The sequence below is a fragment of the Micromonospora sp. C81 genome (genome assembly GCF_018070425.1).
Classification (GTDB): Bacteria; Actinomycetota; Actinomycetes; order Mycobacteriales; family Micromonosporaceae; genus Micromonospora; species Micromonospora zamorensis.
This window is the reverse complement of the sequence record NZ_JAGPXS010000031.1, coordinates 1-47343: the sequence shown is the minus strand read 5'-3', so window position 1 is coordinate 47343 and position 47343 is coordinate 1. Positions and strand designations below refer to the sequence as shown.

At 72.2% G+C, this 47343-nt stretch carries 43 protein-coding genes; 13 read left to right on the top strand and 30 right to left on the bottom strand.

Annotated elements, in window-relative coordinates; genetic code table 11:
• The first annotated feature begins 514 nt into the window (after positions 1-514).
• Together KBX46_RS31255 and KBX46_RS31250 are read left to right on the top strand one after the other, a co-directional pair.
• A complete protein-coding gene (locus tag KBX46_RS31255) occupies positions 515-856 on the top strand; it encodes a hypothetical protein (protein ID WP_179779166.1) in 342 nt (113 codons plus the stop codon).
• Positions 853-1512: a nucleotidyl transferase AbiEii/AbiGii toxin family protein gene (locus KBX46_RS31250; RefSeq protein ID WP_308159753.1), complete on the top strand. Its 660-nt coding sequence runs from the start codon at positions 853-855 to the stop codon at positions 1510-1512. Before KBX46_RS31255 ends, KBX46_RS31250 begins: the two co-directional genes overlap by 4 nt.
• Positions 1513-1712: 200 nt before the next feature.
• On the opposite strand, the gene KBX46_RS31245 is transcribed toward KBX46_RS31250, so the two are convergent.
• The gene (locus KBX46_RS31245; RefSeq protein WP_210795598.1) at positions 1713-2615 is read right to left on the bottom strand and encodes an SDR family oxidoreductase; all 903 of its coding nucleotides are present in this window, start codon (positions 2613-2615) and stop codon (positions 1713-1715) included.
• Between the two features lie 186 nt (positions 2616-2801).
• Between KBX46_RS31245 and KBX46_RS31240 the strand changes: the two genes are divergently transcribed.
• Complete coding sequence (locus tag KBX46_RS31240; RefSeq protein WP_088948264.1) at positions 2802-4595, top strand: bifunctional UDP-sugar hydrolase/5'-nucleotidase; 1794 nt, start codon at positions 2802-2804, stop codon at positions 4593-4595.
• A gap of 57 nt (positions 4596-4652) precedes the next feature.
• Here the strand turns inward: KBX46_RS31240 and KBX46_RS31235 are convergent, their stop codons facing one another.
• Together KBX46_RS31235 and KBX46_RS31230 are read right to left on the bottom strand one after the other, a co-directional pair.
• Positions 4653-4826: a hypothetical protein gene (locus KBX46_RS31235; RefSeq protein WP_199177120.1), complete on the bottom strand. Its 174-nt coding sequence runs from the start codon at positions 4824-4826 to the stop codon at positions 4653-4655.
• A 79-nt stretch (positions 4827-4905) separates the two neighbouring features.
• Positions 4906-6063, bottom strand: coding sequence for a geranylgeranyl reductase family protein (locus KBX46_RS31230; RefSeq protein WP_210795596.1), 1158 nt, complete (start codon positions 6061-6063; stop codon positions 4906-4908).
• Between the two features lie 146 nt (positions 6064-6209).
• Between KBX46_RS31230 and KBX46_RS31225 the strand changes: the two genes are divergently transcribed.
• Together KBX46_RS31225 and KBX46_RS31220 are read left to right on the top strand one after the other, a co-directional pair.
• A complete protein-coding gene (locus tag KBX46_RS31225; RefSeq protein WP_088948267.1) occupies positions 6210-6446 on the top strand; it encodes a hypothetical protein in 237 nt (78 codons plus the stop codon).
• An 86-nt stretch (positions 6447-6532) separates the two neighbouring features.
• The gene (locus tag KBX46_RS31220; protein ID WP_210795594.1) at positions 6533-7975 is read left to right on the top strand and encodes an MFS transporter; all 1443 of its coding nucleotides are present in this window, start codon (positions 6533-6535) and stop codon (positions 7973-7975) included.
• 77 nt (positions 7976-8052) lie between these two features.
• Here the strand turns inward: KBX46_RS31220 and KBX46_RS31215 are convergent, their stop codons facing one another.
• From KBX46_RS31215 to KBX46_RS31200, 4 genes are all read right to left on the bottom strand, one after another.
• Positions 8053-8619 (bottom strand): hypothetical protein, encoded by a 567-nt coding sequence (locus KBX46_RS31215; RefSeq protein ID WP_210795592.1) that lies wholly within the window; start codon positions 8617-8619, stop codon positions 8053-8055.
• Positions 8620-9441: 822 nt separating this feature from the next.
• Entirely contained in the window at positions 9442-10077 is a 636-nt protein-coding gene (locus KBX46_RS31210) for a hypothetical protein (RefSeq protein WP_210795590.1), read from the bottom strand.
• Between the two features lie 13 nt (positions 10078-10090).
• On the bottom strand, positions 10091-11875 hold the full coding sequence (locus KBX46_RS31205) for a DUF4012 domain-containing protein (RefSeq protein WP_210795588.1): 1785 nt from the start codon (positions 11873-11875) through the stop codon (positions 10091-10093).
• Positions 11876-11972: 97 nt separating this feature from the next.
• Positions 11973-13220, bottom strand: coding sequence for a glycosyltransferase family 4 protein (locus tag KBX46_RS31200; protein WP_210795586.1), 1248 nt, complete (start codon positions 13218-13220; stop codon positions 11973-11975).
• A 168-nt stretch (positions 13221-13388) separates the two neighbouring features.
• Between KBX46_RS31200 and KBX46_RS31195 the strand changes: the two genes are divergently transcribed.
• A complete protein-coding gene (locus KBX46_RS31195; protein WP_088948273.1) occupies positions 13389-13943 on the top strand; it encodes a low molecular weight phosphatase family protein in 555 nt (184 codons plus the stop codon).
• Here KBX46_RS31195 and KBX46_RS31190 read toward each other — a convergent pair.
• Positions 13924-15387 carry a polysaccharide biosynthesis tyrosine autokinase gene (locus KBX46_RS31190; RefSeq protein ID WP_210795584.1) on the bottom strand — a complete coding sequence of 488 codons (1464 nt, stop codon included), beginning with the start codon at positions 15385-15387 and terminating at the stop codon, positions 13924-13926. The two genes, KBX46_RS31195 and KBX46_RS31190, sit on opposite strands and share 20 nt — an antisense overlap.
• 336 nt (positions 15388-15723) lie before the next feature.
• On the opposite strand from KBX46_RS31190, the gene nhaA reads away from it, so the two are divergent.
• Positions 15724-17079: a Na+/H+ antiporter NhaA gene (gene nhaA, locus KBX46_RS31185; protein WP_210795582.1), complete on the top strand. Its 1356-nt coding sequence runs from the start codon at positions 15724-15726 to the stop codon at positions 17077-17079.
• Between the two features lie 75 nt (positions 17080-17154).
• Here the strand turns inward: nhaA and KBX46_RS31180 are convergent, their stop codons facing one another.
• The 10 genes from KBX46_RS31180 to KBX46_RS31135 form a co-directional block, all read right to left on the bottom strand.
• On the bottom strand, positions 17155-17352 hold the full coding sequence (locus tag KBX46_RS31180; protein ID WP_210795580.1) for a hypothetical protein: 198 nt from the start codon (positions 17350-17352) through the stop codon (positions 17155-17157).
• 4 nt (positions 17353-17356) lie between these two features.
• Complete coding sequence (locus KBX46_RS31175) at positions 17357-17677, bottom strand: hypothetical protein (RefSeq protein WP_210795578.1); 321 nt, start codon at positions 17675-17677, stop codon at positions 17357-17359.
• Complete coding sequence (locus tag KBX46_RS31170) at positions 17677-18039, bottom strand: DUF1622 domain-containing protein (RefSeq protein WP_088948278.1); 363 nt, start codon at positions 18037-18039, stop codon at positions 17677-17679. Before KBX46_RS31170 ends, KBX46_RS31175 begins: the two co-directional genes overlap by 1 nt.
• A 39-nt stretch (positions 18040-18078) precedes the next feature.
• On the bottom strand, positions 18079-18666 hold the full coding sequence (locus KBX46_RS31165; RefSeq protein ID WP_088951766.1) for a TMEM165/GDT1 family protein: 588 nt from the start codon (positions 18664-18666) through the stop codon (positions 18079-18081).
• A 215-nt stretch (positions 18667-18881) separates the two neighbouring features.
• On the bottom strand, positions 18882-19847 hold the full coding sequence (gene egtD / locus KBX46_RS31160; protein WP_210795576.1) for an L-histidine N(alpha)-methyltransferase: 966 nt from the start codon (positions 19845-19847) through the stop codon (positions 18882-18884).
• 63 nt (positions 19848-19910) lie between these two features.
• Entirely contained in the window at positions 19911-20657 is a 747-nt protein-coding gene (gene egtC / locus KBX46_RS31155) for an ergothioneine biosynthesis protein EgtC (protein ID WP_210795574.1), read from the bottom strand.
• A 40-nt stretch (positions 20658-20697) separates the two neighbouring features.
• Complete coding sequence (gene egtB / locus KBX46_RS31150) at positions 20698-22020, bottom strand: ergothioneine biosynthesis protein EgtB (protein ID WP_210795601.1); 1323 nt, start codon at positions 22018-22020, stop codon at positions 20698-20700.
• A gap of 152 nt (positions 22021-22172) precedes the next feature.
• A complete protein-coding gene (egtA, locus tag KBX46_RS31145) occupies positions 22173-23411 on the bottom strand; it encodes an ergothioneine biosynthesis glutamate--cysteine ligase EgtA (RefSeq protein WP_210795572.1) in 1239 nt (412 codons plus the stop codon).
• A 156-nt stretch (positions 23412-23567) separates the two neighbouring features.
• Positions 23568-24338, bottom strand: a complete 771-nt coding sequence (locus tag KBX46_RS31140; protein WP_210795571.1) for a hypothetical protein — start codon at positions 24336-24338, stop codon at positions 23568-23570.
• A gap of 16 nt (positions 24339-24354) precedes the next feature.
• Positions 24355-24987 carry an RNA polymerase sigma factor gene (locus tag KBX46_RS31135; protein ID WP_210795570.1) on the bottom strand — a complete coding sequence of 211 codons (633 nt, stop codon included), beginning with the start codon at positions 24985-24987 and terminating at the stop codon, positions 24355-24357.
• Positions 24988-25526: 539 nt separating this feature from the next.
• Between KBX46_RS31135 and KBX46_RS31130 the strand changes: the two genes are divergently transcribed.
• Positions 25527-26903, top strand: coding sequence for a serine/threonine-protein kinase (locus KBX46_RS31130; RefSeq protein ID WP_308159752.1), 1377 nt, complete (start codon positions 25527-25529; stop codon positions 26901-26903).
• 105 nt (positions 26904-27008) lie between these two features.
• Positions 27009-28271, top strand: coding sequence for a nucleotide sugar dehydrogenase (locus KBX46_RS31125; protein ID WP_210795568.1), 1263 nt, complete (start codon positions 27009-27011; stop codon positions 28269-28271).
• A 94-nt stretch (positions 28272-28365) separates the two neighbouring features.
• Here the strand turns inward: KBX46_RS31125 and KBX46_RS31120 are convergent, their stop codons facing one another.
• The 4 genes from KBX46_RS31120 to KBX46_RS31105 all read right to left on the bottom strand — a co-directional run bounded on the left by KBX46_RS31120 (position 28366) and on the right by KBX46_RS31105 (position 33613).
• Entirely contained in the window at positions 28366-30840 is a 2475-nt protein-coding gene (locus KBX46_RS31120; RefSeq protein WP_210795567.1) for an ABC transporter permease, read from the bottom strand.
• A gap of 147 nt (positions 30841-30987) precedes the next feature.
• Complete coding sequence (locus KBX46_RS31115) at positions 30988-31653, bottom strand: response regulator transcription factor (RefSeq protein WP_210795566.1); 666 nt, start codon at positions 31651-31653, stop codon at positions 30988-30990.
• A complete protein-coding gene (locus KBX46_RS31110; protein WP_210795565.1) occupies positions 31650-32873 on the bottom strand; it encodes a sensor histidine kinase in 1224 nt (407 codons plus the stop codon). The genes KBX46_RS31115 and KBX46_RS31110 overlap by 4 nt, the downstream gene beginning before the upstream one ends.
• A 26-nt stretch (positions 32874-32899) precedes the next feature.
• Positions 32900-33613: a DUF305 domain-containing protein gene (locus KBX46_RS31105; RefSeq protein ID WP_210795564.1), complete on the bottom strand. Its 714-nt coding sequence runs from the start codon at positions 33611-33613 to the stop codon at positions 32900-32902.
• A gap of 138 nt (positions 33614-33751) precedes the next feature.
• On the opposite strand from KBX46_RS31105, the gene KBX46_RS31100 reads away from it, so the two are divergent.
• Together KBX46_RS31100 and KBX46_RS31095 are read left to right on the top strand one after the other, a co-directional pair.
• Positions 33752-35197, top strand: a complete 1446-nt coding sequence (locus KBX46_RS31100; RefSeq protein ID WP_088948290.1) for an LVIVD repeat-containing protein — start codon at positions 33752-33754, stop codon at positions 35195-35197.
• Positions 35198-35384: 187 nt separating this feature from the next.
• Entirely contained in the window at positions 35385-36635 is a 1251-nt protein-coding gene (locus tag KBX46_RS31095; protein WP_210795563.1) for an SLC13 family permease, read from the top strand.
• 29 nt (positions 36636-36664) lie between these two features.
• Here KBX46_RS31095 and KBX46_RS31090 read toward each other — a convergent pair whose 3' ends face one another.
• The 7 genes from KBX46_RS31090 to KBX46_RS31060 form a co-directional block, all read right to left on the bottom strand.
• Positions 36665-37141 (bottom strand): DUF1203 domain-containing protein, encoded by a 477-nt coding sequence (locus tag KBX46_RS31090; protein WP_210795562.1) that lies wholly within the window; start codon positions 37139-37141, stop codon positions 36665-36667.
• Positions 37142-37210: 69 nt separating this feature from the next.
• Positions 37211-38041, bottom strand: a complete 831-nt coding sequence (locus tag KBX46_RS31085; protein ID WP_099853787.1) for a MerR family transcriptional regulator — start codon at positions 38039-38041, stop codon at positions 37211-37213.
• 59 nt (positions 38042-38100) lie between these two features.
• Entirely contained in the window at positions 38101-39690 is a 1590-nt protein-coding gene (locus KBX46_RS31080) for an asparagine synthetase B (protein ID WP_210795560.1), read from the bottom strand.
• Between the two features lie 5 nt (positions 39691-39695).
• Complete coding sequence (locus KBX46_RS31075) at positions 39696-40664, bottom strand: DUF5715 family protein (protein WP_210795559.1); 969 nt, start codon at positions 40662-40664, stop codon at positions 39696-39698.
• Positions 40665-40763: 99 nt separating this feature from the next.
• Positions 40764-41585, bottom strand: a complete 822-nt coding sequence (locus tag KBX46_RS31070; RefSeq protein ID WP_210795557.1) for an isocitrate lyase/phosphoenolpyruvate mutase family protein — start codon at positions 41583-41585, stop codon at positions 40764-40766.
• Positions 41582-42625 (bottom strand): cytochrome P450, encoded by a 1044-nt coding sequence (locus KBX46_RS33235; protein ID WP_308159751.1) that lies wholly within the window; start codon positions 42623-42625, stop codon positions 41582-41584. The genes KBX46_RS31070 and KBX46_RS33235 overlap by 4 nt, the downstream gene beginning before the upstream one ends.
• Before the next feature lie 96 nt (positions 42626-42721).
• Positions 42722-43465, bottom strand: coding sequence for a helix-turn-helix transcriptional regulator (locus KBX46_RS31060; RefSeq protein ID WP_210795554.1), 744 nt, complete (start codon positions 43463-43465; stop codon positions 42722-42724).
• 154 nt (positions 43466-43619) lie between these two features.
• On the opposite strand from KBX46_RS31060, the gene KBX46_RS31055 reads away from it, so the two are divergent.
• Complete coding sequence (locus KBX46_RS31055; protein ID WP_210795551.1) at positions 43620-45845, top strand: family 43 glycosylhydrolase; 2226 nt, start codon at positions 43620-43622, stop codon at positions 45843-45845.
• Positions 45846-46054: 209 nt separating this feature from the next.
• Entirely contained in the window at positions 46055-46699 is a 645-nt protein-coding gene (locus KBX46_RS31050) for a hypothetical protein (protein ID WP_210795549.1), read from the top strand.
• 25 nt (positions 46700-46724) lie between these two features.
• Here KBX46_RS31050 and KBX46_RS31045 read toward each other — a convergent pair whose 3' ends face one another.
• Positions 46725-47240 carry a 2'-5' RNA ligase family protein gene (locus KBX46_RS31045; protein ID WP_210795547.1) on the bottom strand — a complete coding sequence of 172 codons (516 nt, stop codon included), beginning with the start codon at positions 47238-47240 and terminating at the stop codon, positions 46725-46727.
• Between the last annotated feature and the right edge of the window lie 103 nt (positions 47241-47343).

Below are 47343 nucleotides of genomic sequence, written 5' to 3'. Positions count from 1 at the left end.
GGCATTCCAACCCCGCTACCAGCTGTTCCAACCCCGGTTGGGCGGGGCGGTGAGGCGGTGGTCCTGCGATCGTCAGAGTGTGTAACGACCCCGCCCGGGCCATCATTCCGACCCACCGGTGCGACCGCTCACAGGCCAAACGCCCCGAAGGCCGCAACCCTCGTGGCGCGGTGCTCGGCGCGCTCGACTCGACCTCTCAGACCGGACAAAAGCCCCCAGCCTCGGGCGTGGTCGGCCCTCAGGACGCTAAATCGGGCTTGATCGACTCGGCTTCCTGAAACCCGGGGTGTCCGAGACGGCATGACACCGCGACTTCAAGAAACCCGAGTTGATCACGGAGACCTCAGCCGTCGCAGGCGGGGGCAAATCGGACGAACCTCCGTCGGAGGCTGCCCGACCCGGGCGCTCGGGCGGCCAGTTGGCCTGGGCTCCGTGAAGCACCGTCAACAGCCTGCGGCAGGGCGCAGGGATCGTCTTGAGCGACACCGGCTCGGGTGGGCGTTACCCTGACACCATGCAGGCCGTCTCCCCCACCGCGACCGGCGTGGCCTTCCTGGCCCGACCGGGTCGCCCTGCCGTGGTGGCGCGGACACTCGTCGAGCTGGCCGGGCCCACTCGCGGTGTGGTGGAGCTGCCGGTGCGGTTGATGTGGAACGCCGAGCGCACCTTCGACCTCGCCGACCCCGACCAGCTGCTCTGGATGTACGAGAACGTGCTGCGCGAGACGACCCGCACCGAGGACCTGCGCGTCCTGATCAACGGGCGGACGCTGCGCCGGGTGTGGCGACTGCTCAACCTGCCTCGGGGCGTACGGCAGGCGTGGGAGAGCCGGCACCGCGGCCTGCGCGCGGCGTGACCGAGCCTCATCTGCACGACTTCTACCGGGAGGTGGCCCGGGTGGCGCTCACCGCCGCCGGACCGTACCGGTTCGTGTTGGGTGGCGGGGTGGCCTGGGCGGCGCACGGGTTGGTCGCCCGCCCGACGGAGGACGTCGACCTCTTCGCGGACGTGGAGGGTGCCGCCGCGGCGGCCTCCGCGGGGGTGCGCGGGGCGTTGGAGCGAGCCGGCTTCCTCGTCAGCGACGCCGACCCGGACAGTGAGCTGGGCGAGCTGTTCGACGGGTACGAGCAGGACATGAAGGACTTCGTGGTGACCCGGGACGGACGGCAGATCCGGCTCAGCCTCGCCCGGTTGGACCGCCAGCAGAGCCCGGTGGTGATGGACCTCGGCCCGGTGATGGACGTCCGCGACCTGGTGGCCAACAAGATCGCGGCACTGGTCAACCGGCGGGAGGTCCGTGACTTCATCGACGTGGCGGCGGCGTTGGAGCATTACGACGTGACCGAGCTGCTGGTGCTGGCACGGCAGGTCGACCCCGCGCTGGACCCGGACGACGTGCGCGCCGCCGGCCGCTACCTGGACCGCCTGCCCGAGCAACGCTTCGGACGTTACGGTCTGAGCGCCGCCGACATCGCCCAGGTCCGGCAGCGCTTCGCCGCCTGGCCGCGCTGACCCAGGCGCCGTCGGCGAACCACGCAACGAGACGGGCAACGCCCTTGCGGCGGTGAGCTGGTCGGCGGGTCCGCCCGAGCAACGAACCACGCACCGAGACGGGCCGCCGGCCCAGCGCAGCGCCCGGAGGCCGGATCACGACTCACCGGACCGAGCCGCGTCGGGGCGGGCGCCCGAGCAGCGCCCGCCCCGACGGCGGATCACTTGGTCGGTCGGCCGCCCGTGACGCCCAGGATCTCGCCGGTGACGTAGCTGGATTCCTGCGAGGCGAAGAAGACGTACGCCGGGGCCAGCTCTGCCGGCTGACCGGGGCGACCCTCCGGGGTGTCGGTGCCGAACTGCTTCACCTTCTCCTCCGGCATCGTCGACGGAATCAGCGGCGTCCAGACCGGGCCGGGCGCGACCGCGTTGACCCGGATGCCCTGCTCGGCCAGGTCGGCCGCGAGGGCCTTGGTGAAGTTGGTGATCCCCGCCTTCGTGGTCGCGTAGTCCAACAGCTGCGGCGACGGGTCGAACGCCTGGATCGACGCCGTGTTGATGATCGCCGACCCCTCGGCCAGGTGCGGAATGGCGGCCTTGCACAGCCAGAACATCGCGTACAGGTTGGTCTTGAGCACCCGGTCGAACTGCTCGGTGCTGATCCCGAGGATGCCCTTGTCCTGCGACATCTGGTACGCCGCGTTGTTGACCAGGATGTCGATGCCGCCCAGGTCGCGGACCGTCCGGTCGACAAGCTCCTGGCAGTGCGCCTCGTCGGTGACGTCGCCGCGGACCGCGATCCCCCGCCGGCCGGCGTCCTCGATCAGGCGGATCGTCTCCTGGGCGTCGGCGTCCTCCTCCTCGCTCAGGTACGAGATCAGCACGTCGGCGCCCTCCCGGGCGAACGCCAGCGCGACCGCCCGGCCGATCCCCGAGTCACCCCCGGTGATCAGCGCCCGTTTGCCGTCGAGCTTGCCGCTGCCCCGGTACGACTCCTCGCCGTGGTCCGGCTTCGGAGTCATGTCGGCGGTCGAGCCGGGCGGTGACTGCTGTTGTGCGGGCTGGCCGGACTGCTGGCCGTACTGGCTGGTGGGGTCCTGCTGGGTGTGCTGGTCCTCGCTCACCGATCTCTCCTCGCGCCGCGCGGGAAGCGGGGGCTACCCCGCGAATGTCGTCCCTGACCGCCGTACCCTGCGCCGGCCTGCGGAAACCGCAGCAGCACCTGGGGCTGGCGTGGCAGGAGTGTCCGCTGCTGGTTATGGTGCGCAAGGCGCTCACGAGGCGCGTCCACCCCCATGGAAAGGCACGTCATGACCTCTCCCTCCGGCCCGTCGCGTCGCCAGGTGCTCGTCGCCGCGGCGGCGGCCGCGACCGCCCCGCTGATCGCCGCCGCGCCCGCGCAGGCGGCCGGCGCGGCCCGGCCGCGCACCTGGGACCTCACCCTCCTGGGCACGTCGGACACGCACGGCAACGTCTACAACTGGGACTACTACCGCGACGCCGAGTACGACGACAGCAAGCAGAACGACATCGGCGTCGCGAAGCTGGCGACTCTGATCAACCAGATCCGTCGGGAGCGGCGCGGCAAGGCGACGCTGGTGCTCGACGCCGGCGACACCATCCAGGGCACGCCGCTGGCCACGTACTACGCCAAGCAGGAGCCGATCACCGCCACCGGCGAGAAGCACCCGATGGCCCGGGCGATGAACGTCATCGACTACGACGCGGTGACGCTGGGCAACCACGAGTTCAACTACGGCCTGCCGTTGCTGGACCTGTGGATCCGTCAGCTCGGTTTCCCGGCCCTCGCCGCGAACGCGGTCAACGCGAAGACCGGCAAGCCGGCCTTCCTGCCGTACGTCATCAAGAAGGTCTCCCTCGGTTTCGCCGCGCCGACCCTGCGGGTCGGCATCCTGGGGTTGACCAACCCCGGTGTGGCCATCTGGGACAAGGGCAACGTCGAGGGCAAGCTGCGCTTCGACGACATGGTCGCGACCGCGGCGAAGTGGGTGCCGATCATGCGGGCCCGCGGCGCGGACCTCGTGCTGATCTCCGCGCACGGCGGTGACAGCGGCACCTCCAGCTACGGCCCGGAGCTGCCGAACGAGAACCCGGTGGCGTTGATCGCCCAGCAGGTGCCGGGGATCGACGCGATCCTCTTCGGTCACGCGCACAACGAGGTGGTCGAGCGGTTCGTCACCAACGAGCGGACCGGCGCGCAGGTGCTGCTCTCCGAGCCGTCGAAGTGGGGCCAGCGGCTCACCCGGATGGACTTCACCCTGACCCGCGAGCGCGGCCGGTGGACGATCACCAAGAAGGCCGCCAGCATGCTGAACACCAACACCGTGGTCGAGGACCCGAAGGTGCTCGCCGCCGTGCGGGCCCAACACCAGAAGACCATCGCGTACGTCAACCAGGTGGTGGCCCAGGCCACCGTCGAGATGTCCACAGTGGAATCCCGGTACAAGGACACTCCCATCCTGGACTTCATCAACCACGTCCAGGCCGAGACCGTCACGAAGGCGCTGGCCGGCACGCAGTACGCCGACCTGCCGGTGCTGTCCCAGGCGTCCCCGTTCAGCCGTACTGCGGTCTTCCCCGCCGGGGACGTGAAGATCCGTGACGTGGCAGGGCTCTACGTCTTCGACAACACGCTCGAGGCGGTCGTGCTCAGCGGCGCGGAGGTGCGCACCTACCTGGAGTACTCGGCGAAGTACTTCCGGACCCTCGCTCCGGGCGCCCCGGTCGACCCGGAGCAGATCAGCGACTCGCCGGCGGTGCCGGACTACAACTACGACGTGATCTCCGGCCTGGACTACGACATCGACATCTCCAAGCCGATCGGGCAGCGGATCACCCGCCTGGTGCTGGCCGGCACCGACACTCCGGTGGCGGACAACGCCCAGTTCGTGATGGCGGTGAACAACTATCGGCGCAGCGGCGGCGGCAACTTCCCCGGCATCGTGAAGACCCAGGTCTACAACGCGCAGCAGGAGATCCGTCAGCTGCTCATCGACTGGGCGCAGGCCAAGGGGACGATCGACCCGGCCGACTTCTTCCAGCAGAACTGGCGACTGGTACGCGAGGGCGTGCCGGTCTTCTGACCCCAGCACATCGCGAACGGGCCGTGGGTGGCGACACCCGCGGCCCGTCGTGCGTTCTCAGCCCTGCACGTTCCAGCGGATCGGGTCCTCGGCCTCCTCCGGGCGGTCGCGCCCGGGGTCGGTCTCGGTCAGGGCGACGCGCTCGTCGGGACGCACCGCGAGCGGCAACTCGCCGAACCGCGCGTGGCGCAGGAACGCGTACTCGTCATCGGTGAACGGCTGCTCGGCCATCTGCACCTCCCACTCCCCCACCATTGTCCAGGGGCTGGGCCACTGGACACCAGTGCGCGGTCACACCGCGTAGGGCATCCTAGGATCCTGGGTGAATAGAAGGAGCCCGGCGCGGGGCTGGCACCCGATCCAGCACCGCGAGGGCCGCCCGGATGGGCCGACGCCGCAGCATTTCGTCGAAGCTCGCCCGCCCCTGGCAGAACTGGACGAACATCCGCCAGCCCGGCGGCGTCGCCAGCAGGGCGTGGAACACGTCCGGGCGGCGGGTGAACACGTCCAGCAGCCGGAAGCCCGCCCGCATCTCCGGCACAAGCCCCTCGACGACCGCCCGCTCGTACCCGGACAGGTCACCGGCCGCGACCGCCGCACCGGCCAGCCCGCCGGAACGCAACGCGAAGCTGATGCCCTCCCGGCTCCACGGCTCCAACAGCCCCGCCGCATCCCCCACGACCAGCACCCGGCCGTTGCGCAACGGCGAGTCCTCCTCCCGGCACCGGGTCAGGTGCCCGGAGTCGTGCTCCGCCGGCAAGCCGGTCAGCCCCAACCGGTCCACGAACCGCCGCAGGTACTCCCGGGTCCCCTCCCCCGCGCCCCGCCCGGCGATCACCCCGACAGTCAACCGGTCACCCTTGGGAAAGACCCAGGCGTACGACCCCGGCATCGCTCCCCAGTCCAGCAGCAACCGCCCCCGCCACCGCTCCTGCTCGGCCGGGGGCACCGGGATCTCCAGCTCCAGACCCAGGTCCACCTGCCGGTACCGGACCCCCACATGCCGGGCGGTCACTCCCGACGAACCGTCCGCCCCGATCACCGCGCGGGCTGCGATCGTCGTACCGTCAGCCAGCCGCAGGCGTACCCCCTCGGGGTCCTGCTCGATCGCGCGGACGGCGACCCGCTCCCGCATCTGCGCGCCCGCGGCGACCGCCGCCGCGCGCAGCCGGTCGTCGAACTCCTCGCGGCGCACCATGGTCACGACCGGGCTGTCGCTGCGGCGGGTGAACTCCCGACGGCCGTCGCGGGTGAACGTGACCCGGTCCACCCGGTCGTGCGCCGGCACCTCGATCCGATCCGCGACGGCCGCCAGGGAGGTGCCGATCAGGCCACCACCACAGGTCTTGTAGCGCGGATGCGCGGCTCGCTCGACAACAAGGGTGGAGACACCGGCGCGGGCAGCGGCGTGCGCCGCGGAGAGCCCGGCGGGGCCGGCGCCGACGACGACGAGGTCCCAAACGATCACGAAGGCAGCCTAGGGCACCACCGAAGGCCCGGACCGTACGCCACAGCCGACACCGACCGCCCGATCGGGTGTGCATCTTCGGTCACCCAGGGGGTAACCCGCGCACGGCAGCCGCCGCACGACGGCGGACGAACGAAGGAGGAAGCATGCAGCAGGTGCAACTGTCGGAGGCCGAGCAACGCGTGTACCAGGCGGTCACCACCCTGGAGGCACGCGGGCAGGTGCCGTACCCGGACCTCATCGCCGAGGTATCAGGGCTGACCCAGGAGCAGGTGGACAGCCCCCTGCACCTGCTCACCGAGAAGGGCCTGCTGCACCGCGAGGACTCGCCGATGGCCGGCCTCGACTTCGGCCCCCGGTTCTGCGCCCGCCAGATGGCGTGAGGGCACCGAACAATCCACGACGATTCGCCCCCCGATGCTCCGGGTAGCGATCAGCAATGCGTGATCGACGGTCAACGGGGGGCGCGATGAGTGCGGCGCAGACGCCGCAACCGGTGACGGCGGCCGAGAACCGACGACGCTGGCAGGCGGTCGGTGTCGGGTTGGTCGCCGCGTTCATGACGCTGCTCGACGTGAGCATCGTCAACGTCGCGGTGCCCTCCATCGACCGGGCGCTGCACGCGTCGCCGAGCGACCTGCAGTGGATCCTCTCCGGGTACGCACTCACCTTCGGCCTGGCGCTGGTCCCCGCCGGCCGCTTCGGCGACGCACGCGGTCGGCGCAACGCGTTCGTCTTCGGCATCTCGCTCTTCACCGTGACCAGCGCGCTCGCCGGCCTCGCCACCTCACCGACGTGGCTGGTCATCGCCCGACTGCTTCAGGGTGCCGCCGCCGGCGTCGTCAACCCGCAGGTCATCGGGCTCATCCAGCAACTCTTCCGGGGGCCCGAACGGGCGCGCCCGTTCGGGCTGCTCGGCGCAACCATCGGAATCTCCACAGCGGTCGGGCCGTTGCTCGGCGGGCTGCTCATAGCCATCGGCGGCGAGGAACACGGGTGGCGGTGGGTCTTCTTCGTCAACGTGCCCGTCGGCATCCTCGCGGTGATTCTCGGCTGGCGTCTGCTGCCCGGCCGCCCCGCCGGTCAGGTCGGCTGGCATCGACTCGACCCCGTCGGTGTCCTCCTGCTCGGTGTGGGCGTCGTCCTCGTCCTGCTTCCGCTCGTGCAGGAGCAGCAGTGGCAGACCCCCTGGAAGTGGGCGCTCATCCCGGTCGGCCTGGCCGTGCTGGTCGTCTTCGGGCTCTGGGAGCGACGCTTCGCACGCCGTTACGAACCCCTGTTCGACCTTCGACTGTTCAACCTCCAGTCGTACACACTGGGCTCGATCCTGGCGCTGGTCTACTTCGGCGGCTTCACCGCGATCTTCTTCATCTTCACCCTGTTCCTACAGATGGGTCTCGGTTACAGCGCGTTCATCGCCGGTCTGGCCATCACCCCGTTCGCCCTGGGATCGGCGGCTGCCGCCGTACTCGGTGGCCGCGTCGTCAACCGCTTCGGCCGACCACTGGTCGCCATCGGTCTGCTCACTGTGGTGATCGGCCTGGCCGCAACGGTGGTCGCGCTGAAACTCGCGCCGGACGCCCCCGCGCCCTGGGTTGCCGCCGGTCCACTGCTCGTCGCCGGCATCGGCAGCGGGCTGGTGATCGCCCCCAACCAGACGATCACCCTCTCCGAAGTGCCGGTAGGGCAGTCGGGCAGCGGCGCCGGGATGCTCCAGACCGGTCAGCGCATCGGCGCCGCGGCCGGCATCGCCGCCGTCGGTTCGATGTTCTTCTCGTCGCTGGCCGACAGCCGCGGCAACTGGACCAGCGCCTTCGAGCGATCGCTCCTGCTGGCCACCGGCATCATCGTGCTCGCGCTGATCTGCGCGCTGATCGACATCGTCCGCACCCACAACCACCACAAGAACTGACATGGGTACGCCGCTGGCCGGCACCCCGGGTGGGGTGCCGGCCAGCGGTCGGGTCGTTCAGTGTGTGTGTTGGTGGGTCAGCTGTTCCAGTGCTGGGCGACGAGGTCGGTGGCCTGCTGCTCCCACTGGGCGTAGGCATCGGGGTAGGCGGAGACCTGCACGGTCTGCGCGGCGTCGGTCAGCGCCATGTCCTGCCACCCGTCAACCTGGCGGAGGCCCTTGAGGAACGCGGTCGTCGAGTAGGCCGGGTCGGTGATCTGCTCCGGCGTACCCCAACCACTGGTCGGGCGCTGCTGGAACAGGCCCAGCGAGTCATGGTCATTGGCGTCGCCGAGGTGGCCCAGGTTTTCCAGCTTCGACTCCTGCAGGCTCGTCGCGATCGAGATCACCGCGGCGCGCTCGGGCAGGCCGGCCTTCTTCGTCGCGGCGATGATCGCCTTGACGTTCGCCGTCTGCTCATCATTCAACGTGATGTGGGACTGCTCGCCCTGGGGCTTCGGGGCGGCCGACTGCACCGCCACCGCCACCGGCTTGCCATCCACGGCCGGGCTGGCAGCGTGGGCGGCGATCGGGCCGGCGAAGACACCACCGGCGAACGCGAGACCAGCAACAGACAACATGCTCTTACGGAAGATCGTGTTCATGGGGGTAGCTCCTTCGGGGGTAGGAAACACCCGCACCGCCAAGGGGGGTCGGCGACACAAGGGTGTGAGCACCTCGTCCGGCGCTGCATCAAACAAAGGGGAAAAGTCTGGGGGAGATCGGCACCAGTCAGGCCGGGGGGCTTGCGGGGGCCGGGTCGGCTGCCTGCGAGCGGGGCTCGGGCGCCAGGTTCATGTGTAACGACCGGGGGTCGGGGGTCATTCCCCGGTGGGCCCACCCGCCCTCGTCCGCTCGGGTGAAGCGGTGCTCGGGTGGTCGCTCGTGGGGACTGCAACGACCGGGGACCCGGGGTCATTCCCGGGGGCGGGCCATCCCGTCGCACCCGATGGAGCGGGGTGCTGGGAGGCTTCAACGATGCGGGCCGGGTCGGCATTCCAACCCCGCTACCAGCTGTTCCAACCCCGGTTGGGCGGGGCGGTGAGGCGGTGGTCCTGCGATCGTCAGAGTGTGTAACGACCCCGCCCCGGCCATCATTCCGACCCACCGGTGCGACCGGTCACAGCCCAGACACCCCCTGAAACGGACAAACTTCGCGTCAGCCGGCAGCCCGGCAGCCCGGCAGCCGCGACAAAACCACCCGAGCCCGGGCGTGATCCACTCGGGTTCACGGATCACGCGGTAACCGGGACGGGTTGACACCCCGACTTCAAGGAAACCGAGTCGATCAAAGAGGCCTCGACTGCGCCGAGGCTGCTAAACCCGGACAAATGACCCCGGGCGGGCTGACGAAGAGCTGGCGCCCGTCGGAGTGGTCCGACGGGCGCCAGCTTCAGTGCGAACCGGGCGTTGCCCGGTGGTGCGGGTTAGTGCGCAACACCGCCGAGGCGCTGGCGGCGACGCCAGGCCAGGGTCAGCAGCAGCATGACCGCTCCGGCGCCGACCAGGCCACCGCCGAGCTTCATGGGCGTACCCATGCTGTCACCGGTGACGGGCAGCGGCTGCTTCTTGTGCAGCACCCGCAGCTGCGTGCTGGCCGTACGGCCGGACTCGCGACCGGTCGCGGTGAAGGTCAGCAGACCCGTCACCGACGGCTTGTAGCTCCTGGTGAAACGACCCTGGGCGTCGGTTTGCGCCGTGAAGGTCAGGGGCGCGCTCGCCTGGTGGGCCACCGGGGCCATGGCGACGGTGCTGCCGTCGCTGCGGCGAGCCGGAGCCTGGCCGCCGGCCGGAGCGGCGAACGGGGTCACCGTCACCACGATGTCGACGGTCTCGTTCGGACCGAAGCCGGTGCCGGTCAGGATGACCGTCTCGCCGAGGTAGATCGTCGGCCGGTTGACGGTGAGCGACGCGGCGGCCGGTGGGTACGGCGGCGGCTGCGGCGGGTCAGTGGTCGCGGTCGCGCTGGGCGTCGGCTGCGGCTGTGCCGCCACCGCTGCCGTCGGCACGGCCACCACGGCCAGGCCGACCGTGAGCGCCATGATGATGCGGGATAGCCGCATGATTGGTTCCCTCCTACTGGTCACAGCTTGGTGCGGAATGAACTTGGGTGGTCCAGGGGCTGGCGGTGGGGGTCAGTCGCAACTCGGCCTGGCCGACGCCGGTCTTGGCCGTCAGCACGGTGACCTCCAGCGCCCTCTCGGCACCGGGGCCGACGTCGACGCTGGCCGTCGCCACCTGGCGGTGGCGTTCGGTGCCGCTGCCAAGCGCCGTCTCGGCCCCGTCGAGCCGGGCGTCGAGCACCGCCCCGCCGGCCGGGCTGAAGATCGACACCAACGTGCGGGCGGTGTACGGATCGCCGGCCAGGCCGAGGCCGAGGACCGACTCGCTAAGTCCGGACTTCGGCGCCGTCGAGCGCAGGGTCACCCGCAACCGGAGCTCACGGCGTCCGTCGGGTCGGCATTCGCCGACCGTGAGGTTCGCCGTCGGCCGCAGGTAGTAGCCGAGCTTCGCGCCGCTGCCGTCGTTGAGGAACACGCCGACGGTCGGCACGGTGTCCTGTTCCGGAAGCGTCCCGGCCATCCGGCTGTCGCCGAACGTCCGCTGTTCCTCAGGTCGGGCACTCCAGAACAATATCCGCCGTTCGGTGATAGCACGGTCAAATGCGGACAACAACACCCGTGGGTTGACATTCTTCTTGAAGAAGGCATCAAACACCGCTGCTGCTGATGAGGCGAAGAATTCGTCCTGCTGCTTCACGTCCAGCCGTTGGTAGCTGTCGTTGAGCAGGGTCTGCACGACCTTCTCGCTGGCGAGCGGGACCCCGCCGGGCACCAGAACCGGGCCGGTCGCCTTGAGCAGATAGGACAGCACCACCGGGTCCACGGCGAGCACACCGTCGACTGTGGTGCCCGTCTTACGGCGGAACATCTCGCGGTACAGCGCGGCCGCGGTCGGGAAGTGCGGGGAGAGATTGACGTCGGCCGGGTAGATGCCGGGCAGGTCGGTCCAGAGCGCGCGGGTCTCGGCGGGCAGCTTCAACGCCGGGGTGAACTGGCCGAGCGAGGCACTGCTGCCCTGCTTGCCCATCTTCACCTTGCCGTTCTCCGCCTCCATGATCGCGTACGCGCCGAACATGCCGCCGGTGGCGCGCAACTCGGCGAGGTTCTGCGAGACCAGCAGGTAGCGTCGCGGGCCGCTCGCGCCGAGCAGTGGCGGCAACAGACGGGCTCCCTGGTCGGCGGCCGAGGTGAGGCTGGCCAGGCGGTCGATCTCGCCGCGCAGGTCGATCAGCGCCTGCCGGACCTGACTGACCAGACTCTCGGCGGGCACCGCAGCCAGGTCTCGACGCGTCCGCTGCACCGACTCGTCCGCGCGGGTCAGTTCGGCGGAGACGTCGCCGAGCCGGGCCAGGTCCAGTCGACCACCGGTCGGCACCAGGCTGGTCAGATCCGTCCGGAGCAGGGTCGGGAACGCCTGCCGTGCCAGCTCGTCGATGGCGATGGCGATCTGCCGGACCGCGTCGAGGTCGTCGCCGGCGATCGGGGTACGCCGACCGAGTTGCCAGCTCGGGTCGCCCGTCGCCTTCCGGGCCGCGCCCGACTGCGACTGCAGAGCGGCGAGCGTCCGCAGAGCCCGGTCGGTGTCCCCACCGACGACCTGGGCGCTCAGCTCCCGAGCCAGACCGGCGGCGTTGAGCAGGTGGGCACGCGCCTGCCAGCCGCGGAAGCCGACCCACCCGCCGACCGCCAGCAGCAGCGAGCCGACCACCAGGGCACTGAGGAGGACACGTCGCAGTCGGGCACGCCGACGACGCCGGGACCGGCTCCGCCGCCGGGTCGGCCGTTCGCTTTCCGTCACACCACACTCCCGTTCGCGGAATCGGACAGATGGTCGATTCCCTGACGTTCTTAGCACGCGCCGGGGAACTTCGTACCGTTATTGCAAGTCTTGCCCTTTAAACGAGGTTTCCTCGCGAGTTGCCGGCCGGCTCCGCGACTCGTCCTGCCGCCTCATGCAGCAGTCGCTCGATCCGGTCCACACCGGCGGGCAGCGACATCTCCCGCAGGTACGCCGCCCGGCCCCGCCGACCCATCTCGGCCCGGGTCGGCGGAGGAATGGTGGCGGCCAACCAGAACCGGTCGGCCAGAGCCGCCCAGTCCTCCGGGGGGCAGGAGAGCCCTGCTCTGGCTCGTTCGACAAGCTCGGCCGTGTCCCCGCCGGCCGACGCCACCACCGGTGCGGCACACGAGAGCGCGGCCTGGAGCTTGCCCGGCACCGTGCCGCGCAGCTCCGGAAGGTCACGCAGCATGACGAGCTGGTAGTCGGCGGCCGCGTACAGCTCGGGCATGTCGACGGGCGACCGTCGCTCCATGAAGCGGACGTTGTCCGCGCCCAGCTCGGCGGCGAGCCCCCGCACCCGCCGCTCTTCAGCGCCCGAACCGACCAGGACCAGATCCATCGACCGGTCCAGTGCCGCCGCCGCCCGGACAGCGGTCTCCAGCCCTTGCCGGGCGCCGATGGTCCCGGCGTGCATCACCACGCACCGGCCGTCCCGGCGAACCAGCTGACGGGCAGCCGCGCCGGGCGTCACCGGATGGAAGATCCGCTCGTCGGTCCAGTTCAGCACCAGTCGGACCCGGGTCGGGTCGGCGCCCGCGGCGACCACCAGGTCCCGCATCGACGGTGCGGCTACCGCGATCCGCGCCGCGGCCCGGTAGATCCGGGTCATCGCGCTGCCCATCCGCACCGCCCAGCGACCCTCGCCCGTCTCGTCGACGCCGTCCGAGGCCCAGACATCCTGCACGTGCAGCACCGCCGGCACCCGGCCGAGCAGCCGGAGCACCCCGGCGGTGGCGAACGTCGTCGCCGGCAGTTGAAAGACGTAGAGCGCGTCCACGTCGCGGAAGTACCGGCGCGCGGCCAGCGTCGCGCTGCCGGCGAAAGAGAGGTAGCTGGCCATCCGGGTACCGGTGGACGCGGCACGCCCGGGGTAGCGCGGCACCCGTCGGACGGTCAGCCGTTCGCTGTGCGTCTCGTGGTGCCAACGCTGCCGCCAGCCGGGATAGACGTGCCCACCGGGATAGTCCGGAAAGCCGGTGAGCACCCGGACCTCGTGCCCCCGCGCGGCCAGTTCCTCGGCGAGGCTGCCCGGGATGAACGCCGGCTCGGGCGGAAAGTGGTACGACAGGATTCCGATCCTCACCGCGGCGCCCCCGTCCGGCGTGGATCGACGTCGACCGGCGCGGCACCACGACCGGCAGGCGCCCGGCCCGCGTACGATGCCGACAACCCCTCCCCGCGCGGCCTCCGGCGTCGACGCACCGCCCTCGCGGTGCGGACACCCGCGTCCGCATCGATGAGAGGGGCACCGATGGCTGATCGCGTGTTGTTCGTCTGCCACGCCAACCTGTGCCGGTCGCCGATGGCCGAGTTCCTGGCCCGCCGACTGTTGGCCGACCGGCCCGTCACCGTGGCCAGCGCCGGCACCGACGCGATCGACGGGCTGGCGATGCACCCGTACGCGATGGAGATCGCGGCCGACAACGGCGCCGACCCGGCGGAGTTCCGGACCCGGGGGTTGCGCCCCGAGTACCTGGCCGACGCGACGCTGGTGCTGACCGCGACCCGACGCCAGCGCTCGGTCTGCACCGCGCTGACACCGGCGGCGCTGCACCGGACGTTCACCGTGCGCCAGTTCGGCCGGCTGGCCGCGGCGGCCGAGCCACTCGACGGATCGAGCGACGACCCGTTGGGCGCGGCGATCGCCGCCGCCGCCCAGGCCCGGGGACGGCTGCAACCTGCCGCCCCCGAGGCGGACGACCTTCGGGACCCGATCGGCGGCACCGCCGCCGACTTCCGACGCTGCGCCGAGGAGATCGAACGGTCGCTGCGACCCCTCGCCACGCTCATCGGGGCAACCGGGTGAGTTCCTGGGTGTGGTCGGGGACGCCGTTGACCCCGTCGGTGGTCGCGACGTGCCTGCCGGACGCGGCCCGGTCGGCCGGCACCGACGCCGTGGGCGTCGAGGCGACCACCCGGTAGGCCTCGTACTGGTACGCCTCGGCCTTGGCCACCTTCGCCATGTTCAGCACGCAGCCGAGCAGCCGGACCGAGACCGAGTGCAGCGAGCGGGCCGCGGCGGCCACCTGGGTCCGGGAGGTACGGCCCTGCTGGGTCACCAGCAGGGCACCGTCGGCCTGCACGGCGACGACCACGCCGTCGGTCACCGCGAGCAGCGGCGCGGTGTCGATGATCACGATGTCCGCCGACTCGCGCAGCGCCAGCAACAAATCCGACATCGCCTTGGAGCCGAGCAGCTCGCTCGGGTTCGGCGGGGCCGACCCGCTGGGCAGCACCAGGAGCGACTTGTCCCCCCAGCGCTGCACGACATCACCGACCTGCACGTCGCCGACCAGGACGTCGGTGAGACCGACACCGGCGTCCAGGCCCAGGTAGTCGTCGACCTTCGGGCGGCGCAGGTCCGCGTCGACCAGCAGTACCCGCCAGCCGGCCTCGGCGAGTGCGATGGCCAGGTTGCAGGAGAGGGTGGTCTTGCCCTCGCCCTGCAGGGCGCTGGTCACGGCGATGACCCGGGCCGGCTCGTGGACATCGACGAAGCGCAGGTTGGTCCGCAGTTTGCGAACCGCCTCGGCACGCGCCGAGGTCGCGGCCTCGCCCACGATCAGCGGCGCGGTGCGGGCGCTGGCCTCGAACGGGATCTCGCCAAGCAGCGGGCTGCCGGTGGCGCGTTGCAGGCCCGCGGAGTCGCGCAACCGTACGTCGGCGATGCCGCGCAGGATCGCCAGGCCGACGCCGAGGAGCAGCCCGATCAGGCCGCCGAGGGTGAGGTTGCGGACCGGCTGCGGCGAGACAGGGTTGGCGCTCACCCGAGGGCCGCTGACCACTTCGATTTTGATCGGCGCCTTACCTTCGGGCGTCGTCTCGACCTTCTGCACCAGTTCGACGAACTTCGCGGCGAGGGACTCCGTCACCCGCAGCGCGCGGGTCTGGTCGGTGTCGGTGACCGACGCCCGCAGCAGAACCGTGCCGGTCTCGGTCGAGGTGGTCACCCGGCGCTGCACCTCGTCCGCGGTCAGGCCCACCGGGGTCTCGGCCACCACGCTCTGCGCCAGCCGGTCGCTGCTGAGCAGGTCGGCGTACGACTTGACGCGCTGCTGGAGGAAGAGCCCGCCCTGGTAGGCGTCGCTGATGCCCGCATTGGGGGTGGTGACGAAGAAGGTCACCGAGGCGACGTACCGGGGTTGGGCCCGCACGGTCAGGAACGCCGAGACGCCCAGAGCCACCATGATCGTGACCAGCGGTACCCACCAGTGCCGACGCACGTGACGCAAATGGCGGAGCAGGTCCATCAGGAGCGCCTCCGTGCCGGTCCGGTTACGCCAATAAACTTCACGAAAACCCCCAAGGTCGTCTCTAAACTCGTGAAACCATTAAAGCGGTTGATGCGCCTTATGTCCGGAGTTATGTATTTTCCGCAGTGCGAAGTGCATCCGGATGACCAACCCGACAAACACCCATTCGGCAGCGGCGACAACGCGGAAAAGGTCGAAAGCCGATCAGGTGGCGTCCGATCGGCCCAGCGCGCGCCGCCCGGCGCGAAGCCGGATAGGGTCGGTGAAGGTGTGCCGGGAAGTCTGGTCGGCGAGTGGATTCCTGCTGTCCTGACTCCCGAGGTGACCCCGCACATGACCTCCCGCACCCCGCCGTCCGAGCAGCGCCCGCCGAGGGTCCGGCTGTTCTCGCGCTCATCCTGGCCGCAGGCCCGACACCTGGCCGACGTGCTGCGTACCGAGACCGTCGGCGGAGCGCTGCTGCTGCTCGGTGCCGTGGTCGCGCTGACCTGGGCAAACTCGCCCTGGTCCGACTCGTACACCCGGCTCGGTGCCTGGGTGCCCTGGCCCGGCGGCGCGTCGGCGCACCTCGACCTGACCCTGGCCACCTGGGCGGCGGACGGCCTGCTGGCCGTCTTCTTCTTCGTCGTGGGTCTGGAACTCAAACGGGAATTCGTCGCCGGGGAACTGCGCGACCCACGCCGGGCGGCGCTGCCCGTGGTGGCCGCCCTCGGGGGAATGCTGCTGCCGGCGCTGATCTACGTGGGGGTCGTTCTGAGCGCCGGCGGGGACGGGTTGCGCGGCTGGGCCATCCCGACCGCGACCGACATCGCCTTCGCGCTGGCCGTGCTCGCGGTGGTCAGCTCACACCTGCCCCAGGGCCTGCGCGCCTTCCTGCTCACCCTCGCCGTGGTCGACGACCTCTTCGCGATCACCATCATCGCGGTCTTCTACACCGCCGACTTCCAACCTCTTCCGCTGCTCGCGGCGCTACTGCCGATCGGGCTCTTCGCCCTGCTGGTGCAACGCGGGCGCACCTGGTGGTGGGCGCTGATCCCACTCGCGGTCGCCGCCTGGGCGCTGGTGCACGCCTCGGGTGTGCACGCGACGGTGGCCGGTGTCCTGCTCGGTTTCACGGTCCCGGTGCTGGCCCGCCGCCCAACGGTCGCTGGTGGCCAGCCGGCCGCCGGATCGGACGAGGGCGGGCTCGCCGAACGCCTGGAGCACCGGTGGCGCCCGGTGTCGGCCGGCTTCGCGGTGCCGGTCTTCGCGCTGTTCGCCGCCGGGGTCACGCTGCGCGGCAGCGACCTCGGAGCCCTGCTGACCGACCCGATCGTGATCGCCGTCGTCGCCGCCCTGGTCTTCGGCAAGAGCATCGGCATCTTCGGATCGACGTACCTGCTGGCCCGATTCACCCGCGCCGAACTGGACGAGGACATCAGCTGGTCGGACCTGCTCGGGATCGCCCTGCTGGCCGGCGTCGGGTTCACTGTGTCGCTACTCATCGGCGATCTGGCCTTCGGCGCCGGCAGCACGACCGACGGTCGGGTCAAGGTGGCCGTGCTGCTCGGGTCGGTGATCTCCGCCGGCCTGGCCGCCACGGTGCTCGTCCGCCGCAACGCGACGTACCGCCGGGTGGCGGAGCGGGAGCGGCTCGACGCCGACGGCGACGGTGTGCCCGACGTCTACCAGCGACCCGCAGGCGCTTGAACGGATGGCCGCGCGGGCCGGCGAACGGCCGACCCGCGCGGCGTGCCGCCTCCGTGCCGTACGACGGACCTCCGGTCAGCGGCGACGATCGGCGGGCGGCGGCTCCTCGGTCTCCTCGACCACCGCCTCGACCGCCGGGGCGGTGAGGTCGTCGCCCGGCACCGCCACCGCCTCGACGCGATCCTGCTCGTCAGGCTTCCCGCCGGGCGGCGGCTCGGGAGCGGTGGCACCGCCGGAGAAGCCGTACTCGTTCGGTTCGTCGTGCCGGCTCATGTGGTTATCCTCCCGTTTTCCCGGTTCCACGTCTCAAGGCCAACGGTAGGTGGTGATCGTCCCCGGCGCAGGGTGCCGGGGATTGTCGCCCGGACCACGGCGGCGGAGCGCTCATCGCCGCACCGAGCAGTTGCCGCAGGGCGATGATCGCGACCGCGCCGGCCAGGCCGTTCCAGCCAGGATCGCCGGCCAGCCGCAGCAGGCCGGCCGCGGTCAGCAGGTCCAACAGCAGCCGTACGCCGGTTCGCAGCGCTCCGGTGCTGAGCACGGTGACCAGCCCGACGACCAGGGCCAGAGCGGTGACCACCGTGAGCAGGACGTCCATCACCGGGACTGCTCTGCCTCGGCCACCTGGCGCTGCTCCTGACGGATCTCGCGGCCCAGGAAGTAGTTCAACGCCGTTCGGATCGTGGCGATGGCCGCCAACTGGCCGATCTGCTCGAACGACGGCGACACGGCGGTCCGCAGCACGTCGGCCGCCAACTGGAACTCCAGGCCGAGGGTCAGAAAGCGGCCAAGGGAGAGCCGGATGGGCGTGAAGAGAGCGGCGGAGCGGTGTCGTAGCCCTTCGACCACGAACCGCACCGCCGCCCAGACCGCGCCAACGAAGATCACCAGTGCGCCGGCCACCTCCACCACGGCCACCAGCACCTGGTCGCCCTGACGCAACAGCTCGGCCGGCTCCACCCCGGGCCGTTACCCGCACTCGGGGCAGCTAGTCGACACTCAGGTCAGCTCGTTCACCGCCTCCAGGATCAACCAGAGACCGGAGATGGCGAACAGGATCGCGGCACCGTACTTGATGGCCTTCTCCGGCAGCCGACGACCGAGCATCCGGCCGACCAGGATGGCCAACGCGTCCGCCGCCACCATGCCCAGCGTGGAGCCGAGCCAGGTGCCGAACCAGCCGTACTTGGTGGCGAGCGTGATCGTGGCGAGCATCGTCTTGTCACCCAGCTCGGCCAGGAAGAACGCCACCGACACCGCCACCAGCGCGGTCTTGTTGGTCTTCTCAGCCTTTCGCTTTTCGTCCTCGGTGAGTTTGTCCCCGCGCAGGGTCCACGCGCCGAACCCGAGGAACGCCACACCGGCCACCAGGGAGATCCACTCGGTCGGCAACACCGCCCCGAGACCCGCGCCGATGGCGACCGACGCCAGGTGCACCACCGCCGTGGCGATGGTGATGCCGATCAGCACCGGGATCGGCTTGAACCGCGTGGCGAAGGTCAGCGCCATCAGCTGGGACTTGTCCCCCAGCTCGGCGACGAAGATGACGCCGAAGCTGACGACCAGCGCGGCGAAAAATCCCTCCATGACGTCCTTCCCGCTCATGCCGGGAGGAGGTACAGGGGCGCCCTCGACCCGGCTGCAACAGCCTGAGTCGAAGGTCTCGCCCGCCTCGGAGACCGAGGCCGCGTGGCCGGATGCGGAACGCACCAGTATGTCGACCACGACATTGGGGGCTACTCCCCTTCGCCCGGTCAGCCTATCCGATCATCGGCTGGCCGGTTCTCGGCGGGTGGACAGGCTCACCGGGCTCGCGCCAACGTGACCCCGAAGAGCCCATCCGGGTCGGTCCAGAACTCCGTCGTGTCGAAGCCCGCCGTGGCCAACTCCGCGGCGATCCCCTCCGGATGGAACTTCGCCGAGACCTCGGTGCGCAGGTCCTCCCCCGCCGCGAAGTCGACGGTCATGCCCAGCACCCGCACCCGCATCGCCCGGGTCGCCCGCAACCGCATCTCGATCCACTCATGGTCCGGGTCCCAGAGGGCGACGTGTTCGAACGCCGCCGGGTCGAAGTCCGCACCCAACTCGCGGTTGATCACCCGCAGCACGTTGCGGTTGAACTCGGCGGTGACCCCGGCCGCGTCGTCGTAGGCGGGCACGATCACCGACGGATCCTTCACCAGGTCGGTGCCGAGCAACAGCCAGTCGCCGGCCTCCAACGCGGCGCGCATCGCCGTCAGGAACCCGGCCCGCTCGGCGGGCAGCAGGTTGCCGATGGTGCCGCCCAGGAAAACCACCAGCCGTCGGCCACCGGTGGGCAGCCGGTCCAGTTGCCGGGTGAAGTCCCCCACGATGCCCCGAACCCGCAGGCCCGGATAGTCGGCGGCGATCTGGGCGGTGGACCCCCGCAGCGCGCTGACCGACACGTCGAGCGGGACGAACGTGCCCAGCCCGCCCTCACTGGTGAGGGCGTCCAACAGCAGCCGGGTCTTCTCCGACGAACCGGAGCCCAACTCGATCAGGGTCTTGGCCGAGGTCAGCGCCGCGATGTCGGAAGCCCGCTCGGCCAGCACCGCCCGCTCGGCCCGGGTGGGGTAGTACTCGGGAAGTCGAGTTATCTCCTCGAACAGCTCACTGCCCCGGGCGTCGTAGAACCACTTCGGCGGCAGCCACTTCTGCCCGGCGCTCAGCCCGGCCCGGACGTCGTCGCGCAGGCCACGCTCCAGATCGCGCTCTTCGAGGTAGATCTCCAGCGGTTCCGCGGTCATCGGTTCGCCTCTCTGCTCGATCAACTCTGCTCGATCAACCCTTGCGTGCCCGACCGGTGCGACTCACCGGGTCGGCAGGGGACGTGTCCGCACCTCGTCAGCGGTGGCGACGACCAGATGCCCCTCCGGCACCGCCCGCCACCCGGGATCGTCGTCGTGCGGCTCCGAGGCGAGCAGCACCGAACCGGGCCCCTCCCGGACCGACAGCGCGTGCCCGGCCACGCTGGCCACCGCCCGGTGACCGTCGGTGAGCAGCAGGTTGAGCCGCGACCCGGGGGCGGCCGCGGCGACGTCGGCCACCGTCTGCCCGACCGCGTCCGCCGGGTCGTCGCCGGCCCGCAGCCGATGCCGCACCAACGCCCAGAGCAACGCCGAGTCGGTGGCGGCGTCCAGGGTGAGCAGGTCACGGACCGGCAGGCCGGCCGCGAGCGGCACCACGGTGTCCGGCCAGCCACGAACCACCCCGTTGTGGCTGAACAGCCACCGCCCCTCGGCGAAGGGCGCGGCGGCGCCGTCGAGCACCGCCATCCCGACGGTGGCCGAGCGCACCGCCGCGAGCACCGCACCGGAGCGGGTCACCGACGCGAGCTGGGCGATGGTCGGGTCGCTCCAGATCGGCTGCGCCCGCCGGTAGCGCACCGGCTCACCCTCGCCCGGGTACCAGCCGACACCGAACCCGTCAGCGTTGATGGTGCCGCCGCCGCGCATGTCCCGGGGCGCCCAGGACTGCCGCACCAACGAGTGCGGCGGGTCGAACAGGACCTCGGCCAGGGTGACCGGCGGCCCCAGATAGGCCAGGTGACGACACATCAGCGCGCCCAACCCGCCGGGCCGCCGACAACGCAGTGGATCACCGGTGCGACTCGTCGGGCCGAGCGTCGCGGGCGCAGCGGAAACCGCTGAAGATCTGCCGGCGGATCGGATGGTCCCAGTTGCGGAAGGTGCCCCGGCAGGCGGAACGGTCGGTGCCGAACGAGCCACCCCGCAGCACCCGGTAGTCGCCACCGAAGAAGACCTCCGAGTATTCGCGGTAGGGAAACGCGGTGAAGCCGGGATGCCCGTCGAACGTGCTCGACGTCCACTCCCAGACGTCACCGATGAGCTGGTGCACCCCCAACGGCGACACACCGGCCGGGTACGCGCCCACCGGCGCCGGCCGCAGGTGACGTTGGTCGAGGTTGGCGTGCGCCTCGGTGGGGTCGTCGTCCCCCCAGGGATAACGGCGCGAGCGCCCGGTCGCCGGGTCCCAACGGGCCGCCTTCTCCCACTCCGCCTCGGTCGGCAACCGCTTACCGGCCCACGCCGCGTACGCCTGCGCCTCGTAGAAGCACACGTGCACCACCGGTTCGTCGGCGCGCACCCGGCTCCACCGGCCGAAACGCTGGTAGGACCATTCGTCGCCGTCCCGACGCCAGTGCATCGGCGCCTCCAGCCCCTCCCGGAGCCGATGCGCCCAGCCGGCCGAGCTCCACCAGCGCTGATCGCGGTAGCCGTCCTCCGCGATGAACGCCGCGAACTCCCCGTTGGTGACCGGGGCGGCGTCGATGACGTACGCCGGGAGGTCGACCCGGTGCGCCGGACGTTCGTTGTCCAACGCCCACGGGTCGGTGTCGGTGCCCATGGTGAACTCCCCGGCCGGCACCAGCACCTCCCCACCGACCCGCACGGACGGCTCCGGCGGCGGCGGGGCGTGCAACACCGCCGGCCCCGAGCGCAGTTGATGGGTGGCGAGCATGGTCTCGTCGTGCTGCTGCTCGTGCTGCACGATCATGCCGAACGCGAACCCGTCGGCGACCAGCGGCCGCTCGGTGAAGGTCACCGCGTCGAGCAGATCGTGCACCTTGTCCCGGACGGTGCCCAGGTAGGCACGCGCCTCGGCCGGCGGCAGCAGGGGCAGCGCCGGGCGGTCCCGGCGCGGCTGCTTGAACGCGTCGTACAGCTCGTCGATGTCGCACCGGACCGGCTCGCGCCCCCCGACGTCGCGCACCAACCACAGCTCCTCCTGGTTGCCCACATGGGCGAGGTCCCAGACCAGCGGCGACATCAGCGGAGAGTGCTGGCGCATCAGGTCGGCGTCGTCGACCACCTCGGTCAACAACGTGGTGCGGGCACGGGCGCGCGCCAGCTCCACCGCGATCCGCTCGCGCAACCGCTCGCCGTCGACGTGCCCCATGGCGCCGGCGGGCACCGCGTCCCCCTTCACACTCACCGCGTCCCTCTCCGTTCGCGACTGCGGGGCTCGCAACCCCGGCTCACTCCTCGCGCTCACCGCGTCCCCTTCCGTTCGCGACTGCGGGGCTCGCAACCCCGGCTCACTCCTCGCGCTCACCGGTCGTCTCCCCTCTGGGCGGCGGCCAGCCGCCCTCGTACGCCTCGCTCGATGTCGTCGTGGGTGCCGGCCGGCAGGTCCAGCCGGGGCAGGGCGGTCAGGGCCAGGTCGAGCAGGGCCGCCGCGGCGGCGGCCAGCGCGGGGTCGGCCAGACCGTGCCGGGCGGCAGCCGACCAGCGGTGCGCCACCGGCGCGGCGACCGCGTACGCCCCGCGCAGCGTGCCCGGGTCGTGGAAGAGGGCGCTCAGCACCGCCAGCGGGAGCCGCCAGTCCCGGTCGGGTTGGGCGTCCAGGTAGCGCAACTCCAGGTAACCGCGCGGCCGCACCGGCGGAAAGAGGGTGCTGACGTGGTAGTCGAGGTCATCGGTGGTGGGTGGTTCCGGCAGCGCGCCGTCGAGCCAGTCGGCGAAGGTCACACCGGCCGGCGCGGTCCAGTCCGAGCCGTCCCGACGCCGGCACAGCAGCGGCGCGGCCAGCACGTACCGGATCCAGGCGGCGGTCGGGTCCTCATCGGCGTGGCCCGGCGTCCAGACCGGGCGGGTGCGGGCCGGGTCGATGGCGAGCCAGGTGGCCATCCGGGCGGAGGCCCAGCCGGTGCGCCGCCCGGCGTGTCGGGCGGCGGATGCGAACGCCGCGAGCAGCGGCGGCCCGACGGCGTGGGCCGCGGCCCAGCGGTCAGCGACCTGGTCCGGCTCACCGGCGTCCAGACAGACCTGGAGGCCGGCGGTGCTGTACATCATGGTGCGGCCGGCCGGACCGCGCCGGTCGAAGGCACCGCGCATCGCGCGGTAGCGGGGAGTTTCCAGCACCGGGCGGGGCCGTCGGTGTGGGTCGATGCCGCTGCGGCCGAGAATCAGCCCGGCGGTGGCCAGCAGGTCGGTGACCTGGGCGATGTCGGCCTCGGTGGCTCGGATCAATGCGGCGGTCGAGGCGCGGGGCGGGGTGGAGATCTCCAACTGGCCACCCGGCTCCAGCGTCACCATGCCGCCGTGCCGCAGAGGCTCGGAAGGGCTGGTGGGATCCAGTGTGACGGGGCTGTGCCGCCCCAGCGCCGCCCGCAGCCTTGTCGGATCGACGGGGCGGACGGGGTCGGCGGCGTCGTGCACGGTCCATTCCAGTTCGACGCCGGTGTGTGTCGGTGGACCGGTCTTGAAGCAGATCCGGGCGAGGTGCCGGCCTGCGGCTGCGGACTCGCGCAGAATGGCGCTGCGGTCCAGCTCGGGCGACGTCACCAACGGTCAGGCCCCCTCTCGTGTGCCGCCTTCGCGACACTGTGCCACCGTAAACCCACCCACCGACACCGTCGGGGGCGTGCACGGCGCCACCAACCTCTGTCTAACAGACGAATTTCCGACGCAGGGCGGAACAGACCGCCCCCGGCCGCCGGCCGATCACTGCGGGGTGGGGCGGCCCGAGGGTGGGGGTGGCGGGCTGACCTTCGCCGGTTCCGACCGCTTCTCCTCGGGCACCAGCCGCCGGCAGTACTCCTCGACCTGGCCGGCACTGCCCGCGGCCGTCACCAGCCTCTCGTAGGCCGGCGTTCGCAGCGCCTTGTCCCGCTGGTCGGGCTTCTTGGCCAGCCAGGAGCGGCACAGACCGTGCAACGACCCGCCAGGCGCGGTCTGCGCCGATGGTGTACCGGGGACAGGTGGCGTGCCGGGCGACGGCGGGCGGGGCGACGGGGTGCCGGCCGACGGGGTGCCCGGGGAGGACGGCGATCGACCGGGCTCGCCGGACCGGGGAGAACCCTGGCCCGGGGTTGGTGACGTGCGGGTCGGCTCCGGTGCGCCCGGGTTTGGCACCCAGTCCTGACTGACCGCGGCGAAGGCCGCACCCGCCGTCGCGGTGACGGCCACCGCACCGATCCAGGCCGCCGCGCCAGCCGTCAGACGGCGACCGCGCGGCCGGTGCGGCACCGACGGCGTCGGGTCTGCTCGGGCCGCCAGGAACGCGGCAACGGCCGCGTCCTCGCCGGCCAACTCTCGCGGGAGGCCCGGGCCGGCGGCCGCGGCGAGCAGCCGCGCCACCGGCTCGGCGAGGGCGGACCCCGGGACGGACGTCGAGGGGGTGTGGGCCTGGACCGGGGCGGTGTCGGACTTGCCATGGGCGGAGTCGAGCAGCCGGTCGGTTTCGGCATGGTCGACCCGCCGGAACGGGTTCATCGGAAATCCCCTCACGTCAGCCGTCCGCCGGCTCGGTGTGCGGCGCCCGCAGGGCTGGACTGCTGGCGGGGCGGGGCGCCGGCACCCCCTCGACACCGACGGACAACCCGGCCGGGCCCTCGCGCTCCAGCAGTGCCGCGAGCCGCCGCAGGCCCCGGTGGGCGGCGGTCCGAACGGCACCGGCCCGACGACCCAGCACACGGCCCGCGGACCCTGCGTCGAGCCCGATCACCGCCCGCAACAGGACAGCTTCGGCCTCGCGGGGAGGCAGGGTCGCGATCAGCGCCAGGGCGGTCTCGGTGCCGATCGTCTCGCTGGCCCCCTCGGCGGTGTCCGCGTCGCTGGCGAGGTCGGCGAGCGCCTGCACCGGGACGGGAAGTGACGGGCGGCGGCGCATTCGGCGCAGGTGGTCCATCGCCCGGTTGCGGGCGATGGTGACGGTCCAGGCGCGGAATTCGCCGCCAGTGAAGCTGGGCAGGTCACGGGAGATCTGCAGCCAGGTCTCGGAGGCGACGTCCTCGGCGTCCGCGCCGACCAGCGCGGTCAGATAGCGCAGCAGGCCCGGCTGGAGGCTGCGGTAGAGGAAACGGAAGGCCTCCTCGTCCCCGTTCTGTGCCGCGCCGACCGCTTCCGACAGGTCGCCGGTCATCCGCAACCCGTGCACTGCCCGGGGCGCGTCGGCCCGATCCGCCGGGCAAAGGCAGACCACGCGGTACGAGAGGACCCGCCGACCAACTCCCGCACCCGCACCGCCCCCCGCCGATCTGATCACGCCCGCTACCGGAGTGGCCGGGCGGGACGTCCGGGGCCGACGCCAGGGTGGGCGACGCGGCACGGCCGCGCGCCGAGATGGCCGGGCGGGCCCGAGCCGGGCTAACGCTAGGAGGGGGACCACCGACGAGCAAGTCGGCACCGTGTCACGGAAGAGTGACAATTATCAACCCGGCGGGACGGCGCGTTGCCGTAACAGGCAGTCGCCAGGAAGTGCGCTCTGTGCCCGACGGCGGATTTTTGCGACCATCCAGCGTTCGCATGTCGAAAGATGTCAGTTTTCGTCACACCCCGTCGCGACCTGGTCACTGAGACGCAGCGTCCACAGAGGTCAAGCCGGATGACCCGACGTGTATGACCCGATCGGCCGGCCGGCCGCGGCGCGCCGCGCGGCGCCGCTCTAGGTACGGTAATGCGGTGTTGTCATCGGAGGTCGTGCTCAGCGGTCGGTACCGCCTGGACGAACGTGTCGCCACCGGCGGTATGGGCGACGTCTGGCGTGCCTCCGACCTGGTCCTCGGCCGGCAGGTCGCGGTCAAGGTCCTGCTGCCGGCGCTGGTCTCCGACCCCGACTTCATTGCCCGGTTCCGGGCCGAGGCCCGGATCATGGCGGCGCTGCGGCACCCCGGCATCGTGCAGGTCTTCGACTGCGGCGCGGATGATCTGCCCGACGGCGGGCGGGCGGACTACCTCGTCATGGAGTTCGTCGCTGGCGAGCCGTTGTCCAAGCGGATCGAGACGGCCGGCCGGCTCGACGTGGCCGAGACGATGTCGATCGTGGCCCAGGCGGCGGCCGCACTGAACGCGGCACACCGGGGTGGCATCGTGCACCGCGACGTCAAGCCCAGCAACCTGCTGGTGCACGAGGACGGCACTGTCGTCCTGGTGGACTTCGGGGTGGCCCGTTCCACCGACATCACCAGCATCACCAGCGCCAACGCGGTGCCCGGCACCGCCCTCTACATGGCCCCCGAGCAGGCCGCCGGCCGGCCGGTCAGTGGCGCCACCGACATCTACGCGCTGGGTGCGGTCACCTACTGCTGCCTCACCGGCAGTCCCCCGTTCACCGGCGACAACCCGCTCCAGGTCGCCGTGCGACACCTGGACGACGAACCACCCGAGCTGCCGCACGACATCCCGGAGGCGGTCCGGGCCCTGGTGTCCCGGGCCCTGGCCAAGGACCCGCTCGACCGGTTCAGCAGCGCCGCGGCGATGGCCGAAGCCGCCCGGACCGCGGTCACCGGCGGCGAGCCGCCGACGGCGATGGCAGCGGCGGTCCCGTTGCGCGACGCAGGCCCGGGCACCCGCACCGACGTGCCGGCCGGCGCGGCGGTGGCGAGTGGGGCGCAGGCCGGGCGTCAGCGTCGGCGAGGCCCGCTGGTCGGTGCGGCGGCGGCCATGCTGGTCGCGCTGGTCGGGCTCGGTGCCGCACTGGGCGCGGCGCGCAACGCCGCCGATGAGGACCCGGCGGTCAATCTGCCGACCACCTCACCGACGGTGCGGCCGAGCGGGCCTCTGGACCTGCCGGCCGCGAACGAGCAGGTCGCCACCGCCGACCCGGGCCGACCCGATCGGGGCCCGGTCCCCAACACCTCCCCGTCGGCCCGGGTTTCCGCCACGCCGAGCATCCAGCCGAGCCAGACGACCACCCCGCCAACGCCGGCGCCGACGGTCACCACTGCACCGCCCAGCGATCCGCCGAAGACCAGTACGCCGAGCAACCCGCCACCCGCGCCCGATCCGACCCCCACCACGAGCCCACCGACCGCGCCGGAAGAACCGACGGGCGGCTGACCGCCCAGTCCCACCAGCACCGATATCCCCAAAACGGACTTACGTCGCCGAAGACGCCTCTAGGCTCTCTGCAGGTCATTTCCACCATCTGCCGCAGGAGCCTGGGTGAGCGCTGAAAAGCTGGTCGTGATCGGTCAGGGGTACGTCGGACTGCCGCTGGCCTTGCGTGCCGTCGAGGCCGGGCTGGACGTGGTCGGTCTCGACGTCGATGCCGATCGGGTGAAGCGTCTCGCTTCCGGTGAGTCGTTCATCGAGGACATCCCGACCGACCGGCTGGGCCGGGCGTTGAGCAGCGGCCGATACCACCCCAGCACGGAGTACACCGACGCCGAGGATTTCGACATCTGCGTCATCACCGTGCCGACCCCACTGCGCGACGGCACCCCCGACCTGAGCTTCGTCGAGCAGGCCGGCATCGGCATCGGCCCGTACGTCCGGCCGGGTTGCACGGTGATCCTGGAGTCGACCACGTACCCCGGCACCACCGAGGAGTTGCTGCGCCCGCTGTTGGAATCGGCCAGCGGGCTGACCAGCCCCGGTGACTTCCACCTCGGCTACAGCCCGGAGCGGATCGACCCGGGCAACCCGGACTGGCGGCTGGAGAACACGCCGAAGGTCGTCTCCGGTGTGGACTCGGCGTCACTGACCCGGGTGGACGAGTTCTACCAGCGCCTCGTGCACCGCACCGTGCCGGTGGACTCCACCCGCGTGGCCGAGCTGACCAAGCTGATCGAGAACACCTTCCGCCAGGTGAACATCGCGCTGATCAACGAGCTGACCATGCTCTCGCACCACCTCGACATCGACGTCTGGCAGGCCATCGACGCCGCGGAGACCAAGCCGTTCGGCTTCATGCCGTTCCGGCCCGGCCCCGGCGTCGGCGGGCACTGCCTGCCGATCGACCCGTGCTACCTGTCGTGGCAGGTCAAGCGCCGCCTCGGCCGGCAGTTCCGGTTCATCGAGCTGGCCAACGACATCAACCACGAGATGCCCGAGCACGTCGCGCAGCGGATCATGGCGGGGCTGAACCGGAGCGGCCGGGCCGTCAGCGGCGCACGACTGCTGCTGCTCGGTCTGGCGTACAAGAAGAACACCGGCGACATGCGGGACTCCCCCGCGGTCGACGTGGCCCGCCGCCTGCAGGCCCTCGGCGCCGAGGTCCACGCGGTGGAGCCGTACGCCGAGCCGCACCAGATCCCGGCCGGCGTCACAGTGGTCGGGCTCTCGGAGCGGGAGGTGAGCGCCGCCGACGGGGTGGTGGTGGTCACCGACCACGACAGCATCGACTACGACCTCGTGGTGCGGCACGCCCGCTACGTCTTCGACACCCGCAACCGGTGCGTCGGCCCGATGGTCGAACGCCTGTAGACCCGGCACCGCTGGCCGGTCCCGCCGCTGGGGAAGATGGCGGGGCCGGCCGGCGGATGTCCGTTCGGGTCGCGCGCGGCCGGGACCGCGTCGGTCACTGGTCGGCGAGCGCCTCGACGACCGGGCGGGACAGCGCCCGGCGGGCGGGCAGCACCGAGGCGAGCAGGGCGGCCAGGACCGCGACGCCGAGGGTCAGCCCGAGCTGGCCGAGCGGCAGCACCACGTGGAAGTCCCCGCCGAGGCGGGTCAGCAGTGCCATCGCGGAGGCGCTGACCCCGGTGCCCAGTCCCACCCCGAGCACCGCGCCGACCAGCGCCATCAGCACCGCCTCGATGGCGAGCACCGCCCGCATGCGCCCTCGGGTGAGCCCGACCGCCCGCAGCACGGCGTTCTCCCTGGTGCGCTCGACCACCGACAGGCTCAGCGTGTTCGCCACACCGACCAGGGCGATCACCACGGCCAGGCCGAGCAGCGCGGTGACGAGGACGAGCAGCATGTCAACGGTGCCGGTCAGCATCTTCTTGTACGCCCCCTGGTCCATCAGGTTCACCGTCGGGTAGCGGCCCAGCACCGCCTCGATCGCGTCCCGGGCCCGTTCGGCGCTCACGCCGGTGGCGGGGTCGATCTCGGCCAGGTAACCGCGCTGGGCGGGGAAGAGCGCGGCGAAGTCCTCGTCGGCCATGTCGATGACGTGCCCGACGGGCGCGCCGTCGGAGCGAGTGTCGTCGGTGACCACGGCGGCCACCCGGAACGACCGGCCCTGGACGGTCACCGGCGAGCCGATCTGCCAGCCGCGGGCCTGCGCCAGCTCACGATGGACCAGCACCTGCCCCGGCCCGACCCGGCCGGCGTCGCCGGCGAGCACCCGCTCCAGCGTCCGGCCGACCAGCGCCGGGTGGGCCGCGCGGATCTCGACGTCGGCGACGACCGTGCTGCGCTGCTCGTGCACCACACCCAACTCGGGGCGGGCGGCAAGCTCACCGGCGAGCGCGCCAGGCAGATCCTGACCGATACCGCTGACCACGAAGTCGGTCCCGATCTGGGCGTCCACGCTGCGTTCGATGCCGTCCTTGGTGCTGCGGGCGCCGACCATGAACGCCGACACCAGTCCGATCCCGATCACCAGGGCGGTAGCGGTCGCGGCGACGCGCCGCGGGTTGCGGACCGTGTTGGCGACCGCCAGCGCTCCGGTCGCCCCGAGCACGCGCCGTGCCGGCCAGCCGAACACCCGGGCCAGGGCCGGAACGAGCACCGGTCCGAACAGGACGATCCCGAAGAAGGCCAGCACCCCGCCGCCGGCCACCAGGATCAGTTGGCCGGCGCTGGCGGCGCCGACCAACGCCGCGACCCCGATGGCCAGCACCACCGCGCCGAGGGTCAGCCGTACCCGGCCAGCACTCCGGGCGGGCTGCACCGCGGCATCGGTGAGAGCGGCCACCGGGGCGACCCGCGTCCCCCGCCAGGCCGGCAGCAGGGCGGCGCACACGGTCAGCGCGGTACCCAGCAGCAGGCCGGTCAGGACTGTCGAACCGGACACGGTCAGGCCACCGGCGACCGGCACGTCCAGTCGGGACATCACCAGCCCCATCCCGCCGGCGAGGCTCACCCCGAGTAGCACCCCGAGCGCGGAGGCGACCAGCCCCAGCACTGCCGACTCCAGCACGGCGGCCCGGAAGACCTGCCCGCGGGTCGCCCCGATCAGGCGCAGCAGCGCGGTACGCCGGGTGCGCTGGGCCAGCACGATCGCGAAGGTGTTGGCGATCACGAAGCCCGCCACCGCCACGGCGACCCCGACGAAGATCAGCAACAGCATCCGGAACTGGTCCACATTGCGCACCGCGTCCTCGACGGCCTCGTCGAGGATCTGCTGGCGACTCTTCACTGTGGCTTCGGCGCCCGCCGCGGCGCGCACACGGTCGGTCAGCGCCGAGACGGAGGCCCCAGGTCGGGCCGCCACCAGAATGCGGCCGTAGCCGCGCTCGCCGGTGAGTGCCAGCGCGTCCGGCCCGACCATGCCGACGAACGGACCGCCGACGTCGCGGGCGGTGCCAGCCACGTCGACGGTGCCGACCAGGGTGTACGGGCGGGCCGGGCCACCGGAACCGCCGACGCGGACCGGCGTGCCGAGCACGAAGCCCTCCTTGGCGACCGTCGGCGCGTCCAGCACCACCTCCCCGGCACAATCGGGCAGTCGGCCGGCGACCACGTCGTACGAGCGCAGGGCGTCCTCGGTGGGAATGGCGGCGAGCACGGTGAAGCCGAGCACCGGGCGGCCGTCGACGCCGACGACTCCGGCGGTGTTGGTCAGCTCACCGGCTGCGGCGGCCACCCCGTCGACCGCGCGCACCTCATCGACCAGGGTCGGGGGCAGCAGCTCACGGCCGGCCGAGTAGACGCCCAGGTCGGTGTGGCGGTCGAAGGTGCCGGCCCGCTCGTAGGTGCCGGCGCGCATCCCGTCGACGAAGATCATGGTGCCGGCGACGAACGCGACACCGAGCACGACGGCCAGCGCGGAGAGCAGCATGCGCAGCGCTTCGGCACGCAGCGAGCGCAGGGTCAGGCGGATCAAGCGGGGCTCCCGGTGCAGGTGGCGGATCGGACCCCTCCGACGCTATGGCCGGTGTCGGTCCGTCCATCTCCACCTGTGCGCTCGACCTGCGTGCGTCCCGGGTCGCGGTGCACACGTCGGCCGCTACGACCCAGGTCGTACGCGGGGTCACCCCCCGGGTGTGACCAGCCCGCTCTCGTACGCCAGGACCACCGCCTGGACCCGGTCACGCAGCTGGAGTTTCGCCAGGATCCGCCCGACGTGGGTCTTGACCGTCGCCTCGGCCACGTGCACCCGGGCGGCGATCTCCGCGTTGGACAGCCCCTGGGCGACCAGCAGCAGCACCTCCCGTTCCCGGTCGGTGAGCTGCGTCAGCCGGGGGTCGGCGCTGGGACCGGCGCCGAGTTGCCCGGCGAAACGGTCCAGCAACCGCCGGGTGATCGACGGGGCCACCACGGAGTCGCCCTGGGCGACCACCCGGATCGCGGCGAGCAGTTCCTCCGGTGGGACGTTCTTGAGCAGGAACCCGCTCGCGCCGGCCTGGGGGGCCGCGAACGCGTCGGCCTCGGTGTCGAAGGTGGTCAGGACCAGCACCCGGGGCGGGCCGGCGGGCCGGTCGGCGCAAAGCCGCCGGGTCGCCTCCACCCCGTCCATGGTCGGCATGCGGATGTCCATCACGACGACGTCCGCCTCGGTGCGGGCGAGCACCCGCAGGGCGTCCGCGCCGTCGATCGCCTCGCCGACCACCTCCAGGTCGGGCTGGGAGTCCAGCACCATCCGGAACCCGGCGCGGACCAGCGCCTGGTCGTCCACGATCACCACCCGGATCGTCATGCCGCGATCACCTCCGTTGCCGGCTCAGACGGTAGCGGTAGCCGCACCTCGACCTGCCAGCCCCCGACTGGCCGGGGGCCGGCGGTGAGGCTGCCGTCGTACACCGTCACCCGCTCCCGCATGCCGAGCAGACCGTGACCACCCGACGGCGTGGGGCTGACCAGCGGGCGGCCCTGGCCGTTGTCGACCACCCGGACGACGACGGCCTCGGCGGTGTAGGCCAGACAGACCTCCACACCGGCGCCGACGCCGGCGTGCTTGAGCGCGTTGGTCAGTGCCTCCTGCACCACCCGGTAGACGGTCAGCTCCAGGCCCGGGGGCAGGGCCGGCGGCGCGCCGGTGACGGTGCTGCGGATGCGCAGCCCGGCGTCGCCGAACCGGGTCAGCAGGTCGGGCAACTCGGCCAGGGCCAGGCGCCGGTGCTCCGGGTCGGCGGCCACCACGAGCCCGTCGGCCCCATCGGCGCCGCCGCCCGGGCCGGCGTCGCGCAGGACGCCGACCAGCCGGCGCATCTCCTCCAGTGCCTGGCGGCCGGTGTCCGCGACCACCTTGACGGCGGTGCGCGCCTGGGCGGGGTCACGGTCGAGCATGAACCGGGCACCGTCCGCCTGGACGATCATCACCGCCATGCTGTGGGCGACCACGTCGTGCAGCTCACGCGCGATCCGGGTGCGCTCCTCGGCGACCGCCGCCCGGGACTCGGCCTCCCGTTCGCGTTCCAGGGTCATGGCCCGTTCCTCCAGGCTGAGCACGTAGAGCCGGCGGGTCCGCACGTTCAGCGCCACCAACCACACCGCGCCGGTGACCAGCGCGTACCACAGCGCGGTGATCCACCACTGGACGACGTGGGGGGTCTGCGCGGCGGCGAGTAGCACACCGACGGCGGCGACCGCGCCGGCCACCACGCCGTCGCGGAGCCGTTCGCCGTACTTCACCACGCTGTAGAGCGCGATCAGGACGGCGATGTCGTAGACGAGCGGGCCCCACCCGGCGATCACCTGGACCAGGGCGAGCGCCGCGACCACCACGGTCACCGCGCTCGGGTGGGTGCGGCGCAACACCAGCGCCGCCGCCATTGCCACACCGACCAGGGTGGCCGCCCAGCCGCCGGGCTGGTTCACCGCCGCGGTCAGGCTGACGAGCGCCACCAGGGCGGACACGGCCACGTCGAAGGCGACGCCGCGCAACGGCCGACCGAACATGGTGCGTCTCACGGTCACCCAGCGTACGTGCCGGGAGGCCGGGCTCAGCCCCCGAGGACCTCACGCATGCGGTCGATCTCGACGGTCTGCTCGGTGGCGACCGAGTTGGCGAACTCGTTGAGCGTCAGGTCGGAACCGACCTTGAGCAGGTTGGTGGCCATCTCGATGGCGCCCTCGTGATGCTCGGTCATCATCCGCACGAAGAGCCGGTCGAAGTCCGCGCCACGGGTCGCGGCGAGCTGCCGCATCGCCTCGGGCGTCTGCATGCCACGCATGGTGCCGTGGTCGTGCCCCTGGACCTCCGCCGGGAGCCCGCGAGTCTGGAGCCAGCCCCGCATCATGCCCATCTCCGGCCCCTGGCTGGCGCGAATGCGGTCGGCGAGCGCGCGGATGTCGGGGTCGGCGGCCCGGTCGGGGGCGAGTTCCGCCATCGCCAGAGCCTGCGCGTGGTGCGGGATCATCATCCGCACGAACCAGACGTCCAACGAGTTGTGCGGCGCCGGGCCGGCGTCGCGGACCTCGTGGGCCGCGCGGGTGGTCGCCGACTCACCCGGACGACCGGGCGCGATGACGGTCAGGTCGGTGGGCACGGGGCTGGCGGAGGGCGACGCGGGGGGTGCCGAGGTGGCGGGCGCGGAGGCCGGCCGCGCGGCCCCCGTTGCGGTGTCGTCCCCGGAGCGGATCACGATGAATGCCACCAGCGGCAGCACAAGCGCCAGTGTGACGATCGCCAGGGTTCGTGCGCGCCGGTTGGTCATGGGCAACTCCCTGGGGTCGAGGTCATCGCGATGTTATCCATTGAAGAAGACACTTTCATGTGACACAGATCACATCGACGTTCTTCTCCGGACGGTAAGGTGTCGACCATCGTCTTCCCCTTGCGAAGGGCCTCGCCGATGATCAGACTCCACAAGCCACGGTTACGACAACTCCGCATCGTGGCGCTCGCCGCGACCGGTTTCCTCGTCGCCGGCGTCCTCGTCGCCCCGGCGAGCAACGCCCAGGTGGTGCCCCAGGCGGCGCCAGCTGCCGCCCCCACCAACACGATCCCCGGCGTCGACGAGATCGTGAGCAGCCCCAACCTGCGTCAGATCGCCAACGTGCCGAAGGTCGCCCCACTGGACGCGACCAACAGCGACATCGCCTTCCAGGGCAAGTACGCCTTCGCGGGCAACTACAACGGCTTCGTCATCTACGACATCTCGCGGCCGAGCGCGCCAACGGTCGTGTCCCGGGTGCTCTGCCCGGGGTCGCAGAACGACATCTCCGTCCACGGTGACCTGCTGTTCCTCTCCACCGACTCGTCCCGCAGCGACGACTCCTGCAACAGCACCACGCAGGGGGCGGACGTGAAGGAGTCCTGGGAGGGCATCAAGGTCTTCGACATCAAGGACAAGGCAAACCCGCGGTACATCAAGTCCGTCGAGACGGCCTGCGGCTCACACACCCACACCCTGGTGCCGGGCAAGAGCGGCAAGACGGTCTACCTGTACGTCTCGTCGTACAGCCCGCGGGCCGAGTTCCCGGACTGCCAGCCGCCGCACGACTCGATCTCCATCATCAAGGTGCCGGTGAAGAAGCCGACCGACGCCGCGGTGATCGCAGCCCCGAACCTCTTCCCGGACGGCGGTTTCCCGGGCAGTGAGACCGGCTCGGCGACCACCGGCTGCCACGACATCACCGTCTACCCGGCCAAGGACCTGGCCGCCGGCGCGTGCATGGGTGACGGCATCCTGCTCGACATCAAGAACCGCGAGAAGCCGCGGGTGATCAACCGGGTCCGCGACACGGTCAACTTCGCGTTCTGGCACTCGGCCACCTTCAACAACGCCGGCACCAAGGTGATCTTCACCGACGAGCTGGGTGGCGGCGGCGCCGCGACCTGCAACGAGGCCGTCGGACCGACCCGGGGCGCGGATGCCATCTATGACATCAGTGGTCGCGGTGACGCTCGGAAGATGAACTTCCGCAGCTACTACAAGATCCCCCGCAACAACTCCGACACCGAGAACTGCGTGGCGCACAACGGCTCGCTGATCCCGGTGCTCGGTAAGGACATCATGGTCCAGGCGTGGTACCAGGGTGGCATCTCGGTCTGGGACTTCACCGACTCGGCCAAGCCGAAGGAGATCGCCTTCTGGGAGCGCGGTCCGCTGTCGGCCGACAGGCCCGTCGGTGGTGGCACCTGGTCCGCGTACTACTACAACGGCCACATCTACTCCAACGACATGGTGAAGGGCCTGGACGTCCTGGAGCTGAACGACTGGCGTACCTGGACGGCCAACCTGACCCGCTACAAGGAGCTCAACGTGCAGACCCAGCCCAGCTACCTGGGCTGGTAGGCACCGAAGCACGAAACCGGGCCCGGCCCCTGATCCTCGGGGGCCGGGCCCGGCCGTGTTCGGGCAGGTCCGCCCGGTCTGTCTGGTTCCCCCGCACCGGGCCACCTCGCCCGGCCGACCGCGCTCCCCCGGCGATGGTGGGGCTGGTCACGACGGCGGTGCCAGCGCGGGCGGCAGACCGACCGTCATGCGAACGTCGTCAGACGTGAAGCTTGCCGCCGTCGCCGATGCGCCGCCCGCACCACCCGAGCCGACCAGGCGCTGGCGACCCCACCCGCTGGACCTGGTCGCGGTCGTCCTCGCCGTGGTCGGCGCGGCCTGCGCACTGAGCGGGCTGCTGCCCCGCGCGGAGACCACCGCGACACTGCACCGGATCCTGCCGCTGCTGCTCTTCCTCGGCACCGTGATCGTGCTCGCCGAGCTGACCGCCGTCGCCGGCGTCTTCGACGTGCTGGCCAGCCGGCTGGCCATCGCCGCCCGGGGCCGGTGGGCTGCCCTGTTCCTGCTCTGCGGCGGGCTGGCCACGGTGACCACCCTCGTGCTCAACCTCGACACCACCGCAGTGCTGCTCACCCCCGTGCTGCTCGCGCTGGCCCGCAACCTGCGCGTCCCCGCCGCCCCGCTCGCGGTCACCACCGTCTGGCTGGCGAACACCGCCAGCCTGCTGCTGCCCGTGTCGAACCTGACCAACCTGCTGGCCGCCGATCGGGTCGGACTGACACCGCTGGCGTACGCCGAGCGGATGGCGCTGCCGCAGCTCGCCGCGGTGGCGGTCACCATGGTGCTGCTCTGGTACGCCTGGTGGCGGCGCGAGCGGCCGATCGGGGGACGGTTCGTTGCGCCGGCCCGGCACGTACCGGCCGATCCGGTGCTGCACCGCACCGCGCTCGCCGGCTGCCTGCTCTTCGTCGCCGGCATCGTCGCCGGGGTGGAGATCGGGCTCGCCTCCACCGTCGCGCTCGCGCTGGTGCTGCTCGGCTTCGTGGTCCGGTCCCCCGCCACGTTGCGCCCCGGGCTGGTGCCGGTGCGGCTGCTGCTCTTCGTCACCGGCCTGTTCCTGGTCGTGCAGACCCTCGGCCGGCACGGGCTGGACGACCTGGTGGGCAACCTGCTGGGCACCGACGGCGGGGCGCTGGGCGCGCTGCGCGCGGGCGGCACCGGCGCTTTGCTGTCCAACGCGGTGAACAACCTCCCCGCCTACCTGGCCGGGGAGTCGGTGCTACCGGCTGGCGACCACACCCGTCTGCTGGCCCTGCTGATCGGCACCAACATCGGCCCGCTGGCCGCCCCCTGGGCGTCACTGGCCACCCTGCTGTGGTTCGAGCGGTGCCGGGCCGCCGGGGTGAGGGTGCCGGTGACCCGGTTCGTGGTGACCAGCACGGTGCTCGCGGTCACCGGCACCCTCGCCGCCGTCGGCGCGCTGCTGCTGGTGAGCTGAGCGACCGGGCGCGGACAGCAGGGCCAGGGTCACCCGGTCGCCCGCCGCACGACGAACATGAGGCAGCCGTACACCACGTTGCGGCTGTGCAGCTCACGGGCCGTCGGGTCGGCCAGCAGCTCGGCGATCACCCCCTCCGGGTCCGTGCCGTCGTGCAGCCGGCCGCCGCAGATGCGGCCCTGCCGGTCGTACGCCCGAAGGACCTGGGGTCGCCCCCGCCAGGCCGGCGGGTGCCCGCCCGCCGGGTCCGGGCCGGGGCAGGCGGTGGCGTGCGCGAAGACCGGTCCGATCTCCCGGTACGGGCCGGCGGCGCCCGGCGGCGCGTACCCGAAGAGCAGCAGCTCCTCATCCTCGTCGGCATCGCGCAGACAGCAGCGCAGGGCTTCGCCGCCACCGGCTCGGAGCGACTCGACGGGCCGGTCGGCAGCGTCCCGGCCGGTCCGGCGGACGGTGTCGAGCGCGGCGGCCGGCAGGGCGTGGACGCGGAACGTGGTGCTGTTCGTCATCGGTCCAGCCTGGCGCGGTGACGGCGGGAGTGCTGGCGGCGATCGGACCTGACGTTGGGCCGCGGTCACTCAGTCCCGGTGGACGGCGAGCTGGAGTTCGGTGACGCCCTTCTCCGGGGCGTCCGGGCAGTAGTCGAGGTACACCTCACGGGCGAACCCGTCGGTGCGGTAGCCGTTGTCCTCGATCCACCGGGCGAGGACCTGCATGCTCTCCTCCACGTCGTCCATTGCACCGTGGTGGATGATCGTCGCGGCGGTGCGCACCGCGGGCAGGTCCACCACCGCGACGTCGGAGGCGGCCTCCGCCCCGACCCCCACGGTCACCCCGGCGTGCACCACCACCGCGTCGCCGTCGTCGCCGGGGGCCGGCTCGTACCAGGCGATGCTCGGCCCCGCCGGCGTGATCCCCGCGCCGGCCAGCCGACGGAACAACTCCGGGTAGAGCGGTTGGATCACCGGGCCAATGTCCTCGCCCTGGTAACTGGGCGCGACAGCGGTCAACTCCGCGACGCGGACCGGCACGATCTCCTTGAGTACGACCTCCTGGGTGGTCATCCGACCCTCCGACTCGATCAAACGGAGCCTCGCCTCGACGGCCGTCAACCGGGCGGTGTCGGCGGCCAGCTGTTCCGCCAGTTGGCTGCGGCGCAGCCGCAGCATGCCGCGCAGCTCGGCCACGTCAACGGCGTCGTCGACGATCGCGCGCACCTGTTCGAGGGTGAGGCCCAGCTCCTTGAGGGCGATCACCCGGTTGAGCCGGCGCAGCTGGTCGGCCCGGTAGAAGCGGTAACCGGTGTGCGGGTCGACGCTGGCGGGGCGCAGCAGGCCGATGCTGTCGTAGTGGCGCAGCATCCGCACCGACACGCGGCCGAGTCTGGCGAAGTCTCCGATGGTGAACATGGTCCCTCCACGCTCGTCCCTGACACCGTGTCAGAGTCAAGCGTGGCCCGCGGGGCGGTTCAGCGGCGGGCCGGGCGCGGGCCGACCAGCCGACGGACCATCGGCGCGGCGTTCCACTTGGCCGCGCCGACCAGGTCGCGGGCGTGTTCCAGGACCGTGTAGTCGGGCCGGGTCAGCCCGTCGGCGATGGCCCGGTCCAGGTCGTTGCCGCAGCGGCTCAGGACACTGTCGAAGTCCCGGCGGACCGGCTCCTGCAGGTCGTAGCCGAACGAGCGGTGCAGCCGGGCGAAGAGCGGCTTGTACAGCCGCACCCGCTCGTGCAACCCCGACGAGTACGACATCGGGTTCTTCGGGCGGCGCAGGATGTAGTCGGGCAGCACGTCGGCGAACGCCCGCCGGACGATCCACTTCTCCTGCCCGTGGCGCAGCTTCAGATCCAGCGGCAGCCGCATCGCCAGCTCCACCACACTGAGGTCGAGGAACGGCAACCTCGCCTCCACCCCGTGCCCCATGGCGGCCCGGTCGACGCGCTGCAACTCCGTACGGCACAGATTGCGGATGCGGTGCAGGAACAGTCGGCGGGCCGCGGCCGGGCCGACCTGGTGATACATCCGGTAGCCGCCGAACAGCTCGTCGGAGCCGTCGCCGGTGAGCACCACCTTGATGCCCAGGTCACGGAGCCGTCGGAAGATCGGCACCGAGACGACGGCGTTGATGATGTCGCCGTACTCGGTCAGCTCGGAGATCCGGATCGCCTCGCGGACGTCGGCGAGCCGGATGTCGCGCGGACGCAGCTCGACCACCACGTGCGGCACGTCGAGGTCGGCGGCGAGCCGCCGGGCGTACGCCACGTCGGGGCTGTCCGCAGCGCCGACGGTGACCGCCACGCAGTCCGGGTGGATGTCGCGCACCTGCCGCAGGGTCAGCGAGCTGTCCAGCCCACCGGAGAGCACCACCCCGACGGTCAGGTCGGTTTCCACCCTCATCCGGATCGAGTCGCTCAGCGCGGCGCGGACGAGCAGGGCGGCCTCGTCCGGGTCGTCGATGATCGGCAGGCCGTCGCCGATGGTGAGCAGGTCGACGTACGGGTTCAGCCGCACGTGCCCGTCCGCCTCGGCCCAACCGTGGTGCCCGGGCGGCACCTCGGCGATCGGGGCACCGTGCCCGACGAGTGCCTTGACCTCGGAGGCGAGGTGCAGGCAGCCGGGCCGGCGGGACCAGTACAGCGGCTTGACCCCGATCGGGTCGCGGGCCAGGTACGTCCGGCCGGTGGCCCGCTCGACGACCGCGAAGGCATACTCGCCGCGCAGCCGCGTCACCGCCGCCTCGCCCCACTGCTGGAACGCGGCGAGCAGCACCTCGGTGTCGCTCTCGGTGCGGAATGCCTGCCCGAGGCGGGTCAGTTGGGCGCGCAGCTCCCGGTAGTTGAAGATCTCGCCGTTGAAGCAGAGCAGCCAGCGCTCGTCGGTCGAGGTCCACGGCTGCACCGCCCGGTCCCGGTCGACGACACGAAGCCGGCGGGTGCCGGCGAGCAGGCCGTTCTCGGACCGGGTCTCGGTGACCTCACCGCGGGGGGCCAGGACGGCGAGCATCCGCCGGAACGTCGCCGGGTCGGCCTCGGGGCCGATGCTCAACGCGATGCCGCACACCGGGGTCAGACCCCCATCTCGGCCTCGTAGGCCCGGCGCAGGCGACGCCGGGCGGTGGGCGCGAGACACAGGTGCCAGGCCTGGCCCTCGTCGATCACGTTCAGCTCCCCGGCTCGCTGCCTGTTCAGCAGCACCTCCGCGAGGGTGTCCCGCGCGCCGAAGCGCTCGAACCAGGCCAGCTCGACGTCGACGGAGTAGCCGAGGCAGTGCCCGCTGGGCAGCATCGCGGCGTACCCCAGGCGGCGCAGCCGGTGCTGGTGCTCGGCGCTGCGGACCAGGCTGGTCACCCACAGCGGCGGGGTGGCCGGCGGCGCGGCGGCGGCGAACTCGCGTGCGATGTCGTTGAGCAGCGCCACCACCTCGCGTCGTGCCCGACGGAACAGCAGCCCCGCCGTACGCGGGGTGAGGTCCGGTCGCAGCCGCCGACGCAGCCCGCGCGCGGCCCGGCCCAGCATGGTGGCGGGCTGCTCCTGGTAGCGGAAGCCCAGCAGGTCGCGGCGGCGCAGCCACTCCAGGTCGACCAGTTCGGCGCTGCCGTTGACCTGGTCGTCGGTGAGGAACGTCGGGGCGTCCTGCCACCACAGCACGTCGATGCGGGAGAGCAGGTAGATCCGGACCAGCGCGGTGAGGTCACGCGCCGAGGTGCGGTCGTTCGGCTGGTAGCGGGCCATCTCCAGCAGCAGCGTCTCGCGGGCGCCGATCAGCCCCTGCGGGGTGGCGTCGAGGACGTCGGCGAGCGCCGGCTCACGCAGTCGTTCGTCGATGAGCACCTGTCGAGCCCGGGTGCTCGACGCGTCGGCCAGCGCGCCCACCTCGACCAGCAGCTCGGCGACGGCTGTCCGGTAGGCGGCGAGGTCCGGCTCGGGGGCGGGAACGCGGCGGGGAGTCGCGCCGGGGGGCCGGCGGCGTGCCGGCGCGGTGGGCGACACGGGCGAACCGGGTTGCTGTCCCGGGCTACGGCTGGGCACACGCATGACGGGGTCCCTTCTCCGGTCACGACACTGGGTGGTTCGCCCTGTAACACACCGTAATTGCCGAGACCGGAGTGGACCGAACAATCCTCCTATCTACTCCTAAGGGAGCCGACCGTCCGGTTGGACACCGGCTCTCGGCGGCACCAGGCCCTGCACCTCGGCGTACGACGGCAGCCCTTCCGTCGTCGCGAGCCCGCCGGCGCGTACCTGGTCGGCGGCGGCGAGCGCGGCGGCCAGCGCCACCCGGAACAGCAGGGAGCCGGTGCTGACCCGGGCAACCCCCGCGGCGGCCAGTTCGTCCAGTCCTGGTCCGCCCGGCTGGTACAGCGCGTTCACCGGGGCGTCGATCCGCCCGGTGAGCACGCGCAGCGTGGCCGGGTCGACGATGCCGGGCACGAAGATCCCGTCGGCGCCGGCGGCCCGGTAGGCGTGGGCCCGGGCGAGAGTCTGCGGCAGCGGGTCGTCCACCCCCAGCCACCAGGTGTCGGTCCGGGCGTTGACGAACAGGTCCGGCACCGCCGCCTTCACCGCCGCGACCTTGGCGGCGACGCACTCCGGCTCGGTGAGGGTGCCGTCGGCACGCCCGTCCTCCAGGTTGATACCGACCACGCCGAGCCCGGCCAGCTCCGCCACGTACCCGGCGACCACCGCCGGATCATCGCTGAACCCGGCCTCGATGTCGACGCTGAGCAGCACCGGCAGGTTGGCCAGCCGGCGGGCCAGGGCCAGGGTCTCCTGCGCGGTGGCCGCGGTGCCGTCGGGTCGGCCCGCCGCCGCGGCGACCCCGAGGCTGGTGGTGCCGATCGCCGGGTGGCCGCGCGCGGCGAGCGCCGCCGCCGAGGCGTGGTCCCAGGCGTTCGGCAGCAGCAGGGGTCGGCCGGTGTGGTGCAGGGCGCGGAAGTCGGCACGGTGGTCGGTCATCGGATGCTCACCTCCAGGTTCGTCGGGACACGCAGGGTCGGGTGCGGCTCGTGGCGCAGGTCGGCTCGGAGACGCCGGCAGCGTGCGCGCAGCACGTCGAACACCCCGGCGGCCAGGGCCAGGGCGTGCCGGTCGCCGGGGCAGCCGCGCTCCCCCGCCCCGAAGGTCAGCAGACCCGCACCGGGCCGACCGGGCCGGAACGCCGCCGGCTCGCAGAACACCCGCGGGTCACGGTTGGCGGCGTCGAAGCGCAGCAGCACCGGGCTGCCCGCCGGCAGGTCCCGCCCACCCAGGCGTACCCCGGCGGTGGTGACGCGCCGGGTCGCCCGCACCGGCGGGTCGAGCCGCAGCACCTCGGCCAGCATCGCGCCGGTCTCCGCGGGTCCGGGCACACCGCCTGGCAGGCCGCCGAGCGGTGGCAGCAGGTGGTGGGCGGCGGCACCGATCAGACCGGCCGTGGCGTCGCACGCCTGGACCAGCAGGCCGATCAGGTTCGCCCGTACCTCCGGCGTGGCCGGCGGCGCGAGCGCCAGCAACGTCGCGACAGCCTGGTCGGCCCGCCGGGCCAACGCAGGATCAACCCCCGGGTGGTACGCGGCAGCGACGACAGCGACCGCCGTCCCGGCGGCTGCCGGATCGGCGAGGCCGAGCCGACCGGCCAGCACCCGCAGCGGCACCGGCCGGGCCACGTCACGCGTCACGTCGAGGCGGTCGCCGGCTCGGTCCAGGACAGCGACGGTCAGCCGGGCCGCCTCGTGCCGCAGCTCGTCCGGGTCCAACTCGGTCAGGGCGCTCACCACGACCGCCCGGCGCTCGGCGTGCTGCTGCGGTGGGCTGAACCGGCTGACCGAGGCGCGCAGCCAGGCGAGCGTGCCGGGCGGGCCGCTCTCGACGGCCGGCACCCGGAAGGCCGGGTCGGTGAGCGCCGCCCGCACGTCGACGTGCCGTGTCACCCACCAACCGCGCTCCGGTTCGAACGAGGGCGGGCCGCAGTCCGGCGTTCCGGGAGCGGGAGCGATGTCAGGCCAGCTGTCAGTCACGGCCCGACCGTAGAACCCGAACCCTTCGCTCCCCACCGAACAGTCAAGCCCGCACCGCGCCGCGCGAGGGCGGCCGCTGGCGGGGTGGGCGGTGGGTCAGGCTCGGCCACTGGTGGGTGTCGGGGGCGACGTGGGGGTGAGGGTGTCGTCCGGGACGTGCAGGGTCTCGGCCAGGGCGACGCGACCGATCGGGGTGAGACGGATCGCGCGGCCGGCGCCCTGGGTGAGCCAGCCCAGGTCGGTGAAGCGGCGGCACAGTGCCGCCCCGAGCGCCCCGGCCAGGTGCGAGCGGCGTTCGGTCCAGTCGAGGCAGTCGCGGACCACCGGGCGGCGGGCGGTGCGCAGCACCTGCACGGGTACGCCCAGGTCGGCCGCCCACGCCCACCCGTCGGCGGTCAGCGCCAACCCGCTGGACCGGTCCAGCCGTCCGTCGGCCAGCAGCGCGTCGTACATCAGCACACCGAGGCGCCCGGCCAGGTGGTCGTAGCAGGTCCGGGCGTACGCCAGAGCGGCGCTCGCGGTGGCGGCCCGCAGCGACCCGACCGGCGCGGGTGGGGTCGGCGCGTGCCCGGCCAGGTCCTCGATCAGCTGGGCCACCGACGGCCCGGCCAGCCGCAGGTAGCGGTGCCGACCCTGCCGTTCCTCGACCAGCAGCCCGCCCCGGACCAGCCGGGTGAGGTGGTCGCTGGCCGTCGACGGGGCGACCCCGGCGCGGCGGGCCAACTCCCCGGCGGTCCACGCCCGGCCGTCGAGCAGCGCGAGGCAGATGCCGGCCCGGGTGCCGTCGGCCAGCAGCGCGGCGAGTTCGGCCATTCCCCGGCCCTCGGTGCCAGCACTCATGGCCCCATCATCGCCCCGGCCACCGGCACGCTGAGCGGCCGGGTGCGGCACGCGGGTACGCGAGACCGCAGGCGTCGATCTCTTTACAACGTTGTATCCATCGTTGTAGAAACGAGGGCACGACCCCACGCCCACTCCCCCGAGGCAGGTCCACATGCGACACCTTCGCCGCGGCGGCGCGCTCGCCGCCGCGCTCGGTCTGATCCTGGCCACGTTGGCGCCCCCACCCGCCGCCGGCTCCGGCGGTCCGTCCCGCTACGACAATCCGATCTCGGTCGGGGTGGGCGACACGTTCGCCGACCCGGTCATCGTGCGCGGCGACGACGGCTTCTGGTACGCCTACGGCACCACCGACCCGCTGCGCGAGGGCGAGCACGAGTTCCTCCGGGTGCCCACCGCCCGCTCGGCCAACCTGGTCGACTGGGCGTACGTCGGGGACGCGTTCGGTCCGGAGCAGCGGCCACCGTACGCGGCGCCCGGTGCGGCCTTCTGGGCACCTGACGTGCGCCGCGTCGGCGATCGGTGGGTCATGTACGTGACGGTCACCGACACCACCGTCTCCGCCGAGGGCAGCGACTACGCCATCGGCGCGGCCACCGCACCCACCCCGACCGGCCCGTGGACCTTCGCCGCGCAACCCGTGGTGGCCCCCCGCCCCGGCGGGGGCGGCGGCTATCTGTGGACCATCGACCCCAGCCAGTTCACCGACATCGACGGCCGGGGCTACCTCTACTACGGCAGCTACTACGGCGGCATCTCGGTCACCGAACTCAGCGCGGACGGGCTGACGGCCGTGGGCACACCGACGCAGGTGGCGATCGACAACAAGTTCGAGGGCAGCTACGTGCTGCGCCACGACGGCTGGTACTACCTGTTCGCCTCCACGGCCAACTGCTGCGCCGGCCCGGCCACCGGCTACTCCGTCCAGGTGGGACGCGCACGCAGCCCGCGCGGCCCGTTCACCGACCGCGACGGCGTCGCGCTGACCGCGTCCCGGGCGGGTGGCACGCCGGTGCTGACCCAGAACGGCAACCGGTGGATCGGCACCGGGCACAACGGCTTCCTCACCGACCTGACCGGTCAGGACTGGATCGTCTACCACGCGATCGACCGCGCCGACCCGTACCTCGACGAGCCGTTCGGCATCAACGAACGCCCGATGCTGCTCGACCGCCTCGACTGGATCGACGGCTGGCCGACCGTGAACGCCGGCGCCGGACCGTCCGAGGGCGCCCGACCCGCACCGGTGACCACCGGCCGGGTCGACGACCGGTTCGACAACACCGGGCTGGCCGGCTGGCGACGTGTCACGGGCCAGTGGCGGGTCACCGACGGTCGGCTCGTCGGCAGCGGCGCGCTGACCAGTCGTACCACTGTGGGCGGTGACGTGCGCGCGGAGACCGACCTGCGGCTCACCGGCGCGGCCAGCGCCGGGGTCACCCTCGGCGACCGGGTCGAGGTCCGCGTCGACGCGGCCGCCGGCCGGCTCGTGGCCAGCGACGGCCGCCGCCGCGCGACCACGCCGCTGCCCGTCGGGCTCGACCTGGCCGACCCGCACAATCTGGCCATCGAGGTACGCGGACAGCAACTCGTCGCCGAACTGAGCCCGGCCCGTCTCGGTGACCAGGTCGCCGTGGTGTCGCTGCGGCTGGACCGCCCGGTCGCGGGGCGGCCTGGGCTGGCCGCCGCCGGTGGTCCGGCCGAGTTCGACAACGTCAGCGTGGCCCGACTGTTCCAGCCGGCGAAGCGGGCGGTGCCCGAGCCCCGCGTCGGGGCGCCGCTGCGGGCGTACTCCGACGAGTTCACCGATGGGCTCGACGGCGACTGGCGGTGGGTCCGCGAGGATCCGGCGGTCACCGCCGCCGACGGCGCGCTGCGCTGGCCGGTGCAGTCGGCCGACCTGACCGGCACCGGCAACACCGCCGGCGTGCTGCTGCGCGACGCGCCGCACGGCGACTACGTCGTCGAGACGAAGGTGACGCTGGACCTGGGTGAGGAGTCCGTCCGCAACTACCAGCAGGCGGGCCTGGTCGCCTACGTGGACGACGACCGGTTCGCCCGGCTGACCCAGGTGGCGATCTGGAACACCCGGCAGGTCGAGTACGGCTACGAGCTGCCCTTCGCCGGCCAGCCGGTCTACGGCGGCAGCATCGTCGGCACCCCAGCCACCACCACCTGGCTACGACTGGCGCACCACGTCGACCCGGCCACCGGGGAGCACGAGTTCCGGGCCGGTTCCAGCCGGGACGGGCGTACCTGGACGTGGGGTGCGGTGTGGACGTTCCCGGCCGACACCACTCCCCGGATCGGCCTGGTGGCGCACGGCGGCGCCGAACCGGCGGTCACCGCCGAGTTCGACTACCTGCGCTTCTACCGCTAGAGCGGCGGGCCCCCTGCCGACGTGCAGGGGGCCCTTCGACCCGGTCAACGTCGTGTCTGGTGACGCACTTGCCGACTGCCCTACCCTGAAGGAGCCGCGGCGCCACTTCGGCAAGTCGAGGCCCTAGCGCCCGCACCCGGGCGGATGGAAGCAGCCGCATGAACTGGACAACGTTCAGAAGCAACCGCACCCCTCACCGACTCCGCGCCGTGACCGACCTGCAGTTCCCTGCCAGCGGGCGGCAGCAGCTACGAAACCGGCACCCCCATCTCAGCGACGACGACATCGCCCTCGTCGAAACCGCGACCCGGCAGTGGTTCCGGATCATCGCCCGCCAGGGCAGCGCGAAGCTGTCGGTGCCGTCGGTGGTCGTGGACGATCTGTGGCAGGAACTGACCCGGCATGCGCAGGACTACGCCGCCTTCTGCGACGCCGCGTTCGGGCGCCCTCTGCCGCACCAGCCCAGGCCCGCGACAGGCGGAGGCATGACCAACACCGATCGCAGCGCCCTGCTCGCCACGCTGAACCACGGCCGCCGGGACGAAAATTGTGGTCCGACCGGCCTTCCCCTGCTGTTCCGGGTGGACCAGGAGGTGCGCGTCCAGAATGGCAACCGCTACCTGGCCGACTGCGGAGGTCGTGGCGAATGTTTCCCGGTTTCAGACCGCGTCTGCCTGCAACACCTCGCGGGGCCGGGCAAGCGGCCCAAGCCGCGCGGCATCCGCGGTGATCTGCCCTTCAACGACGGCCGTCACGGCTACGCCGGCGGTGCAGGCGGCAGTGGCGGAGGCGAGTTCAGCGGCGGGAGCGATGGCGGGGGCGGCGACGGCGGTGGCGGCGGGGGCAGCAACTGAAGGCCCCTGACACGCCGCGACGGGCCTAGGGCGTGGTCAGCGGTGTCACCGTCCGGTCCGTGCCGTCGTAGCTGCGCGCGGCGTCGAAGTCCCCCGTCGGGCGCTGCCCACCGGCGACGGCACGGGCCAACCGCAGGTCCGCGTTGCGAAAGCGCAGGGCCAGGCTCAGGTGTGGCACCCACAAGCCAGGCGCGTGCCACGGCCGGTGCCCGTCGGCCTCGGCGAGAACGTCCCAGGCGGCGGCGTGCAGCGCGTTCAGCGCCGACGTGGGTTGCACGAGCCAGACCAGCGGGGCGCTGCCGTCGAGGACGACAACGCGGTCGAGCGTGACCGGGATCGGGAGCGCGGCGTCGAACAGCTCGGCGAGGCGGCGCTCGACGCCGGGCGGAAACTCGTCGACGGCGGCGAGGGTCAGGTGCGGCCGGTTGGTCGGGTGGGTGTTGCGGGCCAGGCTCGGCAACCCGGCAGCCGCCAACCGGTCCCAGACCGCCCGGACCTCGGCGTCCAACCCAGGCGAGCAGACCAGTTCGACGGTACGCACCCCGCCACGCTAGCGGGACTGTTCCGCCCGACCGTCTGATCCCCCACGGCAATGCGCTCCGCGCAGCCACCCCACCCCCCGCGTCGATCATGAAGTTAGCGGC

Excerpts from the sequence above, each read along its gene's own strand:
- egtB (WP_210795601.1), bottom strand. The coding sequence starts at position 22,020 with ATGGGGCACGTCGACGGCGAGCGGTTGCGCGAGCGGATCGCGGTGGAG.
- KBX46_RS31195 (WP_088948273.1), top strand. The coding sequence starts at position 13,389 with ATGGCTGATCGCGTGTTGTTCGTCTGCCACGCCAACCTGTGCCGGTCG.
- KBX46_RS31070 (WP_210795557.1), bottom strand. The coding sequence starts at position 41,585 with ATGACCGACCACCGTGCCGACTTCCGCGCCCTGCACCACACCGGCCGA.
- KBX46_RS31095 (WP_210795563.1), top strand. The coding sequence starts at position 35,385 with ATGCGAACGTCGTCAGACGTGAAGCTTGCCGCCGTCGCCGATGCGCCG.
- nhaA (WP_210795582.1), top strand. The coding sequence starts at position 15,724 with ATGACCTCCCGCACCCCGCCGTCCGAGCAGCGCCCGCCGAGGGTCCGG.
- KBX46_RS31090 (WP_210795562.1), bottom strand. The coding sequence starts at position 37,141 with ATGACGAACAGCACCACGTTCCGCGTCCACGCCCTGCCGGCCGCCGCG.
- egtD (WP_210795576.1), bottom strand. The coding sequence starts at position 19,847 with ATGACCGCGGAACCGCTGGAGATCTACCTCGAAGAGCGCGATCTGGAG.
- KBX46_RS31075 (WP_210795559.1), bottom strand. The coding sequence starts at position 40,664 with ATGCGTGTGCCCAGCCGTAGCCCGGGACAGCAACCCGGTTCGCCCGTG.
- KBX46_RS31055 (WP_210795551.1), top strand. The coding sequence starts at position 43,620 with ATGCGACACCTTCGCCGCGGCGGCGCGCTCGCCGCCGCGCTCGGTCTG.
- KBX46_RS31190 (WP_210795584.1), bottom strand. The coding sequence starts at position 15,387 with ATGGACCTGCTCCGCCATTTGCGTCACGTGCGTCGGCACTGGTGGGTA.
- KBX46_RS31210 (WP_210795590.1), bottom strand. The coding sequence starts at position 10,077 with ATGCGGCTATCCCGCATCATCATGGCGCTCACGGTCGGCCTGGCCGTG.
- KBX46_RS31115 (WP_210795566.1), bottom strand. The coding sequence starts at position 31,653 with ATGACGATCCGGGTGGTGATCGTGGACGACCAGGCGCTGGTCCGCGCC.
- KBX46_RS31100 (WP_088948290.1), top strand. The coding sequence starts at position 33,752 with ATGATCAGACTCCACAAGCCACGGTTACGACAACTCCGCATCGTGGCG.
- KBX46_RS31165 (WP_088951766.1), bottom strand. The coding sequence starts at position 18,666 with ATGGAGGGATTTTTCGCCGCGCTGGTCGTCAGCTTCGGCGTCATCTTC.
- KBX46_RS31175 (WP_210795578.1), bottom strand. The coding sequence starts at position 17,677 with ATGGACGTCCTGCTCACGGTGGTCACCGCTCTGGCCCTGGTCGTCGGG.
- KBX46_RS31140 (WP_210795571.1), bottom strand. The coding sequence starts at position 24,338 with ATGAACCCGTTCCGGCGGGTCGACCATGCCGAAACCGACCGGCTGCTC.
- KBX46_RS31255 (WP_179779166.1), top strand. The coding sequence starts at position 515 with ATGCAGGCCGTCTCCCCCACCGCGACCGGCGTGGCCTTCCTGGCCCGA.
- KBX46_RS31225 (WP_088948267.1), top strand. The coding sequence starts at position 6,210 with ATGCAGCAGGTGCAACTGTCGGAGGCCGAGCAACGCGTGTACCAGGCG.
- KBX46_RS31235 (WP_199177120.1), bottom strand. The coding sequence starts at position 4,826 with ATGGCCGAGCAGCCGTTCACCGATGACGAGTACGCGTTCCTGCGCCAC.
- KBX46_RS31180 (WP_210795580.1), bottom strand. The coding sequence starts at position 17,352 with ATGAGCCGGCACGACGAACCGAACGAGTACGGCTTCTCCGGCGGTGCC.
- KBX46_RS31215 (WP_210795592.1), bottom strand. The coding sequence starts at position 8,619 with ATGAACACGATCTTCCGTAAGAGCATGTTGTCTGTTGCTGGTCTCGCG.
- KBX46_RS31105 (WP_210795564.1), bottom strand. The coding sequence starts at position 33,613 with ATGACCAACCGGCGCGCACGAACCCTGGCGATCGTCACACTGGCGCTT.
- egtC (WP_210795574.1), bottom strand. The coding sequence starts at position 20,657 with ATGTGTCGTCACCTGGCCTATCTGGGGCCGCCGGTCACCCTGGCCGAG.
- KBX46_RS31085 (WP_099853787.1), bottom strand. The coding sequence starts at position 38,041 with ATGTTCACCATCGGAGACTTCGCCAGACTCGGCCGCGTGTCGGTGCGG.
- KBX46_RS31135 (WP_210795570.1), bottom strand. The coding sequence starts at position 24,987 with ATGACCGGCGACCTGTCGGAAGCGGTCGGCGCGGCACAGAACGGGGAC.
- KBX46_RS31220 (WP_210795594.1), top strand. The coding sequence starts at position 6,533 with ATGAGTGCGGCGCAGACGCCGCAACCGGTGACGGCGGCCGAGAACCGA.
- KBX46_RS31240 (WP_088948264.1), top strand. The coding sequence starts at position 2,802 with ATGACCTCTCCCTCCGGCCCGTCGCGTCGCCAGGTGCTCGTCGCCGCG.
- KBX46_RS31060 (WP_210795554.1), bottom strand. The coding sequence starts at position 43,465 with ATGAGTGCTGGCACCGAGGGCCGGGGAATGGCCGAACTCGCCGCGCTG.